This is a genomic window from Paenibacillus sp. HGH0039 (assembly GCF_000411255.1).
Lineage (GTDB): Bacteria > Bacillota > Bacilli > Paenibacillales > NBRC-103111 > Paenibacillus_F.
Genome location: NZ_KE150412.1, coordinates 2,054,648 through 2,112,318, shown reverse-complemented (window position 1 = coordinate 2,112,318; position 57,671 = coordinate 2,054,648). Strand labels below are relative to the sequence as shown.

The window sequence follows — 57,671 nt, the reverse complement described above, 5'->3', positions numbered from 1 at the left end:
TTAAGAGAACCGGAAATCGTTGCGATTACGCATTGGCACTGGGATCATACTTTCGGGATGCATGCGGTGGAGGGGATGACCATTGCCCACGAAAAAACGAATGATAAACTAGCGAAACAAGCTAAGTGGGAATGGACAGATACTGAGATGAAAAAGAGATTAGCGTCAGGGGTTGAGATTGAATTTGCGGATACCTGTATTCGGAATGAGTACCCTTCGCTATCGGATATAAGAGTGGTGACTTCGGACATCTCTTTTAACGGAACTATGGAAATCGATCTGGGAGCCATTACGGCACAATTACATCATGTAACCTCTCCGCATAGTGACGATTCCGTCTGCATATTGGTGCCCCAAGAACGAGTACTATTTATCGGCGATGCTGTTGGAGTGGATTATTATAAGGATTGCTACTTGGATAAAGATAAATTGCGTTCTTTACTTACAGCGATTGAAGGATATGATTTTGATACGTGTGTAGTCGGACATGCCGAACCGGTGAGTAAACAAAAAATTGTTGCCGTCATGCATTCTCTTCTGGAACGTTAAGAACGTTTAAAGGGGAGCGCATCTTAACTCGCATCCTGTAAACTTTTCAATTCCCAACGATACACCGAGGTGACAAAATGGACAAGATCGAAACCGTACTCACGAAACAGGGAAAAACCTTCAAAACCTATTACCATCTGATGCTTACGGAAGCAACGCAAGTTTGTATCATTAATATCGTTAAGGGCCGGTTATATGCCGACAAGAAAACGATGAATCCCGTCTACGAGCCCTACCCTACTAAGGGTGAAGCGATCAAGCGGATGGAAGAGCTGGCCGGTGAACTGAAAAGCAAAGGATTTGTCGAGGAACCGAGGGACGTTTTATTTCAAATACCGGAAAAAGAAATCGTCGTATTCGATAAGGCGAAATGGCACTATGAAGGGGATTTTCCGTCCGAGCTGGATAGGTTCCAGGCCTACGTGCCGACGGGGATGTTCATTGCCTGGCTGATTAAAAACGATCTCACCAACAAACGAAGCCGCAAGGAAGATGCGCCGGAGATCGAGCTTGTCAAACGGGATGAAATGACCGGCGCCGAGTTTTATCGTACCAACTGGGACGGTGTGTTCAGCTCGAAGGAATTGTCGGAGGAAGCGGAGGCGTTTGCCCGCGAATACCTCGATATCCGCAACGATGTTTATACGGCCGTCGATTACACGAATGTGTTGGCGGCAGGTTTGCCGACGATCTACCACGCGGAGGATTCGCTTGAGAACTACCGGATCATCGAGCCGATTATTACGGAGCGTTACCGGGATTGGAAGTCCCGTCAGGGAAGCCTTGCTTGAAGCGGGACGTTTGTTTAATGTGTTTTTCTCAGCCAAATCCTTCAAAACTCGTGCCGCAAGACCGATATAAAAGGAGCACTTGTAAAAAAAGGAGAGTACTGGGATGTCTAAACGCAGTAAAATTAGTTTTTTGATCGGAATGGCCGTTGTACTGCTGTTTGTTATGTCGGGGTGTGGAAGCAAGGAAAAAACCGAAGGGGTAAAGCCGACGGAGACGGCTAAGAGTTCGCCTGCGAACTCCGCCAATCCGGCGAATGCTTCGGCTAAGCCGAAAGAGCCGGCACCCGAGTCTAAACTAAGTGAGATCAGCAACTTTATGACTTCGTCCATCTGGAACGATGGATTCGTAAACGTCGGTTTTTACACAAGCAGGGGTACGGGCAGCACAGGCCAGACACTGGATATGGATTTCACAATGGAGCGCCTTGGCAAAGCGATGGAAAAAAAGGCGGAATATGATACGTACATTCAGGGACTGGACGCCAAGTATGATGACGTGAAGCAAGTATGGGCGAAACTTTCGAAAGAAACCGACAGCCTGTATAAGCAGCTTAAGGAAAATACACCGAAGGCCAACGACAAAGGCTATAAGTTCGATACGGGGTTATTCGATCAGTACAGCAGCGCATTTAGAGATGATGTACGTGCTTTGAATAAGAAGTAGCAAGCGCTTAGGTCTTCAACTACGAAACCTGATTGCTGAAAAGGCGTGGAGTCCTGCTCCAAGCCTTTTTTTGTTGCCTGGTATTCAATCCGGTTGAACAAGTCTTTTTCATCGCCCTGATACTCTCCGCCAGTTCTCCGTCAGTCCCCACCCATTACCTTTCCGCCAACCGCTCCTTATAAATCCCGTAATTCTCCTACTTTACCCCTCATGATACGTCAACGAACGTATTCCCAACAATAAATCCCGACGATTCCGCGTAAGCGAAAACTCTTTTCTCCACAAAAAAGGTAAACTTTTCTCCAGTCGTAATACTTTCGCCATGTTCGCCGAGCTGAAAATGAGCGAAGATAGGTACAGAAGGCAGGCACGTTAAACGGCCGGCCCAATAAAAATCACCGAGGCGCCTGGACGGGTTACTTCGACTTTTAATCGGCTGGTCGTTGGTTCGAGTCCAACTTCCTCCATGGGGAGGAATAGCTCAGATGGTAGAGCAGCATGTACCTGTCCGACCTATTTCCTCGGTGATTTCCTACAAAAAAATATGCGGAGCGAGGCGCCGGAAAGGGTTTCTTCGACTTATTAGGGTTAAGTATGACGGTGTCCGACGGATGCCGCGAACCTTTTCAACTACTTTCCTCGCTCCGCTTTTATTTAAAAAATGAATATCCGGCGAGGCGCAGGGACGGGTTCCTTCGAGCTTATCGACCAAATGGCAATACCCCGGGCAGTATGGCAGGTTCGACTCCTGCAGCAGACCTGTTCCGCTTTTTCTTCGCCGGAGTTTTTTAAAAAAAGGAGTGTGTGAATTATGAGTATGGCGAAAAAGCTATTCGGCTCTCGGAGACCGGATGCCTACAATAAAGACAACTATCCCGCTTACACGCGATCTGCGGAGGAGCGGTATGTGCAGACGCTGCTGACGAATACGATGGGGAACACGTACTACGCGGATCAGCAGGAGTTGCTCGGTGAAGCGGCACAGCTTCATCACGAGATGGCCGAAGCCAATCCAAATTTCATGGCCCGGGCGCTTGTGTTTGCACGGAACGCCGGTTTTATGCGGCTGCAGCCTTTGTTCGGGCTCGCGATTCTTTCCATGTATCGTCCGGATCTGTTTGCGAAAATTTTCCGGCAGGTGGTGCGGATTCCTTCGGATTTGTCCGATTTTCTGACCATCTTGAACGGTCTGGGGCGGGGAGAAGGCGGTCGCGCCGTGAAACGGCAGGTGAACCGGTTCCTGTCCGAAGTGTCCGAGTACTGGGCGCTGAAGTACAACGGTCGCGGGCGTGGATACAGCCTGGGCGACGCCATTGCGACGTCGCATCCGAAGCCGAAGGATCTACAGCAGCAAGCGTTGTTCCGCTATTTGCGCGGGATGGAGGCCAACCTGGCACTGCTGCCTCAGGTCGAGGCGCTGGAGAGCTTGAAGCTGGCCGCAACCGAGGAAGAGCAGATCGGCTGGATCGAGCGCGGCAAGCTGCCTTACGAAACGGTGACGGGAGCGATCAGGCCGTCGAAAGCGGTCTGGGAGGCGCTGCTGTACCAGATGCCGACGTTTGCGCTGCTCCGTCATTTGAACGCGATGCAGCGGGCGGGTGTGCTCGAAGATGCGCGGCACGTGGAGTATATCGTGCAGCGGTTGACCGATCCGCAGGCGCTGAGCAAAGCGAAGATCCTGCCGTTCCGGCTGGCGACGGCTTTCCGGCAGGTGGAGCATCCGGAGCTGAGGGACGCTTTGCGCGAAGCGGCGGAGCTTACGTTCGACAACCTGCCGGAGCTCGGAGATCAAACGGCGATTTTCCTCGATATCTCGGGCTCGATGAACGGGCAGTACCTGGAGATCGGCGGCGTTTTTGCCCTCGCGCTGTATAAAAAGACCCGGGGGAACTCCCTGTTCTGGCTGTTCGACACGGAGGTGATGGATGCGAAGCCTTCCCGCAAAGACAGCATTTTGACCCAGGCGGCGCAGATACGTGCCCGAGGCGGAACGGATACGGGGGCGCCCGTCCGTAAGCTTATCCGGGAGCGGAAGAAGGTGGACCAGATCGTGATGATCACGGATGAGCAGCAGAACAGCGGCAGCGCGTTTTATAAGGAACTGAAACGGTACCGTTCCAAAGTAAACCGCGACGTGAAGGCGTTCATCATCGACCTTGCGCCTTACCGCCATGCGATGGTTCCCGTTCAGGACCCGCACACCTACTACATTTACGGCTGGAGCGACACGGTGCTGTCCTACATCGCCCAGTCCGTGCAAGGGTACTCCAGTCTGACCGAACAGGTAGCCGAGCTGGATTTGGATCATTTGCATTAAGCCGGCGGTAAACGAAAAACGGGCAGAGGCAGCCGAACGGCGAACAATCCTCTTACGATTCAGCGTGCGTTTCTTTTCTTGCCAAATGGCGGGAAGAGGCCTGCACGCTGTATTTTTTTATACAAGCGGGGACTTTGCCGTTCGGCGCGTTGCGTTCCTGGTAGAGATAAGCCTGGCCGATGACGATAGTTTTTTCGATTTGTTATAGCATCAAGGCACAGAAGAATGCTGAAAGCAGCTCCATCCTATTTAGGTATTGACAGCAGACCGACCTGCCTATAAAATGGTTAACATGTTGATAATGATTATCATTATCGATAAAGTGGATGTCCTCTCAACTCACTCGCGATTGGATTATTCATAGATACCTAGCAAATTGATGAGGGAGAGAATCGTCTTATGAAAAAATTAATTCCGTTATCCCTGTTCCTTGTCCTTCTTCTGAGCGCTTGCGGCGGCAACCAGGCAGGCACCAAGAGTGGGAACAATGCGTCCTCTGATAGTTCCGGGACCGCGTCGGCAGCTTCGAAATCCGGCACGTTTACCTATGAATCCGAGAACGGGCCGGTTGAGGTTCCCTCGAATCCGCAGCGTGTCGTTGTGCTTACTCGTTTTTTAACGGGAAATGTAATGGCACTCGGAGTGCCTTTGGTCGGTGTGGACGAGATGTCCAAGGAAAACCCGAATTTCGAAGAGAAGCTGAAAAACATCGAGGCGGTTTCGGACGAAAGTCTTGAGAAGATCATCGAGCTGAAGCCGGATCTGATTATCGGGCTTTCCGACATCAAGAACATTGATAAATTCAAGAAAATCGCTCCGACGGTCACTTATACTTACGGCAAAGTCGATTACTTAAAGCAGCAGCTGGAAGTCGGCAAATTGCTGAACAAAGAGAAAGAAGCGCAGGCCTGGGTCGACGATTTCAAAGCGCGGACCCAAAAAGCCGGAGATGAGATTAAGGCGAAGATCGGCGCGGATGCGACGGTATCCGTTATCGAAACGTTCAATAAGCAGCTCTATGTCTACGGGGATAACTTTGGACGCGGCACCGAAATCCTCTACCAGGCGTTCGGGCTGCGCATGCCGGATAAAGTCAAAGAAGCGACAAAGAAAGAAGGCTACTTTGCCCTGTCCACGGAAGTGTTAAAGGATTACATGGGCGACTATGTCATTTTCAGCAAGAACGCGGAGGAAGACAACTCCTTCCAGAAAACCGAAACCTACAAGAACATTCCCGCAGTCCAAAACAATCGGGTCTATGAAGCCGACGCGAAGGCGTTCTATTTTAACGATCCGCTGAGCATGGAATATCAATTGAAATTTTTCATGCAACACTTTCTCGGCAAATAAGCGCATCTCACGGGATGTGTCGTATCGCTTTTGTCAATCGGGAGCATGTGAGAATAAAAACGGCCAGGGACGCAGGTCCTTGGCTGTTTTTTTGATGGAAAGAAATTGGAGTCCCAGCACGGTTGTCCTCATACGAAAATGTACATCCAAGCATAAGGAAGAATGAGGAGTGAATGCTGATATATCGGCCGAACCTGTAATGCTTACTCATCCGTTCTTTCGACCCCCGCATTCCAATAAATGCCTGCATGTCCGCAGTTGTATTTGCCAATATTCTGTCATACAATTTTTTGTAACGTTGAGGGGGCAGTTGCAGAGGTAAAACGCAGCGCTGCCGCTTCATCCGGATTGCATCACACTAAGTTGGGGGGAACGGTGTTACGAACCGGAAATGGCGGTAAAGTATGAAAAACAGATCACATATAAACGAAGGGGAGCGTTCTTTTGGAAGCCAAATCATTATCCAGAGGACTGAAGCCTCGGCATATTGAGCTGATTGCGCTCGGGGGCACGATCGGCGTCGGGCTGTTTATGGGATCGGCCAGTACGATCAAATGGGCCGGCCCTTCTGTTCTGCTGGCTTATCTTTTGGCCGGCATCATTATGTTTTTTGTCATGCGGATCATGGGGGAAATGCTGCTGCTCGAACCCGTGACGGGCTCGTTCGCCACGTTTGCCCACAGATATATCGGCCCGCTCGCCGGTTACGTGACCGCCTGGAGCTATTGGTTCCTGTGGGTGACGGTCGGTATGGCGGAAGTGACCGCCATCGGGATTTACGTGGGCTACTGGTTCCCGGACATCCCCCAGTGGATTCCGGCCTTGATAGGCGTAGGAATCATTGCGGCGGCCAACCTGGCGGCAGTGAAATTTTACGGGGAATTCGAGTTCTGGTTCGCCATGATCAAGGTCGTCGCCATCGTGTTTATGCTGGTGATCGGAACGGCCATGATTTTTTTCGGATTCGGCAACGGGGGAGAGCCTATCGGACTCTCGCATCTGTACAGTCATGGCGGCTTTTTTGCCGGAGGGCTGAAGGGATTCCTGTTTGCGCTCTGCATCGTAACCGCTGCCTACCAGGGGATCGAAATGGTCGGAATTACGGCGGGCGAAGCCGAAAATCCGAAGCATACGCTGCGCAAAGCGATTAAAAATATCATCTGGCGCATCCTGATCTTTTATGTAGGCGCTATATTCGTGATCGTGACGATTTATCCGTGGAACCAGGTCGGTGAAATCGGTAGTCCGTTCGTGATGACTTTCGCTAAAGTGGGCATTGTCGCCGCAGCGGGCATTATCAATTTCGTCGTGCTTACAGCGGCGATGTCGGGCTGCAACAGCGGGATTTACAGTGCGGGCAGAATGCTGTACACGCTGGCGCAGAACGGGCAGGCCCCCAAATTTTTCGGGAAGGTCTCCAAAAGCGGTGTCCCGAGAAACAGCATCATCACCACGATTTCTTTGCTGCTGATCGGCGTGCTTTTTAATTACTTGGCGCCGGACTCGAAGCTGTTCCTGTACATTTACAGCGCCAGCGTTTTGCCGGGGATGATCCCCTGGTTTGCGCTCGCCTTCAGCCAGTTCAAGTTCAGGAAAAAGTGGAAGCACGAGATGGCGGAGCATCCGTTCAAGTCGCGTTTTTTCCCGGTCAGCAACTATATTACCATCGTGTTCTTGTTCCTCGTCATCATCGGCATGTGGTTCAATCCGGATACCCGGGTATCCCTGATCGTCGGAGCCGTGTTCATTGCGGTCGTCATCGCGGGGTACTATGTTTTTGGCATCGGGAAGCGGCAGAAGACCGGAGAGATCGAGGAAGGGTAACAATCGGCTAGAATGCCGGGCGAATTCAGGCAGGTCAAGACCCCATTTAACGGGCAAATGAAAAAAGCCTAGGTGCAAGCTGGCGTCGATACTTCATCGGCGTCAGCTTGTTTAGTTTTCTTCTAAATAATATTACGCCTCTTAGCCATAACCGCAGCCTCCACATACGACGGCGATTCAAAATACTGATTGATCTTCTTCACATCTTTTTTTAACGTTTCATATTTCACAAACAGCTGATTGGCCAGCACCTCTTTGCTTATTTCGGGCTGCTCCCAGGCCAGGGACAGAAATTGCACCTGCCGCTCGGTGAGTTCCTTTTGCTTCTCCTTGCGGAGGAAGAAGCGGGCATGCAGATGGGCCTGAATGCGGAGAATGAGCTCATAAGGCTCGATGGGCTTGGGCAGGTATTCATTGGCTCCCGCTTCATATCCTTTGTAGGCTTCTTCACGGCCTTTGGCGGTGAGGATGATAATTTTCAGGTCCTCGACCGGCGGCGATTCCCGGATGGTACGGCACAGCTCGAATCCGTCCATCCCCGGCAGCATGACGTCCGCGACGATCAGGTCGGGAACAAGGGTATGCAGGAGATCCAGGGCTTCTTCGCCGCTGGAGGCGAAATGCAGGCGCCAGGCGTGGATCGGACCCAGCAAGCCTTTGATAACATGCTGACTGGTCTCCTCGTCATCCACGATCAAGATGGTGGCCTGGGTGGAGGGCTGGATCGCGTCCGCCAGGGCGCACGCGGCTTCCGCATTGCCCGGGACGTGGGGCGCTTCGGGAAGATCTTCCGTTTCGAACTTGGGCGTGACGAGGGTGCACAGGAAGGTCGAGCCTTGCCCGGCAACGGAATGCGCCACAATATCTCCGTCGTGAAGCTCCGCGAGCCTCCTTGCTATGGGGAGCCCTAATCCGCTTCCTTTCCATCCCCGGTTGGCTGCCGTTTTCAGCTGAAAAAACTCTTCGAAAATATGCTCGAGATGCTCTGCCGGAATGCCCGTCCCCGTATCTTCCACCGTAATAAACGCCTTCTCCTCCCGATGGCTCGTACCGATCCGAATGAAGCCCAGATCGGTATGTTTGACCGCATTGCCGACCAGATTGCCGACAATTTGGTGCACCCTGGATTCATCGGCAAAAATATATAAGTCAGGGACTTCGTTCAACAGCCGGACGGATGGTTTCGCCAAAGACTGATACATGCGGCAAACTCCGTCAATGGTCGTTTTTAAATTAAACCATTGTTTTTGCAAAGAGAGCTGGCTGTCCTTTGAAGACCGTAAATCGAGAATATCATGGATGAGATGGTTCAGCCTTCCGGCGTTGGAGATAATGAGCTCCAGACTCTGCCTGTGAGGGCTCTGCGTTTGGACCAGCAAAGACTGGGCAATCCCTATAATTCCGTGCAGGGGAGTCCTTAGTTCATGCGACGTATTGGCCAAAAAGCGATCTTTTAAACGATCCAATTCGTTTAATTCTTGATTTTTTCGTTCCAGTTCCTCGGCATACGCCCGCAGGGTGCCCGCCATTTTCAGACGGAGCACGTCAATGAGAATGATTAAGAACAGGAGCAGGCCGGCAGGCAGCAAAGTAAAGGGGCTCGATTTCCAGACGGAAAACGAGAGGGAGTCGAAAATGCCGCAGCCGATAAACAAAACCGAGCCGAAAAAGATTCGGCTTGCTTCTTTGCGTTGCCGGATACTTTGTATTCCTACCCAGAACAATAAAAAGGTGCCGGCGGCAATAATAAAATAAAGAAAGATGGTTAAGAGTGGTACAGGCGTGGCCCATCCTCTCCACAAGACGACGGACGCGCAAAGGGTATACAGCAAGGAGCTCTGCCACATGCGCTGCACGAGTTTGTGCCTGCCCACCCCAAGCAGCTTCCGGATGAAATACACAAACCCGGTGACACCCAGGAACAAGGAAAAAAGTTCTATGTAGGTCCAAGCCAGCGGCGCGTCCCAGAAAAAGCTTTTGACATCGGTACGGGACGTCAGGTAAATGCCCATGGCGGCGGTAAACCAGCTGAACGGAAGAAGGATAGCATACTTTTTGGAACGCAGGGGTAAAAAGGCCGAAATGAGGCTTGTGCAGGTGTAGGTGAAACCAAGCGTCAGCCGGAAGGCGTCTTTCTTAAGAAGCGCTACCGTAATGTCGGACTTTTCGCCGGCCCAAATGATGCCGCGAGGACCGTTGCGATCCTTGAGGGATTGGACCCGGATCAAGACGGTTTTACCCGCCATATCGGAAGGCATGGATATCAAGCGGCGAGGCGTGGCCGCATAGGAAGGCTCTCCCGTGAGAGAAATCTCGCCGTGTTTGTACACGAGCTGCCGGTCTGCGTAAACCTCGTAATTCCCGTAAAGCAGCAGATAGAGCGCGGGATCGCGCCAATTTTCCTGAGGCCAGACCGCACGCAGCCAATAAATATTCGGAGCATTCCGACGCTCCTCGAAAGTACGGTCTCCGCCGACGCTGCGCCATACAAGCTCGTCCGGCATGGAGGGGGGCTGCAGGGCGTAGAGTCTGTCCGGGGGGCGGGGGAAGTCGCCCCAATAATACTGCCATTGCTCCAGCCTATGGATTCCGTTCATTTGACCGGTTTTGTCCGTCCATATGCTGGACCCGATCCCAAATGCCAAAAGAAAGACGATGCTGAGTAAAGTTGGGACGACCCAATGTCGCACAGCTGCACCCCCGTGTCTAGATATGTTAGTCACAAAAATTATATCATAATAATTCTTTAAGTATAAATATATGGAATTATAAACTAAATTTAATCTATTAGTAAGCTAACGGCTGCTTAACACAAATGTTAGGTTGTCGATATTCTGCGGCGGACCCGGATTTGGTTTAATAAAAGCGTAGCCCAGTTGAGAAAAGAAAGGAGGTAGAGCTCATGTCTTGTGTATTCGCTTACAGCGTTTGCTCCGGAACCTGCTCCTGGTATCCCGGTACACTTCGCAACAAATCGATTTACTACGTAGAGACTTCGACCGGCAATCCTTGTGGCAGCGAAGACGGTGGTTGCTGCTAATTCTCTGAAATAACAGAAGCGTATCCCTCAGTTTGAGGGATACTTCTGTTATATAGCCATTCATTATAAGCGGAAGGAGAACCATGCCTTATGCAGTCTCCCGTAAAAAAGGAATTGCCGGATTTTTTGAAACCGCAAAACCATTGGATGATTGGAGATTATTTGCCCAATATCACGATAGACCCCCAAAGCTCGCTGAAATTGTATGATTTGATCGACCGCTATTTGATTGTGGCCGTCGTCAGTACGACATGCGCGCCTTGTCTGGAAGCGATGGAAATAGTAAATGAATTTATCGAGAGCTTTCCCGGTTATCGTCTGGTCATTCTTATCGAAACGGACGATGAGACGTTCGAGCGGGCAAAGGAAGCTTTTCACGAAAGCGCCCTGCTTTATCACGTCCCGGATCGGGTGCTGGTCGAGGAGCTTAAGATTTTCGGGTACCCTTGGTCCTACGGAATCAATATCGAAGGGCAAATTATCGCTCATGCCACTTGCGGCGTACGGAGAATGTTTATGAATGTGGTCGAGCCCTTTCACCGGTTTCACCGGGAAATACGATGAAATCTTTCTGGTTCTGGTTTCGGCTTATGGTGCAGGGCTCTCTTCGCCTTGTATTCCTGATTGCGGCTGTCTTGGCACTGCTGCCGCTGGCCGGATGGGCCGGCTTTCAATTGAACAAACAACTGTTCGACGGGATCGCTCAATTCAGGGGCTGGTCTCCACTCGTTTCGATTGCTTGTGTGATTGCCGCGGTGAAGCTGCTGGAGGCTGTCTTGAATTACTTGTCCAGGCTGCTCGACGAACACTTGTCGATGCGTGTCGTTTACCGGCTGGAGCATTACTTATACAGCCGGATTCAGCCCGCAACGATTACCTCCGTGGAGACGCCGGAATATATGAATGACGTCAACCTGGCCCGGAACCATATGCACAATGTCCAGCAGTTGATCAATTCGATGATCAGTCTGGCGCAGCAGGTTCTTCAGCTCGGGATGTACGGATATTTGATTGTCGAATACAGCTGGCTTGCATTTGCGGTGCTCGTGGCTTTCGCACTTCCGAACTTTATTTTTGAAACCTTGCAAGCTTTTAAAATAGAGACCCACCTCAGAAACATATCCCAGTATCAAATGTCCTCCAGACTGATGTCCGATATGCTGGTGAGGCCGCAAACGCTGCGCGAAACGATGATTTTCGGCGCCAAAAATTTTCTGTTTAATCATTGGAAGCGCGCGGCCCTTGAAGTGATCGGCAAAACCATGATGCTGAAAACCTATGAATTCAAATGGAGGAGCGGCCTCGGAATCTTTCAGCCTGCGGGAGTTTTGATCATTCAAATGATTCTCATTCGGAAATTAGTGCAATCCAGCATTACGCTGGGCGATTATGTAGCGATTACGACGGCCGTCGCCAGCGTCGAGACAAGTTTTCTTGCGATGAGTTATCATATGCGGTTGTTCAAACAAATTCCATTGCTGACCGAAAGGTTCTCGAAGTTCATCTCTTCCTACGTTCAGGTTCCTGAAGGGCTGCAGTCCCTGCCTCAACCAGGGATGGAGAGGATGGAAATTCGCGGCTTAAGCTTCATTTATCCGAACATGGGGCAGCCTGTACTGAGGGATATAGACCTGGATGTGCAGCACGGCGATGTCATCGCGATCGTCGGCGAGAACGGCTCCGGCAAGTCCACGCTGGGCAAAGTAATCACGGGACTGCATGAGGTCCCGCCGGGAACTGTTTTCGTGGATGGGGCGGATATCAACGCCTTGGACCGGGAGGAATGGTTCCGGCTGATCTCCGTCGTCAATCAGGATTTTATGCGTTATCCGCTCAGCGTCTATGAAAATATCGCTTTGGAAGAACCGTCCGAAGAGGTGAAGGCGAGGGTGGACCGGCTCATTCAGCGATACCCGGCACTCGTCCCCGCGGCAATACGCGAAGACTTAACGATAAGGCTTGGCACCGAATTTTTTCACTCGAGACAAATCTCGGGCGGACAGTGGCAGCGCATAGCGATCGCACGGGCGCTTTATAAGGAAAGTCCGGTTCTCCTGCTTGACGAGGCGACCTCGGAATTGGACCCGGCTGTCGAAAGCGACTTGATCCGGCAAATCTTACAAGAGCGTCAAGGCAGAACGACGATCCTGGTGACCCACAATTTGACATTGGCCGCGCTGGCCGCGCGCATTATCGTCATGCATCATGGGCGTGTGGAGGAGACGGGCAGCCATCATACGCTTTTGAGGGAAAAAAATCGGTATTACGAGATGTGGAACAAACAACATTCACAGGAAGGAGTAGTAGAATATGGGCAAAATCAGCTTTCGGGAATTGTTTAGCCGCGAGGCGGCGGAGGACGAATTTCTGCCTCGTCATTTGCGCGGAAAGCCGGCGCCGCCGCAGCGTCTGGGCGACCCGTTCGTCCATGAGGAACTGCCCCTGGATCTCATGACGGTTCCGGATGCGATGGTCGGGTTCATCTCCCTTACCTGCAAGAGCTGCATCGAGCTTCTGCCGGAGGTCAAGGACTTTACGGAGGCTTATACGGGTACGTTCATCTTGGCAAGCAGCGGAAGCGCTGAAGAGAATAGGATGATGGCGGACAGCCTTGAATTCATGTTCCCGGTCTTGACGGTAAGTGATGACGTGAAGAACCAGTACGGAATCAAGAGTACGCCTTATGCTCTCCGGCTTCAATACGGCATCATCAGCGGCGGTTTTCCGATTCACAGCATGCAGGATCTGCATGATGCCCTTCGGCCGGAGGAGTGAACGGAGATGTACTGGCTTGCGTTTAGTGCGGATCTGATACTATCGCTTGTTTTTTTTGCGTCCTTCTATACCAAAGCTCCGAATATGGCGAACTTCCGGTTATCGATCGCTTCCTACCGGGTGCTGCCCGGCCGCTTGCTGACTCCCGCCGCGTATACCGTGCTGGCCGCGGAGTTGATACTTTTTGCCGCGTATATGACGGGAGCGCTCTCGTTCTGGAAGGAAGGGGTGTCCGCGCTCCTGCTCTTCGCTTTTACTGCGCTGCTGCTGGTTAAACGCCGCAAGAAAGCGGGGGAAGACGGCGCTTGCTCCTGTTTCGGAACAGTCGAATGGCTGAATCGCTATCCGGCCACGCGAAATGGAGTTCTTCTGTCGCTCATTGCCGCAAAAACGCTAGTCCCCGTTGCGACCCGCCCCCTGGAGCTCGGTCTGGCCCTTACTTTAACTGTCACTGGGTTATGGCTGGCGGGGGACGTATTCATTACCGCCCGGCGGGAAAAGGAGCTGCGCATACAAGGATGAGCATAATCCTATTCGGACTTTGTGCCAGTGTCATCGTCTTATACACCCTGCTCAGAAAGAAACGGCGGCGCCTGCAGCATCGGGAGAAGAAAATCTTAGCCGGTGCCCTTGCGGACCTGGGAATCCCTTCTTCCGAAGATGTAGTTCTCCTGGCCCTGCACTATACGGATTCCGTCTACAAAACTATCGACGCCATCCTGTCGGGCCAGCCCGCCAATCGGCGGCATTTGGTCGTAGTCTTTGACGGACCCCTTTGGCTGGTGCAATTGAAAGCAAAGTCATGGAGCGGCTGTACCCGAGTGATCCCTATGCATACGCCCAAGACTTCCGGGTGGAGCGGGCTGATGCGGGGGAGCAGCGAGCTCTTGCACTGGAACGGGCGAGAACTTAAGCGTTACAGCGAAATTGAGCTTTTTTTGGAGACAGATGAGAAGAACTTTTCACTTAAGGAGGGAGCGTCATGAATGCTGTCTTGAGCGGCCAATTGGTGGTAGCCGAGCGGGTGTGGAGCAACGAACAAACGAAAGAGTTAAGCATCGAAAATATCCGAAACTATGTCAAAGTGAATACTTACCCGTCTGTAGCGGTGCTGGAGATCTGGGTTAAGCTTTGGATTTTGGAACCGGGTGATCGGTCGGTGTACCTGAAGACGTATTCGCCTCAAGGAAAAAGCGTGTGGGAGTACGAATTCAAGAAGGTCAAGAACATGCGGAACGAAAAAATGCCGCCCGGCATCGACTTTTATGTGAAGATGCGATTCGTGGTACAGGATGAAGGCGTGTATCGCGTAGTTATGCACGATCGTCATTCGAATCTCATTGCCGAGCATCCGGTTTTTATTTCGGCCGATGAAATCTAGGAGCCGCATGGACTATAGAATCGTTATACGGGGAAAGGTGTATACGCAGCGGGTATACACCTTTGTTGTCTGTTACGCACGATCGGAACGGAATGGATTTTACGGGGATTTTAAGACAGGACGCTATCTTCGCACTTCCTCCATATTTTGAAAAAGAACCTGGATTACCCGCCCCTTTCCTCTATACTCAGAAGATAACCTGGACGTGTATTGAGTAACAGACGCGGTTGTTTGGGATTTTCTTCGATTTTTTTGCGGATGCGATTAATGTGAACATACACGTTCTGCTCCGTAAATGCGCAGGGGGAAAATCGCTCCAGATGCTCGATCAACTCCTCGATGAAAATACGTTCATTAGGTCTTTGTAGAAACAAATGAAAGAGACGCGCTTCCGTGATCGTGAGAAAGCTGCGCTGTGCACCTCTTACTATGAAATAACCCGACTCGTAAAACCACACTTCTTCTCCTAATTTGATTATCAAATAGTCCCCGGGTTCTTCCCTTCTCATCATGGACGTTTGGATCATGATAACCTCCTTGCATTGGAATTGTCCCAATCATAGGAAATGATAGCGCTTTCTTCTAGTCTATAGTTTTTCCCCTGCGCTGCGTGAAGGGGGGAATTGTGTTCCCCCGTGTCGAATGAGCGGGTATTTTCACAGCAGGGTACGGGCGCTTTTTGCATTCGATGAAGATAGGGAGACAAGCCTTGCTCGTGTCTCGGCCGGATACTAAGTTAACGAGCAGGGTAATCGGCTAAAAGCCGGGCGAATTCGGGCGAAAGCTTGGGTTTGGCCCGGGTTTTTGATTTTCAAAGTTCATTCAGGTCACACGTGCTTAGTATTCTCCGAATGTTCTCTACTAAAAGACCGTTATGGATTTGATATCATAAATATGGTATATTATAGTTGTTTGTATATAAATAAACCAAATGATTAAAACGGAGGATGATCAACTGTGTTCAAATTGAAGAAAATTGTCCCGGCCTTAGTTGTAACCGCATCTCTATTATTGTCGTCCCAGTCTGCGTTTGCCGTTTCCGGGTTAGCGGATACAAGAAGCGAGGCCCTAAATGTTTACCCAAATACAGACTATACATGGACGCTGGATACGGCAGCGGATGAAGATTGGTTCTATTGGACCAATTCCACCAGCAGCACTCAATATTTATCCGGCTCCTTGCTTTCTCCTGCCGGCAAAAATTATAATTTGCAGCTCGTGCTTGTTACAGCAGGAGGCTGGGAGTATATCTTGAACACAAACGATAACGGTCCGGGACAACACGACGGCTTTAATTCGACTCTTCAACCTGGAGATAAGATCTACTTCAAAATTAGACCGAGTGGATTCGATTATGACAAGTCTAACCCGTATAAATTTAATTTTAAAGTAAGCTGATCTTGTAAATATTTTTTCTATGGCAATAGTTTAGAGGGGCTCAGGGCCTCTCTTTTTTATTTGAAAACAAGCGACGGATGCGGGTTTGCCAATAACTGCTGAGCGGTAAATCGTTCGTGTAACCGTCTAAAAGATTTACACTACTACTGAACATAACGAATAGCGCACACGTCCGTTCTTTGGATGCGTGCTGTTTAATTTTGGAACACATATTGAAAAACGACATGAATGTCGTTTATAATCGAGCTAGCATCATATACCTTGCTTTTGAACGGAGTAAAAAAGATGTCTCCCAAAGTGAACGAAGAATATAAAAAGCAAAAGAAAATCGACTTGCTGCAAAAGGCCAAACAGGTGTTTATCCGCAAAGGGTATAACGGAGCGACTATGCAAGACATCATGGAGGCGGCCGGTGTGTCGAGGGGGGCTTTGTATGCTTATTTCGATAACATTGAGCATGTCTATCTGGAACTGCTGCGGCATGAGGACCGGAAGCATGAGATTTATTTTCGCAGTGAGAACAGTTGGCAGCAGATAAAGAATTGGCTTAACAAGCAGCAGGCCGAAATCGGGAGCATAGAGGAGACTTTGGTGCTGGCGAACTCACAGTTTTTCTCATCGGCCCAATACCGGAACAACAAGGAGATCTATCCTTACATCGCGACACGTTATGAAGGGACCATGGAAGTGCTGACCGGATTTTTTGAAAAAGGGGCAGCCCAGGGCGAGTTTGCACTCCGGCTTCCGGCCGAAACCATTTCACGGTATCTCATTTCGTTCATGGATGGACTAATCATGGATACGGCCCATATGGGTCCTGAGAAAACGAAGGTGAATGAGCAGTTGGGTGCTCTGCTTTTTACCCTGGAAGCTATGCTCGGTCCGGTTCAAGACAAGACGGAGACAACGGAAAAGGAGAACAAAGAGGATGTTATTTGAATCTTCTAGAGTATCTTTCCGAAAAATGACGGAAGAAGACGCAGCCATTTACCACACATGGAGAAACGATATGGAAGTGATGAGAACGACCAGTCCTTCCTTGGATTTGTTTACTTATGCGGAAACCCGGCAATTTGTGGAGCAGGTGATTTTGGGGTCGGGCACGTCCAAAAGCTATATGATCCTGGATAAGCAATCCGGGCGGCCCATCGGAATCACCTCTTTGATTCAGCTCGATTATAAAAACCGCAGCGCAGAGTGCATCCTCGACATCGGCGAGAAAGAATTTTGGGGCAAAGGCTACGGAAACGAGTCCTTAAGAATGCTGCTCGATTACGCTTTTCTTGAATTGAATCTGCACCGGGTATCCTTGCGGGTGTTTGCTTTTAACGATAAGGCCGTAGCCCTCTATGAAAAAATCGGGTTCAAACGGGAGGGAGTCTCCCGGCAGGCGGTATTCAGGGAAGGGAACTGGCACGACATTCTGCATATGGGCATTCTTCAAGAGGAGTATAAGCCTGGCTGACGGAATGAGGGTGGCCGGAGGGTTGCTAGCTCTGCTGAAGTATCGGGTCCGAGATGAATAAAAGGTGATCTATCATAAAAAGAGAAAAAATCATTGAACACGTAAGGCTTTTGTATAATCTGGAATTAACCGGCCCTTTTCCTTATAAGGATCTTAAGCGGATAAAGCAACACTTTGAACTTGAATTTTCTTTACTCTCAGAGGAAGCTTGTTTAAATGCCGATTTTAACGATTATTGTATGACTGTCGCAGGAACGATTAGTTATGTCCTCAACGGCAGTGAAGAAAATATCCCACCACGACAAATGCATTTAATGAAGATGAATTTTTTTGAAAGATTCCCTTCTTATAAGTTTTTTGAAAATAAGGTCTCTGACTATCCGGCCTTACAGAAGGAACTGAATAGTTTTGAAAAAGCAAGAGAACTGCTAATACGGTATTTTATTAGGTGAGCGGTGAGTGAGTTTGAAATCATGGAAAAAGTCCTCCACGGATGTACATTTTGATGACATAGATTTTCATGATGCGTTAGTGGAACGGATTGAGGTAAAAGAACGGGAGATTATTGTTGAACTTGAATCGGTCAACATTTTGCCGGGGCATCCGCTCAATCCCTACAATGTTGCTAAAAACACAGACAGGTGCATGTTAGTTTTCCGGCAGGTCCTATCAAATGAAGCTGTTAGATTCCAGGAGGGAGGCATTCCTCAATCTATGAATTGCGCAGATTTTAAGAGCTTAGAGATTCTAAAATTTGAACGCTTTGAACAGGAAGAGACCCGACTCTTCAAGATTTTTGGAGCAGACGATCAGTTTTGCGGGTGGGAAGTGAGGGCCGGAGGTTTTGTCCTCCACTGGAATGAATTTACGGGGGATGCCTGGTTTGTAGGTTGGAATGAAAATAAATAAAATAGTGCCAAGCGGTGGTCTAAATGAAAAAAATTCATATCATGGGCTCGGTCGGAAGCGGCAAAACAACCCTGGCCAGAAGGTTGTCTGCCGAATGGCAGCTTCCTTTTTATGAGCTGGATAATGTGGTCTGGAAAAGAACTCCCTCGGGCGATGTGCGAAGAACGGATGAAGAGCGCGATGCCTGCCTAACGGAAATAGTGCGTGCTGACGCGTGGATAACGGAAGGGGCTCATTGCAGCGGCTGGGTTGGCTCTTGTCTTGAGCGTGCGGATCTCATCATCCTCGTGGATACGGAGTATTCTACACGGCTCAGGCGAATCATAACGCGGTTTATCCGGCAGAAGCTCGGTCGGGAGAAAGCGAACTATAAGCCGACATGGACGATTTTTCGAAATATGTTTCGCTGGAATCGTCAGTATGAGACGGAGGGCAGAGCCCAAATTATGGAGCTGCTGGAGCCCTACGGCGTTAAATTGCTGGTTTTGAAAGATACCAGCCAGTTGGATACATTGCTTTTATATGAGCAAGGGTATCAAGGAAAGCGGGAAAATAACTGACAGACAGTCGGCATCTATAAATAATCGTCCAAACCAATAGGAGGAATATATGAAATGAACATTACAGTCGATCAACGGCAAAATTCGAAAGTAGCCATCATCTCCAGCGAAAATGTGGTGATTAACAGCGTAAACGACGCGCTGGACTTAATGGCAGATGTGCATTACAACCACGGATGCGACAAAGTACTCCTAAGAAAAGAACAGCTCACTGAGGATTTCTTCGAACTCCGAACCAAACTTGCAGGAGATATTTTGCAAAAATACACCAACTACAGCATGAAAATCGCCATCGTCGGAGAGTTCGGCGGGTATAACAGTAAGAGCCTGAATGATTTTATATACGAGTGCAACCAGGGGGATAAGGTGTTTTTCAAGCAGACAGAAGCGGAGGCGCTGGATGCGCTGCATGGGGCATGATCACTTTTCTGCAAACGAAAGGAATTAAGGCGTACAACGAGATTTTGGAGATAGCGGAACGGCCGGATTTTCTCTTTTCCAATGACCGGGATCAGGTGGATGCGGAAGCCCGTTATAACCATCGCACCATCCAGCGGTTGAACAAAATGATTAAGTACAACAAATTATCCTTAAATGAGCTGGAAGATGTAGTCGCTTTTGTAGAATCTGCGTGGGCGTCTTATTTGAAGAAGTTTTATGAGGAAAAAGCGTTTGTCTTCTATATGTGGGGAGACTATCAAATTCCTGCGATTAGAATTTCCGTAGTTTCTTATTATGAGGGACTTGGGCTGCCTTTCGGATGTATAGTGAACCAGGTTGACGATCGGAAGGAAGTTCTCATACAGTATCGGGAAAAAGCTTGTTTCGATGGAATTCCGATTAGGGATAGTGAAGATCCAAACTCTGTGATCGACGATGAGGAAGAAAATACTTATCTACTTACGGTGTATGCTAGGATTATAAACGGTTAAAGGTGAATTGATGAAAAAGCGGATCAGGAGAAAGCTCCACAAGCAGTACTTAGGGGATCTTGTTTATGAGATTAGTATCTCTGCGTACTGGCGGCAAAAGCTCTTAAGAGGGGCTGAGGCAAGAGTGCTGATTAATAAAGACTGTATGGAAATTCCATGGGATTTGAGAAGCCGGATTAAACAGTTGGATTTAAGCTATTATGTTTCGGTCGTTCCTTACTCCAAAACAACCGGTTGGGAAGATTGGGGGGAGAATTACAGCTATTTTAAATTCGAGTCAGTCGAATTCCCTACAGTTCAGTCGTATTCAGTCAATAACCGGAATGCATTGTAGAAGGCTAACAAAAAGATTCGTCGGAGGTCATCGCAGTAAAAGGGGCGGATAACCGTTACAAAAGAGCAGGCTGTTTTAAGAGCTAAGCAAGAGGCTGCTTTGGAGACAGGGCACCTAGTGAGAATGATCAGGCTGCATAAGAATCTGCTCGGGCAGGTTCTTTTTTTGTGCTTCTGGGAGAGTTCGTCCACATATATTTCGCTCCGGTAATAGTTAACTAAAAGAATAAAGCGATTAAAAACTTAAAACATACTTGACAGGTATGAATAATTGGTTTAATCTAACTTCAAGATCATTCTATGAATTTTAATCAAATGAACATTCATTAAACGAGCATTCATTATTTTAAAACTAAACCAATGAGGAAAGCCGATTGGACCACCAAAGGCTCCTGTAATCTCTTACCGTCAGACGGAGGAGATAACGGGGGCTTTTGTGTTTTTCCGGGCCTCCTGACGAAAGGAATGGCATGCACGAAAAAGACTGGGCGTTATATGAAGAGGCCGATTGGCTCTTCCGCAGGCTGGTACGCAAATTTGTGAAGGAACGCGACAAAATTTCCGTCGAGGGTATCACGCTGCCGGGCATGCTCATCCTTAACTCTATTAACAGAGAGGGAGAGCAGCGGATGGGCGAGCTGGCGGAGCAGCTGGATTTCACCTCCGGCGCGGTAACGGCGCTGTGCGACAAGCTGGAAGCGGGCGGCTTCGCGGTCCGCAAAAGAAGCGAGTCCGACCGCAGGTCCGTCGCGCTGGACATTACGGATAAGGGCCGGGAGTTGCTCCGGCGGAACAGCGGGCTCAGCGGGCATATGATCGACATCTTGTTCGGCGGGTTTTCGCAGGAGGAGCTGGCGCATCAGATTGCTTTTTCCCGGAGGCTGCTGGAGAAGCTGGAAGGGTTCGCGGAAGCGGTGCTGACTTATCCCGGAGAAGACGTGGAGGAAGTGGGTGAAACGGAAGCAGATGGTCCAACCGAGGGAGTTCAGTCGCCCGTGGCGGTTGAAAAGGCCGATGCTTTGCAGGTTTCATTACTGCACTCGCCTGCACAGCCGGCAGTGATAGCTGTTTCGGCAGGCTCGCCGTTCAAGTCAGCGAGGGGAGCGGCGGCCGATCTTGAACTGGAATCGGCAAGGTTATCCGCCAAGTTCGGAGAGGAAAGCTTGGCTGCTGCTTTTACAGGCAATACAGCATCCGATACGTCATCGGAATTACGACCGGAATCTCCAACACAACCCTCAGCGGATCAGCCACCTGCTTCTAAACCGAAAACGGCGAATCACAAGAAAAATTTCATATCCTATTAACACGGCTGGCCGATGTTTTGAGACAAGAGGAGTGTCTTTTTCATTCATCAGCTTACATGTAAAAGTCAGATTAAATTTATAAGCGTTACTGCGCGAGGCCATTCCGTTTTTTACAAACCAAATCCAACAATAGAGAGGACATTAACCATATGGGACATCCGACGATTTATCCGACAGGAACGACGGTTTACAAACCGGGCAAAAGCTGGAGCGGCTACACGTTGTATCAGGCGGCGGAGACGGGGGCGCTGCTGATCGACATGAACGGGCGGGAGGTTCATCTTTGGAAGGGGCTGAGAGGGTTCCCAAATAAACTGCTTCCGGGCGGGTACGTATTCGGCAGTACGGCGGAGCGCGATCCGAAGTACGGGTTTCAGGATGAAGTGAATCTGGTGCAGGTCGACTGGGACGGCAACATCGTGTGGAAGTTTGACCGCTACCAGCATATCGAAGACCCCGGGCATGAGCCGCAGTGGATGGCGCGCCAGCATCATGATTACCAGCGCGAAGGCAATCCGGTCGGGTACTACGTGCCGGGTCAGGAGCCGAAAGTCCACTCCGGGAACACAATCGTGCTTGCACACAAAAACGTGAATCGTCCTGAAATATCCGATAAAGAGCTGCTGGATGATACCATTCTGGAAGTGGATTGGGAAGGGAATGTTATCTGGGAGTGGACAACGAGCGACCATTTTGAGGAGCTGGGATTTGACGAGGATGCCCGGAAGGCGCTGTACAACGACCCCAACACCCGTTTCTTCGGGGCCAACGCCGGCGACTGGATGCACATCAACTCCGCTTCGGTCCTCGGTCCGAACAAGCACTACAATGCGGGCGATGAAAGATTCCATCCGGATAACATCATCTGGGATGCGCGGGAGACGAACATCATTGCCATCACTGACAAAAAGACCGGTAAAATCGTCTGGAAACTCGGCCCCAACTATAATACCGAAGAGACGAAACACATCGGCTGGATCATCGGCCAGCATCACGCCCATCTTATTCCGCAGGGATTGCCGGGCGCGGGCAACATCCTGATCTTCGACAATGGCGGCTGGGGCGGCTACGGCGCACCGAATCCGGAGTCCCCGGACGGCATCAAAAACGCCCGCCGCGATCACTCCCGCATCCTGGAGATCAACCCGATCACGCTCGAAATCGAGTGGCAGTACACGCCGACGGAAGCAGGCTTCCAGGCTCCGCTCGATTCGTACCGGTTTTACAGCCCGTACATAAGCTCCGCCCAGCGCCTGCCGAACGGCAATACGCTGATTACCGAGGGCGCGGACGGCCGGATTTTTGAAGTGACGCGCGAGCATGAGCTGGTGTGGGAGTACATTTCACCTTATAAAAACAAGCGTAACTCCAACATGGTCTACCGCGCCTACCGCGTACCTTACGAGTGGGTACCGCAGCTGGAGTTGCCGGAGGAAGTCGAAATCGCGCCGATCGACGTAGCGGACTTCCGTCTGCCGGGAGCGGCTGCTCGCGGAGCGGTAACTGCCGTGGAAGTCGAAGGAACCGTCTCTTACGGTGAGGGCGCGCTGTGCGTGGCACGGACGGACGAAGGACAGCCGGAACCGGAGAAGGGCTAGGGTGAGGACGATGAGAGAGACTGCAGATGAAAGTAAAAAAGCCGCGGGCCACGTTGGCCTCCGCCAAGCCCGCCACCGCCACTTCGCCCGCACGCTGCTCGCACTGGTGTTGACCGCCACACTGTTGGCCGTGCTGGCGGGCTGCGGCAAAGCGGCCGCCGACCCCAAACAGGGCGGCGCCGCCAAGCTGAAGCTGAAAATCGCGGACATTTCCACCAACTCGATTTTCCGCGTCGCTAAAAGCAAAGGCATCTTCGACAAGCACGGCATCGACGCCGAGCTCGTCTCGTTCGCCACACCGGCCGAAGGCGTCAACTCCCTGTTTATCAAACAGGTGGACGTCGCGTTCGGCGCGGATTTTCCCCTGCTGAATGCCGTGAGCAAAGGCGATTACGCCATTTTCGCCTCGTCGGGTACGGCAACGGATCTGAGCGCCAGCGAGTGGAAGCTGTTCGTCCGCAAGGACATCAAGAGCGCGGCCGATCTCAAGGGCAAGAAGCTGAGCTTTTCCCGCGGCACTTTTGTCCCCTATCTTTGGGATGTGTATCTGGGTCAGAACGGCGTCAAATTGTCCGAAGTGAAGCTGATCGGCCAAGGCGGTTTTGATGAAGCGTATGTCGCGCTCAAAAAAGGCGAGATCGACGGCGCGTGGGTATACGGCGCGGTGCTCAACGAAAAATTCGGCGCTCTGGCCGAAGCCCACGAGCTGACCGACATGTCCAAAACGCCGGTACGCCTCGGCAACGGCCTAATCGCTCCCAACGAGCTGCTCAAAGCCAACAAAGCGGGCTTCGTCAACTTCCTGAAGGCGATCGACGAAGCTTCTGCCTACGCTCAGGCGCACCAAGAGGAGAGCGCGGACATCATGTACAAGGAAGTCAAGCAGCCGAAAGAGGCGACCCTCAAGGACCTGCCCAAAAACCCGTGGAAAATCGGGTTCACGGATAAAGCGTACAACGGCTACAAGGAGCAGAAAAAATACATGGTCGACAACGCCATCATCGAGAAGGATTTCGACCTCAAAAGCAAGCTGTACCTGGACATTTTGCGGGAAGCCTTCCCGGATAGGGTCATTGAAGTGAAGTAGTACGAATAACTGAAAAGCGGCGGCATGGGCCGCGCCGACAACCACGCCAACATTGCAGCGCACGCCCGGCAGCGGTCGACCGAATGCCGTCTTGCACCGGGATACCGACCACTGTCATGCAGCGAAATACGGACCGCTACCATGCACCGAAACACCCAACGTAACACCGACTATACAGCGGAATACCGATCACTATTTATGCAGCAATGCACCAACTGCTGTCACACAGCGAAATACGGCAAGAACAAAACGTAACAAAACTGAACAGGGGGATGAAGTATGAGTACTGAGGCAGCGCCGAAACGCAACGAAATCCACATCGAACGCCTGGACAAAAGCTACATGCAGCCTTCCGCCGGCGAGCTGCACTACATCATTCAGGACGTGAATCTGGCGGTCCGGGGCGGCGAGTTTTTCGTCCTGCTGGGGCCGAGCGGCTGCGGCAAATCGACGCTGCTCAGTCTCATCGCGGGCTTCGTCTCCAAGACGTCCGGCCAGGTGCGCGTCGGAGACCGCGAGGTCGACCGGCCCGGCCAGGACCGCGCCGTCGTCTTCCAGCAGGCCGATTCGTCCCTGTTCCCCTGGCTCACGGTCAGGGAGAACGTAGAGTTCGGCCTGCGCATGAAGCGTGTCCCGGCGGCCGAGCGCCGCGAGATTTCCGACCAGTACATTGCGCTGGTCGGTCTTAAGGGACACGAGAGCAAGTTCCCGCGCGAGCTGTCCGGCGGCATGAAGCAGCGCGTTCAGCTGGCCCGCGTGCTGTCGAACGATCCGGCCATCCTGCTCATGGATGAGCCGTTCGGCGCGCTCGACGCGATGACGCGCCGCACCATGCAGAAGGAGCTTCAGCGGATTTGGCAGGAAACCGACAAAACCGTCATTTTTGTCACCCACGACATCCAGGAAGCGCTGCTGCTCGGCGGCCGCATCGGCATCATGTCTGCCGGCCCGTCGTCCAACATCTCGCACATCTACGACGTGCCCCTCGCGTATCCGCGGGACCTGGGGTCCCCGGAGTTTTACGAGCTGTACAACCGCATCCAGGCGCATTTCGACGAATAGGGAGGAGAAGCCGATATGAACACAAACGCCATTACGGCAAAAAAAACGATCACGTCCAAGCCGCCCATTACGGCTGCTTCCGCCTCGAAACCGCTCCGCAAGCCTTGGTTCAAAAAAACACTGCTCACCCTCGTCTTCTGGATCGCGGGACTGCTTCTGTGGCACGGGTTATCGCTCGTCTACGGTCCGGAAATTCTGCCCGGTCCAATCCTGACCGCCGAGGGTGGCTACGAGCTGCTGGCCGACGGCACCCTGCTGCAGTACATCGGCATCAGCTCGTATCGCGTCCTGCTCGGTTGGACCCTCGGCAGTCTGATCGCCATCCCGGTCGGCCTCGTCATCGGCAAAGTCGACGCCATTCGCGCTTTTGCGGAGCCGTTCCTGAACTTCATCCGCTTCATTCCGCCTATCGCGTTTATCACGTTGTTCCTCGTCTGGTTCGGTATAGGAGAAACCTCGAAAGTCGTGCTCATCCTGTACGCCACTTTCTTCATCGTCGTGCTGAACACCTTGACCGGCGTGCTCGCCGTGGAGGAGGACAAAATCCGCTCTGCCCGCAGCATGGGCGCCTCCGAATGGCAGATCGTCCTGCACGTCATCATCCCGTCTACCGTGCCGTACATGTTCACGGGCATCCGCCTCGCCATGGGCACCTCCTTCATGGCCATCATCGGCGCCGAAATGATCGCCTCCAACGAAGGCGTCGGCTATCTCATCTGGAACTCGCGGCTGTTCTTCCGTACGGACTGGATTTTCGTGGGGCTGATCTGCCTGGGGCTGATGGGTTTCATCACGGATCGCGCCGTGGCGCTGCTGGGGCGTAAGCTTTTGGCTCGGTATGGGGTTGTGGGGACAGTGGGGGGACGGCGGTAGGGGAATATGTATATGTATATCCATTGATTACAACTACTAGGCGCCTCTAAACTTGGGACAAGATGATAAAGTCTTGCTCATTGAATAGAGGTGCATTTTATGTAAAATGCTTAGATAAATGATTCTTTATAATCTTTTAGGGATTTTGCGAATCGAATCTATTATTAGAGTTACTATGACTTAGCCATAAGTAGGGTTCCAAGTTGAGGTATAAAGCAGGTTGAGGGGATACTCTTTTTATCTGAGTAAAACACATAGTTAATCAAAAATGTGGTTGAAGTTACTTTGTTTTTTTATGATCGAAATACATTTTTATTGCAATTATTAAATTTAATATGCCTACCAAGATAGTACTGATAATGACTATTAGTTGGACAGTTGAAGGTCCTGCTATTTTTCCATTTCCTACGGGACCAACCTTAGGTTGAGTCATATCCCAAAGTCCATACAATAATCCTATCAATGGTACTAATATGGTAAGCAAACTAACAAAAATATAGGCTGTGTACTTATTCATATGCTCACCTCCCAAATGGAATAACTAACAGCTTCCATTTTAAAGCATAGACTTCACTCGAAATTAAAATTCCATTTTATTATCATTATAACACAAATTAATCAAAAAATGAAATATAATTAAATTTTATTTAATGTAAAATTAAAGCAACTTTTCCAAATTCGTATCGTCTAATACATTGATTGAAAAAAATATGTGGAGGTAGAAAATGATTAACAAGAAGAGTAGGAAGGTGGTTACAGTTTTATCTTTGGTCTCCCTTTTTTGTTTCACCAGTCTTGGGCCAGTTTCGGCTGAAAGTTCACAAGGAGCTAGTGCGAATTTAGGTAAGCAAGAACCGATCTCGACAGTTGAATCTTACACCATTGAAACGTATTCCGATACGTTAAACGCAGAAGGGTATTTTGAAAAAACCGGATACGAGGTAGTAAATGCTGTAACAAAGATCTATGTAGATGAAGGAAGAGCCATAAAATCTGAAGTAAGTTCAATTGAAGATTTTTACGACAACCAAGGGAACTACATTAAAACCGTAATAAAAAATGATAAATCCGCAAACGATTTTATTACAGGGAAAGCAAAAATTAATAATCAAAATTTTGTAGCATCTAGTCCTCTTAATGATCAATCACAATTAGCGAATGTAATCAAAAATAATGATACATTCGAAAAGGAGACTTTAGACTCTTCTAAAGAACAAGCTATATTAAAAAAATTAGAGACCAATGTTAGTAAACTTCCAAAAGTTCAGGATAAGGAAGTACAAGGGATCAATCTTGAACAATTAAACACAATAAAACAAAAGATTTCCGAGTTACAAGCTTCTAAAGTGACGCCAAAGGTTAGCACGTGCCCTTCAAACTCTGGAGGTGTTGAGTCTTGTGGAGCTTACGATAATCTTTACAGGCATAACATTATAAATGGTGATTTTACTGCACAAGTTCTTGGACATGCCGGGGAAGATAGCAAATATACAAGATTACATGGGAATGTAGGTAACAATACGGCAAAAGCTAGCAGGTTGGCTACTTTTAAGCAGCAAATAAATACTTATGAGAGATACATCGTCGATGATTTGGAAGCTAGTACCTTCTGGGAAGTAGTAGGATGGGCATCTGCTCTTGCTTCTTATGTACTGCTGGTTCAAGGGTTTCTTACAGGTCCAGTTGGGTGGGTTGCGGTTGTCTCCTCATATGCAAACGCTCTTTTGGTATTTATTGGATTTACTTCTACATCTTACGCTACAGTTTCTAGATTGCAAATTAGTAAAAATGCGGCAGCTCAATTAAACAATGCTAAGACAACACACTACAATATGTTAAATTTGGGTGATGCAAATTATGGAAGCGACTATGTATCTGGATTTTAATTAGCAGTGGTATTAGAGAGTTAATAAAGCGAATCTTATCCCGCGTTCCTTATGTTACGGATGCGGGATTTTTTTATGGAAAAGAAAGTAAAACGTTCATTGCATTTAGCAGTCTTTTCAAGTTTATGGTTCCTAAGGGATCAGTAGAACTTAATTTTTAGGAAGTTGGCACGAAACCCACAAAACCGTTATTCCATAAAGTGTACGATAATATAGGGTATGTAGCATCAATATTCCGGCTCGTTTACGATTGTTAGCACATAAACAACAACCTACAACAGAAAGCATTTTGATGGAATCAGCTTTGTATCTCCATAATATTAAAAACTACATTCTAATCCATCAAATTCTTTTAAGCTAAGTCGTAGGGCACCCATTGATTTCTAAGTAAAAACCTACTGTTAGGCGAACAGCCTTAATGCAGTGGGTTTTTGCCGTTACCCCAGATGTCCAGCAGGTCCTATAAAAGTTAGAACTACATTTTACACAAGCCGCCAAATACAATTGGTATATCAGCCAGGTCGGAAGATTGACTTCAAACCAACATACAAGGGCGGCGATAGAATGAAAATTCTTAAATACCTCTTTCTATCCTTAAATAGTCTGTTGTCTTTTTACGCAGGTTGGTGGGCTTATGAAATGGTCCTATGGTTAGTTTGGGAGCAAACCATTAGCGAAGGGGATTTACGAGCCGTTCAGTATTGGGCGGGAATCGCGTATCTAATCATCTTGGTTCCCTTATATCTTTTGATATGTTCCTATGTTAGATCCAGAATAAAACCAAGGTTTGTGCGTATACTTCTTTATCCTATAGGATGCGCAGTAATATTTGTGCTTCCCACCCTATTTATATTTGCTGCTTTTGGCGGCGGAAATCTCTTTTCGGCGGAGGCATTCCTGTTTTATGTATTTTTTATTTCTTCCGGTGTGGTATTTGGGCTAGGGTATGCTTTGAGCATGTTTTTGTCGCTAGGTAAGTTCTGAAAAATAATTCGTAGACGCACTCCCTTTAATGGCAAAAGAGGGTGCTTTTTTGTTTTAACTTAATGAAGAGAATGAAAATATCGTTTACAATGGAATTATTAACCACCCTTAGCATTGCATGATTAACTTCGATCAGGAGGGTTTAGAATGTCTATGAAATTAATGCTCTCGGGGATTTTCGTATTCCTTTTAATCGATTTTATGGGAAATACAATGGGGATCAAGCTGTATCTGCTGGAAGCTATTCTTCCTCTATTAGGGATCGTTTTGTTTGTTTCGGGGCTCTTTGTGAAAAGTGGTCGTGATTCGCGGTGATTCGTATAGCTGAGTTCGTTTTTTATATAAAAAAATCCAGGAGAGCCTATTAGGCCACCCTGGATTTGTGTTAGTTAAAAAGTTTATAAATGAGCAATAGCAACATGATAATAATCCTCGGCTCTACTTTAAATGAACAACTCTTTCTTGTTTTTTTAAATTCCATATTAATTCCTCCCTATTATAGATGATTGAGGGAGAGTTAATTTTCTCCCCTCATTCTTTAGCGGGGAGGGAAGAAGAATTTAGCTTTTTTGTGATTTGAATTTATTCAATTCATGGAAACCAGGAGTAAATTCATACACTGGAGGCGTTGACATGTCCAAACTAACCGATATCAAGCAAAAAATCCTGCAGTTCGATGGCGGTGCTTTTCAGGAACTTTGTGATGCATATCTATATAAACTGGGTTACAGAGATGTAACATCGTTAGGTACGAAATCGGGCACTTTAAAAACAACAAAGGGCATTCCAGATACATATTTTCTTGATTCAAACGATAAATATATTTTTGTTATGTATACAGCCCAGCAGACAGAAGTCCCTAAAAAGCTGAAAGAAGATATCTTTGACTGTCTTAACTCCCAGAAAACAGGAATCGAAGTGTCAGATATAAGCGAAATCATTCTCTGTCACACATCTTCTAACATCCCAGCAGGCAAGACCAACAATTTATATGAGGTATGCTCAAACAAAGGAATATTGCTGAAAATTTTGGGGATCGATGAGCTTGCTAGTGATATTTACAACCGGTTCCATGGAATTGCGCGTGACTTTTTAGGGGTTCCAATTAGCACGGAGCAAATTTTTGATCTTCGTGAATTTGTAATGGCTTATGACTCTAACGGTATGGCAGCTCCACTCTCTACCACTTTTCAAATGAGGAAACAAGAAACCGTTGATATTTTGGAAAAGATTGAACAGAGCAAGGTTACAATTCTCACAGGTCCCGCGGGAGTAGGAAAAACACGATTAGCCTTGGAGTGTTGCGAAAAGTATGCGACAGAGAATAAATACAGACTATTTTGTATCCAAAGCAATCGTCTTCCCATTTATGAGGATTTAAAAATTTTTTTAAATAAACCTGATAATTATCTACTATTTATTGATGATGGAAATCAAATCTCTGGCCTTAACCACGTTCTTCAGTACTTAACAAAAGCCAAGCAAGGCTATGAAATAAAAATTGTTATAACGGTCAGAGACTATGCGAAATATAGTATTGTGCAGGAGGCAAGAAATTTCACAAAACCAGAAGTTTATGGGATTGGTGTGTTTAAAGATGAAGAAATAAAAGAACTATTAAAAGAAAACTTACAGATCCTAAATACTAATTATTTGAATAAAATTGTACGTATTGCTGAAGGAAATGCCCGGCTTGCTGTACTTGCAGGAAAATTGGCTGTTGATAAACAGAGACTTGATAGCATCAATGATGCCACTGAACTATACGAAAGCTATTACGGAAATGTTATAAGTCGCCATATTTTGAGTGAGAATAAAGAATTATGCGCTGTAGCGGGTATACTCGCCTTTGTATCCGCTATCCATCTTGAGCATTTAAAAGGATTAGCTTCATTGCTAGAAAGTTTAGACATATCAGAAAGCTCCTTTATTAAATATGTCTATAAGCTTCATGAATTAGAGATAGTAGATATTTATCATGATAAAGCGGCTAAGATCTCTGATCAGTGCTTTGGTAATTATCTGCTGAATTATGTATTCGTTCAAAAGAAGATTGTGCCATTGGCCGTTATGATCAAAGCTTGTTTTGTTAGTTACCGACCCCGTGTTGTTAATGCGGTTAATACGTTAGCTAATATTTTTGCCTCGAATGAAATGCACCAGCAGCTAGAAAAAGAAATCGGTATTGTATGGGATGATTTTCAAAAATCTGGGGAAGCGTATTTTTTGGAATATGTCAAAGTATTTCATAGTATACGGCCAACTGAAACCTTATTACTTGTAAAAGAAAAAATAGATAGTTTACCTTATGAAGCATATGATGTTAATTCCGTTAATTTTGAAGAGGAAAAAAGGCGAGGAAGAAGCGAAGATAATTTTGTTCTTCATATTCTCGGTGGCTTTCGTGATACAACTGACCTTCCAGATGCACTAGATTTGATGTTCGATTATTACAAAAGGCAACCGAAAAATTTCGTAAGCGTTTATCAAGCTATTTGCAATGCTTTTGTAGTGAAGAAAGATTCACATCGTTATGGCTATTGGACCCAACATCAACTGATTACTAAATTTGTTGAACACTCGAATATTTGGAGAAACGAAGCAGTAAACATACTATTTTTTAAAATCGCGGCAGAGTTTCTAAAGCTCGTTTCTTCACCAACCGAGGCAGGGAGAGGTAACTCCTTCACATTCTATACGATCCCGATTGAATTAAGCGAAGGATCTGAACAATACCGGGGTTTGATTTGGACTAACCTACTAGAGTTGTATAAACGTGATAACTATCAGTTAGAGATTGAAAAAATAATAGCAGGGTACGGATCTGGACAAGGTAGAAAAATAGACCATGATGTGGTGAAATATGATTTTAAGTATATAAAACAGTTTTTTGAAGAACGGTTTTCACCAGATAAACTTTCACACTGCCTTATTGCAAAAAAAGTATCAGAACATTTCACATTTTTTACTGAAATTCAAAGTGAATATTTTTCTAGATTTATGAATTCTCCCGATTATAAGTTTTATAGTATTTTAAAAGGCAAAAGACAATTAGAAGAATTGGATTATCATAAGGAAAGAGAGTTAAAGAAAGCGGATATTCATGTACTATTTGATAACTTTTCTAAAGTAACGATACATAAAATGTTAGACATATGTTTGATTTTTAATAAGGAAGATTCAGAAGGAAATTGGGGATTACAAGACGGAGTTCAATGCGCGTTTAATGTCCTGTCCCAAAACAAAGAGGCCTTTTTATATGCTTTAGATATATATTTAATGAACAACACTCCTCTTGACATAGTCCCTGATCCGATAGTAGCTAAGATGTTAGATATTTGTGGGGACAAAGAAACTTACAGCATAATCAATCAAAGAAAATATGCTAAAAAGGCTGATTGGCAGTTTTCTTTTTTTAAAAACCTGCCCCAGCAGCTATTTACAGAACAATATCTTCAGGACTTCTACAAATTTTTATCCAGTAAAGAGATTTTTCAGAATGTAACCACACCTAAAGAGCTTGATTTCTTGCAGTATAACCCTGACGTTTATATGACTACATTTAGACTGATTAACCAAATGTATGAATATTCACCTAGCGTATTTTCTCTTTATGTAGAGCCACTATTTAATATTTACAAAACTCAATCTGAAGAATTACTCAGTCGCTTTAAAAGTGATTTAAATTTATTGAAACACCTTTATTTTAATTTAATTTCCTGTCGAGAAAATGTAGATTCCAGAGGTAAATTTCTCTTTAATTTCAATAGCGTTGATTCGAGTTTTTTAGAAGATTATATACAGTATATTATGAAAAAAGATGAAGACATGTGGGCGCCGGAGAAAGATGAAGATCGTCTTTCTGGAATTTGGAAATGGGATAATTATATCCATCTTGCCGATCAAATCATGGAAACTTATTATCTAGATAGAGAAGCTTCAATTAGATCAATGGCTCGACATATTACAAATGCATTCATATATTCTGATCAATCAGAACTTGTAGAGAAACGACAAGATGAATGGATCGCGCATTTCGTGGATGAAAATCATCAAAAAGTAAATGTGATGCTTATCATTTATTCGGCTATTGCAGAACTTCCATCTGAAAGAAGGAAGAAGCATGTTCTCTACTTAATTCGTTTGAATCAAGACTATGAGTTATTTGATAAACTTCAATTGCTACCGAGTATTGTAGGTGGTGGGGGGAATATGATAGCTGACATGGAGAAAAGGATTTCTTTCCTCGAGTCTTTGCTTCCTTCTCTTACTGGAATAACTTATCTAAGACACAAACAAAAGATTGAACGTCACATTGAGATGTGGAAGCGAGATATCGAAAGGGAGCAGGTTGAGGAGGTATTTGAAAGGTTATAAACCTTACGCCCCCACGTACCACCTCACTTTCATATTTCTGCTACCCTATCCTTAACCCACACAGGATGGAGGTAATTTGTTCATGACTCATTGGCATAACAACTCCCTGATCCATCGTTTCGATAACCTTGCAGACGAGGCCGACACCTCAACGGTTTTCCAACCCATGACTGAGCAGCTCAGCGCCTTAGAAATGGAATTGTTACAATCACTTCAACCGGACCAACAAACGCTTCTTCGGGAGTGGCAGGACAAGGGAATGGCTCTGGAGTACATGAAGAAAGAGTGGATTTACATCAAAGGCGTGCAGGACGGCATCAAGATTTTGTCCCAGTTTCATAGCGAATGACTGGCCCTGTTAAGTTTAGTGTTTTTAAACGCAAGGGAAATGATTTACCATACACAATTCAAAGCCTCATTCTCATTACCTTATAGGTATCGAGACCTAGGCTTTTTTTGTTTTGTGCCCTCCAAGAAAGGAAATCCATGGAATTTTAGCGAATGATGTCTTATATCGTTTTATAAATGAGGAGAAGACGTATGTTTGCTAAACTACGGGCACTTTTTGCCAAGCCAGCATCAGAACCACCCCAAAAGAAAGCTAAACAAGTACCCGCCGCGAGACGCCCCAAAGTGGAAGCCACCCGTATCGGGGAACTGGGGGAGCACAGAATCAATATTCAATTGGATCAGCTTCCAAAGGAATGCCGTTATCTGAGCAATCTGCTGATTCCGAATCCAAAGTCACGGTCAGGATACTCTCAAATTGATCATTTGGTCATTTCTCCCTATGGGCTTTTTGTCATTGAAACGAAGAATTACAATGGGGAAATCAAGGGGGCGCGTAAGGATCGATACTGGCGTGTAAGCAACCGGTTCAACATGTACAATCCACTGATGCAGAACTACGGGCATATCAAAGCGGTGGAGCTGCACATTCCGGCTTACAAGCGGGTGAAATTCATTTCGATGATTTCGTTTACGATGCGGTGCCGTTTTAGCATAGATCCGGAGCTGCGGAAAATTCAGTCGGATGAACTTATCGTGTATGATGTCGAGCTTTCGGAGTTTATCGGGCGCAAGATGGTTCGCATGCAGGCAGAGAATCCGGAACCATCGCTTTCTGAAACGGATATTAGGGGAATTTACGAGCTGATCGCGACAGCGAATATAACAGACGCTAGGATCAGAGCCGAGCATATCGCGAAAAGCAAAAAAGCTTAGCAATCGTTACATGTGAGAGGGTGCATTTTACAAAAGGCGGTATAGGGTGTAACGGGACAGGATGAAGAAATGAGACTTTTTTTGGCCGACGTGACACTAAGGATAGAAATTGACGCTGCTTAAATGGTTTACTCACTTTTTTATGCTAAAGGAGACTTACCCATGTTTAAAAAGATTCTAGAAATGCTGAATCTGAATAAGTCGATTGCGGAGAAAACATTGCACTTGGAAAGAATCAATAAGCAGATCCAGGAGAAAGAGGATGTAATCCAGGCTACGATCCACCAAGCGAGAGAGTCCGTCAGGCAGGAAGCTGAACACATTTTGAGAGAGGCTAGAAGAGAAGCGGACGCGAGTCTGGCTATCGCGAAGGGGCACCTGGCAGACATTCAAACCAAGATGGAGCAAGAACTCAGACAATCGGAAGGCATCTCGGCCGAGCTAGAGTCCAGGCAGAAGGCTCTAAACAAGATTGAGAAGACTCTTGCCAAAACGAAAAGCGAATCTCTCGGAATTAATAATTTACTGGAGAAGTTTCCAGCCGCCGTTAAGTTTGAAGTGATCGAAGAAGAACTGGCGGTACTTGAAGAGAGTCTGGGTGAGGGCGCTCTAAAGCCGATCGTCGAGCTTCATTTGCATCATCATGATTCCAAGAAGCTCCGACAGGAGATGTCCGGCATCAATAAAGAGATCAAGGCTTTGCTCAAATCCTACGAAGACCGCTATACGACGAAAGCGAACAAAACGATTTATCACTTGATGGTCATCGGTCTCCAAGCCGAGCTTCAAAATATTTTGCATACCCTAAGTTATATGAACTTGGATAAGGCAGTCGCAAACGCAAGCGATTTGATTAATAAGTATCAGGTTATCTGTGCAGGCGGAAACTCGCAAATTTTGCCTACCATTACGAGATTTTTGTCTGAGATTGAGCCGCTGTTCAAAAATGCTATTTTAGTGGAATATCAGTACTTCATTCAAAAGGAAAAAGAGAAGGAAGAACAAAAACTGATCCGGGAGCAAATGCGCCAAGAAGCGGAAGAACAGCGCCTGCTCAATGAGGAACGGAAGAAAATCGAGCAGGAAGAACAGAAATATTTTAAAGAGATGGAGAAAAACAAAGAAGTTCTCAGCAAGGAAACCGATCCGGGTAAAATCGCCGCTCTGGAAGCCAGGCTGCGTGAATTGGAAGAACAGGTCCAACGGGTGGAAGAGCAGAAAGAAGAAATTACAAAGCGGGCCAACGGAAGAGCAGGATATGTCTATGTCATTTCGAATTTGGGTTCCTTTGGTGATCGGATGTTCAAAATCGGTATGACGCGCCGTTTAAATCCGCTGGACCGGATCGAAGAGCTGGGGGACGCCTCCGTACCGTTTAAATTCGATATTCATGCGATGGTGTTTAGCGAGAACGCTGTTCAACTGGAGCAGGATTTGCACCGGATTTTATCGGATAGCCGTGTGAATAAAGTGAATCTGCGGAAGGAGTTTTTCTATTCCGATATTGAAGGCCTTCAAGCCACAGTAGAGGAGATTGATCCTACTGTTGAATTTATTACGACCATGGTTGCCCAGGAATACCGTCAGAGCCAAAGCATGGATCTTATAGAGGAACAAGAGATGGTGGAGGCGGTTTGAAGAATAGCATAACGTATAGCATTAAGAAGGAAAAGGCACCCCGAGTGAGTGCCTTATTCTTAAAGGTAGGTTTCAATTGTAGTGTCGCTTTGGTTTTCAAGGGAGGCCTGCTTGTTGGTTATCGTTTCTTGTTTTCTGCTCCTTGTTCTTTATCACTCAAACCTAAGAACCTTTTAGTTGAAATTAAATATTAATAAATTGTTTTTGGTATCGCGTTCAATGCTGCACTTTATTCCGAAATAATCGAATAGGTCGTGTACAGGAATGAGGTTAAACACCCCGTTGGCTTTGCTGAGATCATAGACATTTCCTTTGTAATTAAATGCGCCCTTTTCTTCGCCGTCTTTCGTTATGATTTCATAAGTTTTACTTTTGTCATTGTTGTATATTTTTCCGATGTAATAGGAGTTGTTAATGCCATCTTGTTTGATCTCTTTCTCGACGTATTCTTGCTTTGCTTGGGTAGTACCTTTTGCAAACGGATGTGAAACGGGTTCAACTTCATAGTTATTAAACGCGACAGCTAAAATTTCATTCAGGGCCGAATCACTGAAACTTAAATCTGCATAGTAGTTGTTTTCCTCATCCGTAATTAATGTAAAGCCTCTTGATTTATTGATGTAATATAACTCACCATTTAACTTTACTGCGGGTGTATACCTGGGAAGGTATTTTTGAACAGAAGCAAAGTTTTTGGTCACAATTCCCGTGTTACCGCTTGTTGTAGTACCAGGTTTGTCATCCGTGGCTTTAATCGAGTCAATTAAAACACGATCGTTGTCCCATTTAACATTTGCACCCAACATATCCCCTACAGCTTTTAAAGGGACATAGGTCGAGCCTTCATAATTTAAAATAGGTTGGTCGTTTGAATATAGTTTGTTGTTAACGACAATTGGATAGGTAACTTTAGATAGCAGATATTCTTTTACAGAATCTGCAAATACGGAAGTGGTCGTTGTGAGAGCACAACCGATAATAATTCCAGTGACTAATTTTTTCATGTCTAAACACTCCTTAATAAATAAAATAACCTATTAGGTATATCATGAAATGAGACATATTGGAAGACATACCCTATAATTAATCCAATATTCTACAAATACCGCTTTGTTATTTCCCTTTACTTACTTTGTTGGCGCAATTATACTATTATTCAATAATCAAAAGGTTCTTTTGACCTAGTTCTTAAGTTTTACTTCCGGAAAGGCGGGTGCTTGTTTGAGAAGACAAATTTTGAATACAACGGTTAAAAGAGATATCGAAATAAGGCCGCAGTCTGGAACCGGCGTGGAGCTGACCGGTTTAGCATTGGACAAAAAAAGGCGGGAAAAGCGCTCGGATGCGTACGTAAATGCGTTATCCCAGCTTGATGGAGCGGGAGCGGTACTGGATCGGTCAAAGATCGATCAAATAATCCAGGCTGTTGCCAATGAATTCTCCGAACTGCAGCCCTATCAGTTTCCGATCGGCATTATCTCAAAATGCTATCTCGGTGAACCCTATGAGGTTCATTCCTTAGATATCCGGCTCGAGATTATAGAGCATTATAAGAAAGGCACGGCGTTACCCGGAGGCATGGAGAAGGGCAGAAGTCTCGCCGTTCATCCGGGTTACGAATTTATCGAAATCTATTCGGATTCCATATGTGCGGTTGCCCGTAACGGCAATGTATCCATGATTAAGGGGTGACTCCATGTCTAATGAAAGAGTTATTCGTACAGCCGATTTAAGCAGATTGGAAGGCAACATTCGTGTTTTGGCTGACAATATTGAACATGTATCCGGACAAGTGAGTTCGGTAAGTCAAGAAGTGCTGGAGACTCAATCGAAGATTGAACAGCTTGTACAGGAATTCCAGGAGTATGTAAGAAAAGATCAACTGGAGAAGAATCTTCAGCTTGCGGAGACACGTCTGGTGAAAGTCCGGCAAGAAATCGAGACAAAGTATGGGCATTACAGTGAGGTACGCCGCAGAACTACAGGTATTTTGCAGGCGGTTGATGCCAGTCTTGTGAAGAAAGAGACGATAGAAAACTCAACCGAAGAGCACATGCTGGCAGCCCCGCGTTATTGGCTGGCTCCTGCGCTTATTGCCTTAGCCTCCTGGCTGAATGATAACAAGGAATTGGCTGATAAAGCGATGATGGAAGCCCTCAGACGCGATGATGAGAAAACCTCTTTATTCTTTGCTCTGGTAACCCGAAGAGGCGCCCGCTATAAAGCAAGTCGCGAGTGGCTCGATCGTTATTTCAATCTTCAGGACCCTCATCAGTTGGAACGGGAAATCGTCGTTTTGATCGATGGTTTCTCGAATGGGATTTTTGGGCCGGATGCACGCATCAAAACCGGCAAACAGATTGAAACGTGGATTGAGGAGCTTTCACAGAAGGTCGGCTTTGTGGAAGAACAGCATGCAAGCTGGAAAACGGCTCTGCAAATGAAGACGCAGAAATCGTCCGGGGAATCTTATCCATACTTAAAAGATTATAGTCCGACTTGGCCGAATCTCGAAACCTCTATGGAGGGAGCGAAACTCCATGCCATTATTCATGACTATTTTACAGATATCTTTCAAAAGGAAATTACTCCTTCCAAAAGCATCGCTTTTGCCGTAGATGCCTTACTGGATACGCTGGTATCCAAGTTCGACGACGAGGAACTTCCGCTTCGGCGTGATGAGCGGTTATTATCGCTGATTGTGAATGAAAACGGGGACAGGGACAGGGCACAGACCATGTTCGCTGCCGAGAAGACACTGGAAGAACGAATTTCTTTTACACAACTGCTAACTAACTTTGCCATGCACCCTGAAGTATCGAATGCTTCCTTGGCCACGCAGAAACTGTCCATTGCGTTGTCGAAAGAGTGGATCCGGCAGGCACACGACGATCTAACGGCCGAGAATCGTTCCAACGTACCTTACAGCATAGATATCTCCATTGATGATTGGAAGAGCCACACGAATGATGGCTCAAACGAAGCTGAACTGATTCAATCTTTAACAGAACATATGGAAAAACGGAAAGAGGATGATCTCTCGCGTGTGAAGTTGGAATCCAAGCATTGGGGCGCACTTATGTTCGGGATTATTTTTGGTGCAATGGGCTTTGTGCTGCCTTTTTTCTTCGTATTAGGTGCAGTCGGTATTATCTACTGGTACATGTCCAAGCGTAATTTGGTGAACATAAAGGCTAGGGTCGTACAAGACTACGAACGCTTATTGACAAGCTGCAAGGATATCTTGCGCGCAGTACTGGCTGATGTTGTGGAATGGCGCAGAGAATATGCGTCTGAGGATGTGAAGGCCGGGAAGGTTACCGAATTTCTCGATACCATCTCACCTGAGCAATATTCTTTCTCAAGCCATGATAATGCCCGAGCTGTTATGAAATCCTAAAATGGAGTGGATAAGGGAATGAATGAACAATCCAATGGAATGATTCTTAACAGAAAAAGAAATGCAGGTCCTGCGGTAGAACGGACAGAGGATATAACGTCCTATCAAGAAAGTGATAAGAACCCCCAACTAGAGGCTGTGACTCAATTGACAACGAACGATACCCTGGCCAGCCAGTTTCCCGAGTGGGATTTGAAGCCGCCGGCTGCTCTTATCAGGCGAAGAGGCAGCAAACTGCTATGAAGGTCCCTGTAACTTACGCCGAATGGGTGGACTGCCTGGACGCTTTCCTGGAGGGAACAGAGGAAGAAGCGGTACTTCAACGGATGGAAAAGGGCAGCTTCGAATGGCAGGCCGGTGTCGCCGAGCACTTGATCCGCCGTATTTCTATCACGTTAGAGACCCGGTTGAATTCGATAAACCGTCAAATGAACACAGATTTCTCCCGGTTAAATGGTGATGACACGGCACTCGTTCGTACGCTGCTGGATACCCGCAGACGATTCGGTAAATTAAATCGATTGATACATATACCTGCTTTGCCTGAACAAGTAAAAAGCCAGTTGTCCGAAATCCTGCAAAAGTATGTAAAAGAGACACAGCTATCCATCGAAAATAGTGTAAAAACGGACCGAACGGGTCATCTAAAAATGCTGGTGAAGAATAATGCCTTAACGAATTACGAGCAGCCCGACAGTATGCCGCTGGCTTCTGTTTCCTCTTCGGGAGTTCCGCAGAAGCCGCCGGGAGGCGGAACCAATATAAGAAGAAAGGTAATTTTAAGATGAATGATTTGAATAGTTGCCTGGAAACGGTGGAGCGCTATCTAAAAGCGCGTATTCCTTTTATCTCCATTCGGACGGCCGAGCGTACTCGTGCCCTGGACGTATTGGGCAAACTTGCGCAGAAGCTTATGATTCCGATTTTTTATCATACCATTTCACAAGGAACCCGCGATATTGTTACAAACCGAATGGCGAACGATGATCGATCCGTTATGGGAGGATTGGATTTTGCCAGTCAGAAAATAGGCCAGCAGCAGAACCTGACCTTCATATTTAATGAGGTTCAAGATATTGAAGATGACACACAGACAGCGAGGCAGTTCCAGGATGTTGTTATGCTGGCAACGGAAACCGGCGGCAGTGTTATCGTCATTACGAACAGTCCGGTATGGAGTCCGCTTCAGCGTCATGGGATGTCTGTCACCCTTGATCCTCCTAATGAGGATGAGATGTTGGTGCTGATCCGGGATCAAATCTCGCCTTATCGAGGAGAAATCTCCATTGAATGGGGACCCGAGGAGGAAAAGAAGGCGGCTGCCATTCTTGCGGGCATTAGCCAGATTGAGGCAGAGAATGTTATCGCCACTATGCTTGCAAACGGGGCCATAAAAAACGAGGATTTAAAAGAGCTAACCCATGCCAAAGATCGGATTTTCGCTGATATTTCCGGCATTGAACGTGTTCAGGTACGGGAAGATTATGAAATAGGCGGTCTTGAGGGATTGAAGCTGTGGCTGGAAGCAAACGAGCCGCTACTTACAGCAGATTTGAGGGAGCGCGGCATTAGGCCACCAAGGGGTATTTTGCTAGTCGGCGTACCCGGATGCGGAAAGTCTCTTTCGGCAAAAGCCATTGCATCCCTTTGGAATCTTCCGCTTTACAGGCTTGACTTGTCCACTATCCAGGGTCAGTACCTCGGCCAAAGTGAATCACGCCTTAAAGAAGCACTATCGACAGCAGACCATGTGTCCCCTTGTGTGTTGTGGATAGACGAGATTGAAAAAGGACTTGCGGGAGCGATCGGAGCGAGTAATGACGGAGGCACGTCTACTCGTATGGTCGGCCAATTTTTGTTCTGGCTGCAGGAGAGCATGGCCCGCGTTTTCGTTGTCGCAACTGCAAATGACGTGTCCAAATTACCCCCTGAACTGCTCCGTCGGGGACGGTTTGACGAACTATTTTTCGTTGACCTGCCAACTGCAAAAGAACGTGAAGATATTATTAAGATCTATATTGAAAAAGGGCTGAAGACTAACGTCTCCCCAGATTTGCTAGAAAAACTTGTGCATATATCCGAAGGATTTGCCGGAGCGGATCTTGAAGCGGCTGTAAGAGATGTTGTCAAGCAAGCGATTGTTAAAGGGGACGACTCGATTTCGGAACAAACCTATATTAGCTTTTTTGAAAATGTGGTTCCATTATCACAAACAAGCCCGGAGCAAATTGACTATATTCGTAAATGGGGCAAAGAACGTGCTGTCCCGGCAGGAAAATCATTCGAAGAAAATTCGATGGATTCTGAGATATATCACCGACGGAAGGGGCCACGCAATGTTATTGTGTGACCTAAAATATACGCAGCATATTGCCCTATAAAATGAATTTATATCCCCCGCAAGGGGGATTCAGATTGTAGACAAACTCCCTTGTTTCCATCGGAACCAAGGGAGTTTGTTCATTATTTCAGCTAACAAGAGAAGAAGTTTAGGAGAGGTAGACCGACCACCACCCAGCCTCCAGAGCCAGGTGGCTAACTTTTTGAGGTTCATGCAAGCAAAAACGAGCATCGCCTGCATCGAAACTTTACGTAATCTCCGCAAAGTCGTCCATCGCATGACATGCTTTTTTTTCATATCCGCAAATACGCGCTTGATCGTTTCTTTACGCCGGGTATAGTTAACCTGGAATTAGAACTATTTCATTGTTCTTTAACGACCTTTAATAGCGTGTAACGGATGAAAGGGATTAATTAAGCTTCGAAATAATCTTGTGTCATTAGGGATACATTTAAACCGCGTCGCCGATCCATATCTGCCAACACGCGGACGACGTCACCTTCTTCTACGACAAATCGCGGACAGCGTCATACCAAGACGGAAAATAAGCCCCGGTTTAGCCGCTGCCCGCGATCCTTCATTTACACGCTCAAAGCGGTGGCGTTACTCCAAGCTGCACCCAGCCTTCCTTGGTAGGACCGTAAACCGAAGGGATGGGCAGCTCCGCTTGACGCATGAGGACCGTAACCTGCCCCCGATGGTGAACGATGTGTTTGATTAATCCCATGAAGATCGTCGCGTTGGATTCCAATCTTCCGAACGCATGTTGGACGTGTTTCAACGAATCGTCCGTCCACTGTTCTTGAAAAGCTTGGACTACACGAGAGCTGACCTTATGAAAGGTCTCCGCGATCTCCTTTGCGGACGGCACCTCGTTCGGATTCGGCACTTTCTCTACCAAGACTCCGAATTCGGTTAAATAATCCGGGATATTCGTAACAAAATGCCACACAATCCTTCCCAGCGTACGCCCTCCGGGAGATACCTGCTGCCCGAGCGCATGATCGGTCAACCCGTCCAATACCTTTTGGGTTAATGCCGCCTCATTTTTCCATTCGACGATCAAATCCTGTACGGTAACGTACATCTTCTCATTCCTTTCCTGATTGAAAATATTACCTCATGACCGAACCGTTCTCGCCGGAATTCGTCATCCCGTTTTCTCTCTCATCTCTATAAAATTTTGTTTAGCTCTAATCCATCATAAACGTTAATGGTGACAGCTATTGTCACTAATTATTTTTTTCAACCGCTGATAGGCAAATCACGGATCTCAAGCTTTCGTTGCTGCTGCCCATACAAACCGGCCAATACAGCGGCAATTGCCATAAAGATTGCGCTGGATGCCACGCCGAGTTGCAAGCCGTACCGTTCGACCGCCACGCCTCCAACGATGGGTCCGATAATCTGTCCTGCGGCAAAAAAGGCAGTAGCTATGCTAAGACATGACGCATACGCGTGGTGAGGGACATGACGACGAAGAAGCGCAGTTGTCATCAGCGGCGGGGTAATAAAGGAAACCAGCCCGATCGTGGCGGCTCCGAGCACAGTAACTAGCATATTATTGGTGGTTACCCCGCACACACCGATCGTCCCCAGGGTTAACCCCGACGCAAGCGTATATCCGCTCGGCCATCGGTCAATGGCTTTGCCTCCGATCCATCCGTTAAACAAACCCGCAAATCCGATTCCGGACCATATCAACCCGGCATAGAGGGACGGAATACCTTTGCTCACCAGATAGGGAATCAAATACGTGAAATAGATGATATATCCCCATCCGAAGAAAAAATAAGAGGCGATTAGAAACAAGAGTCTCTTCGGGTTCAACAGGAGACGGTAGACATTTTCGCTTTCTTTGTCCCGTGGCTTCGATTCGGTCTGCGAGGGCATTTTTTCGGCTCCCCTTTTTCTGGTGACGAACTCGAAACCGACTGCGGCAATTACCCCGAATACGCCCATGATCACCCAAGCATGCCGCCATCCCTGCAAGTGTGAAGGGTCTATGGTAAAGGGGGCGAATAAACCCGTCGCTAGAATGCCGGCAGATCCGCCTAGCCATATAAGACCGGATGCCGCTCCTCGTTCCGCCGGTCGAACGGCATCCATTGCAATGGACAGGACTAACACTGTAGCGAAGGCCGATAACAATCCGATTGCGAACCGCCAAAGCCCAAGCCCGGTGAAATGATCACTAAATGCCGAGCCGATCAAAGTCAATCCGAGCAATAAGCACGTCATCCGATTAATGAGATGTTTGCGGTCCGGAAACCGCGAGATCAAAGGAGGAAGACATAAGGTCCCGACCAAATAACCGATAAAGTTGACTGTGCCGAGTATACCCAACTGTCCGTAGCTCCCCCCGATCACCCTCTGTATCCCAGGCAGGAACATGCCGTAGGAGAGCCGGGAAAAACCGAGTATGACGACAAACAAAAACGATGCCCATAGAGTAATCCGATTAAATGCGGATTTTGTACCCATATAACTCATCTTCCCCCAAAATAATAAGTTGACCCTATTGTAAAATTTCGGGAATGTTTTGTAAAATTGAATTATATGAATAAATCGTTCAAATAATTTAAACAAAGGTGATGACTATGGATCTTCGAGCTTTAAAGACTTTCGAGGCTTGCGTGCGTCTCGGACATTTTCTGAAAGCCGCCGAGGAACTGCAATATGCTCCCTCTACGGTAACCCTTCAGATTCAGCGTCTCGAAGCGGATCTGGGCGTTTCTTTATTCGTGCGCGACGGAAAACGCGTGATCGTGACCGAAGCCGGCCGGTGGCTCCATAAGGAGGCCACGGCTTTACTAAAGTCGATCGGAACGATGAGGCAGACCGTCTCGGATATTGCTGCGGGAGATAACGGCTCGGTGCGTTTTGCCGCTATCGAGCCCGTTGCGAGCCAGCAGTTAGCGACTGTTATAGCTGACTTTTGCAAGACTCGACCGAAAGTGGAGTTAACCATGGAAGTAAGCGGCAGCAGAACGATCGCGGAGAGGGTTCGGGCCGGCGAACTGGAATTCGGCGTTTGCTCGGCTCCGCCTTCGAAGCTCATGCTGGAGTTTGAGCCGCTGATCGAGGAAAGATTAGGGGTCATGTTAAATAGGAATCACCCGTTAGCCGATCAAGACAGCATCACGGCTAGCGATCTCGCGGGGCTAACCGTTCTGGTCAAGGAACCGACTTGTATCTACCGGGAGCTTTGGGAAACGTCGATTTATGGGGCTGGGCGAAACCTGTTCTCTTGTATGGAGGTTGGAAGTTTCTTTGTCATTCAACAAATGGTTAAGGCAGAGTTCGGCATCGGGATTGTTCCGATTTACAGCGGTCTGGAACAGGAAGGCTCCTTGGTCATAAAACCTATAGCCGATTTGAATCCTGTCGTCACGATAGGCATCGCTTATAAAGACAAAAACTACCTAGGCAAGGCAGCGCTTTTGTTAATGGAAGCAATTAGGGGCATCCGTGAACCCAACCCTACGCGACCAAGTGCATGATTAAGGATGCTAGCCATCATTATTGATCTTCTTTCCGTCCGCTTAAGTGGGATACTTTTACGAAGAAGTCAAAGCTGAAAGCCATCAACTGAAAGAATCAGACGACACATGTGGAGTGCTGTGTATGCTGTGTATCGCCGCATTTACCTTTCATTAAAACGTATAGAGCCTAGGCTGAGTCAGCGCCTGGGCTTTCCTTATGCGAAAATTTAGAAAAATTAATACCAAATTATGAAAAATTTTGTATATAAGTAAATTTTATTCGTTTACAATGAAGGCACGGCATGTCAACTTGCTTAGAATAAGACGATTCCCGGCGAAGCGTGCGGATGATGATTTAAGCTTCGTCGAATTCGCGGTGTTCCGTCAAGCTAACGGGAATCGATTCCAAGACCGCCGTACGGCCGACTAATCACGATTAGCCGGCTTTTACGCCAAGTTTCAGTCATAATCGAATTCCTGCAACAAGTGGGCGGCTGTAAGCACAACGGGTGCAGAAGCCCAGTGACGACGGGTCCGGCTTTGACGGGCCACGCTGCGGAGGGACGATGATGGAACAGTATCTAACGTTAATCGACATTGTTCAAGACAAAAGGGGGCAGGCGGAGAAAGGCATCACTTATATTTCGGGTGACCGGGACGAGCTTTACGAATCGTACGGCGAGTTATTCGAACATGCGCTTCAGGCGCTGCATTATTTGCAGTCGCGCGGAATGGAGCCCGGAGATGAACTGCTGATGCAAATTGACGAGAACCGTACGTTTTTGCATGTCTTTTGGGGATGTCTGCTGGGCGGCATCGTGCCGGTTCCGGTGACGGTCGGCAGCAACGACGAACATAAGATGAAGCTGTTCAAAATTTGGGACACGCTGCGCCGCCCTTATTTGATCAGCGATGCCAAAGTGTTGGAAAGCTTGGAAAAGTACGCGCGACAGCAGGGGCTTGAGCAAGCCTTCGGCGTAATGGCGCAGACCGCATTGCCAACGGAAAGCCTGGATTATGGCTCGGAGGCCAAAGGCGTTATTTGTCCGGTTCAGCCGGATCGCTTGGCTTTCATCCAGTTTTCTTCCGGATCGACGGGAGACCCGAAAGGTGTCATGCTGACTCATGAAAACTTGGTGCACAACATACGCGACGCTGCTGCCGAATCGGAATTGGACGACAACGACGCTTACCTCGGCTGGATGCCCCTTACCCACGATTTGGGATTGATTGCCTTTCATCTTACATGCGTGATCGGCAATGTCAATCAATTCATTATGCCTACCGCGCTTTTTATCCGGCGCCCTTCGCTTTGGCTCAAAAAAGCGTCGGAGCATCGGGTGACGTTAATTTGCTCTCCCAACTTTGGCTATAAGTTTTTTTTGGATCAATACAAATCGGAAGCCGCCAAGGACTGGGATTTATCCCGGATCCGCATCATTTATAACGGGGCCGAGCCGATTTCGACTGAGGTGTGCGACCGGTTTTTGAGCGCAATGGCGGTCCATGGACTGCGCCGATCCGCGATGTTCTGCGTGTATGGAATGGCTGAGGCCTGCGTAGGCGTAGCCCATCCTCTGTTATATGAGGGCATCAAGGCGGTTCATCTGAACCGGGAACACCTGGCCATCGGCGAAGCGGTTGTGCCCGTTGCACCCGAAGAACGCTGCTGCGTGACTTTTGTCGATGTCGGCTATCCGATGGCAAGCTGCGATTTCCGGATTTGTGACGATAACCGTCTTCCTTTGCCAGACGATGTCATTGGGCATATTCATATTCGCGGCAAAAATGTGACGTCCGGTTACTACAACAATCCGCAGGCGACGGCCAAAGCGATGACGAAGGACGGTTGGCTGGTAACCGGCGATTTGGGTTTTATGCGCAGGGGCCGGCTCATTATTACCGGACGTGCGAAAGATATTATTTTCGTGAACGGGCAAAATGTATACCCGCATGATATCGAGCGTGTCGCGGAGGAGGTAGACGGGGTCGAGCTTGGTAAGGTGGCCGCCTGCGGCGTGCGCGACCCGGGGACAGGACAAGACCGGATTGTTTTATTTGTCATCTACACGAAAAAGCCGGAAGACTTTGTGCCGCTAATTGTCAAGCTGCGTCATCATTTGAACGAACGGGGCGGCTGGGAAGTTAGGGATGTGGTGCCGGTGCGCCGTCTGCCCAAGACGACGAGCGGCAAGGTGCAGCGGTACAAGCTGGCGCAGCAATATATGGCCGGCCAATTTGACGAAGTGTCCGGCCAACTGGCCGGTCTGCTGCTGGCGGCGCGCGCAGCGAAGCCGAAAGCCTTGGCCCGAAGCGAAGCGGAGCAGAAGCTGCTCGCTTTATGCAAACGGGTGCTGCAAACGGAGGAAATCGGCACGGATGAAAGTTACTTTGAACTCGGTGCCAATTCGCTGCAGCTGACGCAGTTGGCCGAAGCGCTCGAAGGCGAGTTCGGAAAGCCTATTCCGGTGACTGATTTCTTCTCCTACCCGACCATTGCCAAGCTGGCCGCTCATCTTGCGGCGGACCCGGCGCAGAAAGCGCCGGTTAAGCTTGAGGCGGGACCTGCGGATGATCCGGGCGACCGGGATATCGCGATTATCGGCATGGCCGGCAAATTTCCGCAGGCGGACACGTTGGAGCAGTTTTGGGAGCATGCAGCGCAGGGGCGCGACGCCATCGGTCCGTATGGCGATGCCAGGAAGCGGGACGCGGATGCGTTTATGGCAAAACTGCAGCGTGAACCGGGACAGTGGGAGGCGGTGGAAGGCGGCTATTTGGATGAGATCGATACGTTCGACTATGCTTTTTTCAAGTTGACGCCAAGGGAAGCATCGCTGATGGACCCGAATCAGCGCTTGTTTTTACAAACGGCGTGGAGCGCGCTGGAGGATGCCGGTTATGGCGGCGCCAATGTGGCCGGGGCCCGGACGGGGGTTTACGTCGGTTTTTCCAAAACCAGCTTCGATTACGAGCGTCTGCTCACGGAAGCGGAACCCGAGGCGCTGCCCCGGTTTATTATCGGCAATTTACCCTCGGTTATTTCGAGCCGCATCGCTTATTTGCTGGATTTAAAGGGTCCGGCGGTTACGGTCGATACGGCCTGCTCGTCTTCGCTGTCGGCGGTGCATTTGGCCTGCCGGGCTTTAATGAACGGGGATTGCGACATGGCCGTGGCGGGCGGCGTCAAAACCATTCTACTGCCGATTCGGACGGGCATCGGCATGGAATCGGCCGACGGCCGTGCGCGGGCATTTGACGGGAAGTCGGACGGCACCGGCGCGGGCGAAGGCGTCGGCGCCGTGATTCTGAAGCCGCTGCGCCGGGCGGTGCAGGACGGCGACCGTATTGTCGCCGTCATCAAGGGCAGCGCCATGAACCAGGATGGCAGCACGATAGGCATCTCCGCGCCCAACGCGCTGGCGCAGGCGGATGTCATCGCGCAGGCATGGCGGAACGCGCGCGTAGACCCCGAGACGATCACATATATCGAAGCGCACGGGACAGGAACGCAGCTCGGCGATCCCGTGGAGATTGAGGGCATCTCGCAAGCGTTTGGCCGGTATACGGAGCGCAAACAGTTTTGCGCGGTAAGTACGGTCAAAACGAATATCGGCCATTTATACGAAGCGGCCGGTATCGCCGGTTTGATCAAAGCAGTGCTCTCGCTCCGGCATCGGCAAATCGCGCCGCTCGTTCACTTCCGCGCGCCTAACCGGCAAATCCGTTTTGAAGATTCGCCGGTTTATCCCAATGTATCGCTGACCGATTGGGAACCGCAGGGATTCCCGAGACGCTGCGGAGTCAGCTCGTTTGGATTCAGCGGCACGAACTGCCATGTGGTGCTTGAAGAATACAAACCGCGGGAGGAAGCGGCGGAGACCGGAGCGGGCGGCACTGCGCCGGACGGTGCGCTGCTGCTCGTTTTGTCCGCGCGCACCGACAGCGCCTTGAAAGCGTTAATCGGACGTTATGCCGAGCGTTTTGAACGTTCACCGGATCTCGACATGCGCAGCGTTTGCTTTACGGCGAGCACCGGGCGCAGTATGTTTGCGCATCGCCTCGCCATAGCGGCTGCCGGCCCGGCAGCGCTGCGCGACAGCCTTCTCCGGCTGCACCGCGAGGGCATTGCGGGCGAAGGCGTATTTATCGGACAGATCGGGACGGTGTCCGGATTTGGTGAACCGGCCAGGGAGGTGCCGGGCGGGCCGGAGGCTGTCGGGCGATTTTCCGCGGGAGAAGGCGGAGCGGCGCCGACGCTGGAAACGGCTGAAGGGGCGGCGCAACTGGCCGCAGCCTTTGTGCGAGGGGAAGCTATCGATTGGGAGCAATTGTACGCACAGGGGCAGCGCCATCGGGTATCGCTGCCGTCATACCCTTTTGAAGGCAAGCGCTGCTGGATTCAAATCGCCGAGACGCCGCAGCGGCGGAGGGAAGGAACAGGCAGTTTGACGATGGAGAAAGGGCAGGTGAACGGAGTGAGCGCTTTGCATGAACAGTTGTCGCATGCCGGGGCAGCGACGGATTCCGCTCTTCATTCACAGGTTGCGCAAACGCTGGCTCAAATGATAAGCGACGTTTCGCATCTTGAAATGAATGAGCTTCAACCGCATACCCATTTTTTGGAGCTGGGGCTGGATTCGATCAACTTGACCCAAGTACGGCAAGGCATCAAAGATGTGTTTGGTCTCGATATTCCGATGAGCCGTTTTTTTGAAACGCTGACAGATTTGGATCAGGTGGCCGAGTACATTGTGCATCATTTCCCGCAAAACGCTTCGTCCGGTACGCAGAACGGGATCGACCGTTTCGGACGGCAAACCGGGGATGCCGTGCCGCAGCCCGGTTGGGACGGGCCTCCAAGCGCAGAGGCGCTGCGTCAGACTGCACCCGAGCCGGCGGGCGGCTGGCATCACCCGCCAAGCGTCGCCTTCGTTCATGCGCTTCGGCCGATTATGGAACAGCAACTGCACATTATCGCCCGGCAGTTGGATGTGCTGCAGCCGCCTTCCTTTGTCGCGCCGGAAACTTCCGAGCGCGCGGCAGGGACGGAGCCTCCGGCCTTCCCGGCGGCCGTTCCTCACGCTCATTCCGTCGACGTGCGTAGCGAAGCAGCCGCTGCCGGCGGCTCGCCGTCCGTTGCGGAGCCGCCCGCGGTATCCGGCGGCGATCATGGCGGAGGCGGCGATTCATCGGAGCCAGTGCGCGCAGCGGCGGCGGGCAGCGAAGGGGGGCAGCCGTTTCGGCCTTACCGTCCGATGGATGTGAAAGCCCGTGAAACGCTGACGCTCCATCAAGAGCAGCATGTGCTCGACTTGATCGACCGCTATACGGCACGCACCGGGCGGACCAAAGCATATACACAGAAATACCGCGCTGTATATGCCAATAATCGCAATGTGGCGGGTTTTCGGCTTGTGCTTAAAGAGATGGTGTACCAGCTCGTGGCGGAAAGGGCCGAGGGCTCCAAAATTTGGGATTTGGATGGCAACGAATACATTGATTTGACGATGGGTTTCGGCGTGAATTTTTTCGGCCACGACCCGGCGTTTATTCGTGAACATATTGACAAGGCGCTGCGCAGCGGGATGTGCCTCGGACCGATGTCGAACCTGGCCGGCCAAGTGGCTGAAGGAATTTGCCGCATGACGGGCGTAGAGCGAATAGCCCTTTTTAACTCCGGCACGGAAGCGGTTATGGTGGCTTTACGGTTGGCCCGGGCCGCTACAGGGCGGAGCAAGGCGGTTCTATTTGCGGGTTCGTACCACGGCACGTTTGACGGCGTGCTTGCGCTTGCCCGCCCGGGCGCGGACCGGGAGCGGTCGATGCCTTTGGCGCCGGGAGTGCCTTCCGGGATGGTAGATGACATCGTTGTGCTTCCTTACGGCACCGAGACGGCGCTGGCCTATATTCGCGAACACGCCCATGAATTGGCGGCGGTGCTGGTGGAGCCGGTGCAAAGCCGCAGACCGGGTTTGCAGCCGCGGCCGTTTTTGGCGGCGGTTCGGGAGGCGACCGAACAAGCGGGCGCCGCTCTTATTTTCGATGAGGTGATCACCGGTTTCCGGCTTCATCCCGGCGGGGCGCAGGCGTGGTTCGGCATTGAGGCGGATTTGGTCACCTACGGCAAAGTGATCGGAGGCGGGCTGCCGATCGGCATCGTGGGAGGCCGTGCCGCTTTTATGGACGGCATCGATGGAGGCATGTGGGATTTCGGCGACGGTTCGTATCCGCAGCATGAGGAACGGCGCACATTTGTTGCGGGTACCTTCTGCCACCATCCGCTCGCCATGGCGGCATCGCTTGCCGTGTTGGAACGGCTGGAGCGCGACGGGGAAAAGCTGCAGGCGGAGCTGAATGCGAAAACCGCCGATTTGGCGGAGACTTTGAACCGCTTCTTTACCGAGGAAAAGGTGCCGATCCGGATCGATTATTTCGGTTCTTTGTTCCGGTTTGCGCTCAAGGGCGATCTGGAGCTGTTTTACTACCACATGCTGGATCAAGGCATCTATATTTGGGAAGGGCGCAATTGCTTTTTGTCGACGGCGCACACGGAGACCGATATAGCCCGCATTGTGCAGGCGGTCAAGAACAGCGTAGCCGCGCTGCGACACGGCGGATTTTTGCCTGATCCGCCTCCGGACGGCCCGGACCCCGGCAAACTTCCGCTGCCCGAGCAGCCCGGGCACGATCATGATAGGGTCATTCCCTTGACGCCGGATCAAAAACAGCTTTGGTTTGCGTCGGCTTCCAGCCGTGAGAAGCCGCACGTTTTACATGAATCGGCGCTGATTCGGCTTTGCGGGCCGCTGCGCTTGCAAGCGTGGAGCGAATCGGTTCATACGCTGATGCGCCGGCACGAAGCGCTGCGTACGTACATGGGCGCAGACGGAGAAACGCAGGTGATCGCCGCGTCGCTGGAGGCGCAGATCAAGCTGCTGGATGTCAGCGGGTACGATGATTTATCGCGCGAACGGCAAAAGAGCGCCTGGCTGAAACTGGGTATTGAAACCCCGTTCCGGTTATCGGAACGCGAACCTTTATTCCGCATTCATTTCTTAAAGCTGGAGGAAGAGGAGCACTTGGCGCTTTTCACTTTTCACCACCTGATCGCGGATGGATGGTCCATTGTCGTATTTATGCGGGAGCTGGCGTCAATCTACAGCGCGCTTGTCCGGAAGGAAGCGTACCGGCTCCCGGAGGCTTCGGTTTTCCGCGATTATGCGGCATGGCAGCGACTGCGGATGGCCGATCCGCGCAGCGCGGAAGCGTCGGCATTTTGGACCGACGAGCTCTCCGGCCCGCTTTCCGTATTGGAGCTGCCGTCTCCGCTGCGGGGAGTAACTGTGCCGGGCCTTGAAGGGGGGCGGTATACGGCCGTGCTGGAAAGCGGGCTCGTTCAATCGCTCAGAACGCTCAGCATCCGGCTGGGCAGCAGTTTATTTGTTACGCTGCTGTCTTCCTTTAAAATCTTGCTGCACCGACTGACAGGCGACTCCAGGCTGACTGTCGGCGTGCCGACGGCCGGTCAAGCACATATGGACGCTTTTTCGCTGATCGGACATTGCGTCAATGTGCTTCCGGTGGTTAGCCGGATTCAACACGAGACGACATTTGCGGACTTTGCCGGCGCCGTCAAGGAAAGCATGCGCCGGCTCGAAGCTTACCAGGCTTACAGCTTTGCGGCGTTAGCCGAGCAAGGGCTCCGGCATTTGCCTGTCATAAACGTCGTATTCAATATGGACCGGCCCTTGCCCAAGTTGCGGTTTCACGAGCTGGACACGGAGCTGCTCCCCAGCCCGGTCACGGCCAGCAAGTACGAGCTGTTTGTCAACGTGACTGAAGCGAATAAAGAGCTGCGGGTGGATTTTGATTACAACGCGGGATTGTTCGAACCGGATGTCATTGCCCACTGGTTCCGTTACTGGGTAACGATTTTGGGTGAAATTACAAAAAAATCCAGCCAACCTCTTGCGGAAATATCGCTGTTGGGCATGGATGAAACCCGTCAAATATGCAAGCGCTGGTCGTCGCTTGCCGACCGGGACGGCGGCTGCCCTTGCGTGCTTGACGCCTTTGGACGGCCCGCTCCCGCCGGGACGGCGGGGGAGCTGCATATTGTGGCGCAGGGTCTGCTCAACCGGCAGAGCATGCGCGAGGCTAAACGCACGGGCGAGTGGGTATACCACGCGCCGGGCGGGGAACTGAAACGCATCGGGCCGATCTCGAGTTTTGCCCGTATTCGGGGGCGCCTAATCAACTTGCGGCAGCTTGAGTCGCATTTGCTGCGCGTCTGCAATTTGGAAGCTTGCGCTATCCGCGTATGGGAGGATAGCGCTGCAGGCAGCGCCGCGACGCTTGCGGCGTATGTCGTCTCGGACCCGTCCGCGCCTTGGGAGGAGGAGGCGCTTAAACGGCGGTGGAGCGAGGCGCTTCCGGATTATGCGCGGCCCGGCCAAGTGATGCTCATGAAGGCGCTGCCGCTGCTTGCGGACGGCGAGCCGGATTGGGAGCGGCTGCCGGCTCCGTCAATGCCGGGCGCAGACCGTATGCTAGAGATGGGCGCAGGGCCGGATGACGGCGTAGAAGCCGAATTGATTCGGATGTGGCAAGAGGTGCTGGGTGTTTCGGCGGTCCGTGCGCACGATCCGTTTTTTCAGCTCGGCGGCGATTCTTTGACGGCCACGGTTCTTTTATCCCGGATTCGCAAAACGTTTGGCGTGCAGATCCCGCTCGGCGAGCTGTTTCATCGGCAGACGGTGGGCGGGCTGGCCCAGTACATTCGGGGCGGCGAGAAGCAAGCTTTCAGCCCTATCGAGCCTGTCGAGGCACATCTGCATTATCCCGCCTCGCCCGGACAGCGGCGAATGTACTTGCTCCAGCAGCAGGAGGGCGGCACGACATATAACGTGCCTGGACGTCTGCATCTCGAAGGAGATTTGCGCGTGCCGAGCTTCATTGAAGCGCTTCAAGAGGCCGCAGGGCGGCATGAGTCGCTGCGTACGTGCTTGAAGCTGGAAGGCGGCGAGGTCGTACAGGCGATCCAGCCTGATCTTGTGCTTCATGTTCCGGTGACGCAAGCCGAGGCGAGTGAGCTGGAGGCGATTTCCCGCCGGTTTATCCGCCCGTTCCGATTGGAGGAACCGCCCTTAATACGCGCCGAGCTGCTTGATTTCGGGAATCGGCGTTACGCGCTTTTGATTGATGTACATCATGCGGCTGCGGACGGTTTTTCGATGGCAGCGCTGCTGGACGAAGTGCTGCAAGCCTATCAGGGACGCCAATTGAAACCTGTGCGTGTGCAGTACAAGGATTTTGCGGCATGGCAGCGGCGGCAGCTTGCCCAAGGAACGTACCAAGAGCAGGAGGCGTACTGGCTGCAAACGCTGGGCGGCGAGCTGCCGGTGCTTGATATGCCTGCGGACTTTCCGAGGCCTCAGACGCAAAGCTTTGAAGGCGGCGTAGCGTCTTTGACGCTGACGCCGCAGCTCACAGGCGCGCTGCGGCAGCTGGCGGCAAACAGCGGCACAACGCTTTATATGGTGCTGCTTGCCGCTTATTTTGCGCTGTTGTCCCAATACACCGGACAGGACGAGATTATCGTCGGCACGCCGGTATCCGGACGCAGACATGCGGATACCGAAGCGGCGGTCGGGATGTTCGTCAACACGCTGGCCTTGCGTGGACGGTTGCAGGCATCCCAGTCGTTTGCGGAGCTGCTGCAGCATGTAAAGGCACTTGCGCTTGCGGCATTCGAGCGCCAAGACTATCCGTTCGACGAGCTGCTGGATAAGCTGAATCCGGTACGCGATTTAAGCCGGAACCCCGTGTTCGATACGATGTTTATGTTCCAAAATGAAGCGGTCCAGCCATCTCGCGTCGGCGCCTTGACCTATAAGGTTGAAGAAATCAATCCGGGCATTTCCAAGTTCGATTTCTCCCTGCAAGTGACAACGGACCATGCTGACGGGGAAACGCTGCAATGTACTTGGGAGTATGCCGTTCGGCTGTTTGCGCCGGAGACGATCCGTCTGCTGGCGAAGCGTTACATCCGCATCTTGGAAGTCGTTTCCGCCGATCCTGCGGTACGTTTGACGGGGATCGACCTGCTAACGGATGCGGAGAAAGAGCGGCTGCTGGATGCAGGGAACGGAGCGGATTGTCCGGCAATGACCGAGTTTACCGTGCAAGGTTTATTTGAAAAACAAGCCTTCGCAACGCCGGACAGGGCGGCGGTCGTGTTCGATGGACAAACGGTGTCCTACGGCGAACTGAACCGCCAAGCCAATCGGCTGGCCCACAAGCTGCAGGCGCTGGGCGCCGGTCCGAACACGTTGATCGGCATATGCTTGGACCGCAGTCCGTCTTTGCCGGCGGCACTGCTTGCGGTGTTGAAATCCGGCGGCGCCTATGTCCCGCTCGACCCGTCGCTGCCCGATGAACGGCTCCGCTATATGACGGAGCGGGCGGAACTTCGCGTGCTGGTCACTGTGCAGGCTCACGCTGAGCGATTGGGCGGGCTGCGCGACTTGACGGTTGTGTGTCTGGATACGGAGGCGGGCGCCTTGCTGTCGCAGTCTGACGCCAATCCGCGCAGCGAGGCGGACGGCGAGCATCTCATGTATGTGATTTATACGTCAGGATCGACGGGCATGCCGAAGGGAGCGAGCGTTTACCGCTCGGGCTTTGCGTCATTGATGCGCTGGTACACCGGGGAATTCGGGATGTTGGCAGCGGATAAGCTGCTCGTGATCACCTCGCCAAGCTTCGATTTGACGCAAAAAAATATATTTGCGCCGCTGCTGACCGGCGGGCAGCTAATTTTGCCTCCGGCAGGTCCTTACGACGCGCGGCAGATTGTGTCGCTTATTGAGCAGCATGGCATTACGCTGCTGAACGGGACGCCCAGCGCGTTTTATCCTTTGCTGGATGCGTCGGCTCCCGCGCAATTCGCGCCGCTTGCAACGCTGCGGCACCTGTTCTTGGGCGGCGAACCGATTGCCGCCGACAGGCTTGCGCTTTGGTTGAAATCGGACGCGTGCCTTGCGGAAGTCGTTAACACCTACGGGCCGACGGAATGCACAGATGTGACTGTGTTCGCACGCTTGCCGGCAATCAGCGCTTTTGCAGGCAAGCGAGTGCCGATCGGCCGGCCCGTGCCGGGCACGCGCGTCTATATTTTAAATGCGGAGCTGGGGCTGGTGCCTGCCGGCACTCCGGGCGAGCTTTGCATCGCCGGTGCGCAGGTAGGCGGCGGCTACGTGGGCGACCCGCAGCAAACGGCCGCCAAATTCGTGCCCAACCCGTACGGCGGCGCCCAATGTCCGGTCATTTACCGGACGGGCGATCTGGCCCGGTTTTTGCCGGACGGAACGATCGATTATCTCGGGCGGATCGATCATCAAGTGAAGATTCGGGGCTACCGAATCGAACCCGGTGAAATTGAAGCCGTCTTGCGGCACGACATCGGTGCGGCGGATGCCGTCGTCTTGGCTCGGGAAGTCCGGCCCGGCGATCGTCAGCTAATCGCTTACGCGGTGCCGAGGACTTCCTCCAAGGAAGCGGCGATGCCGCCCAAGGCGCTTGCCGCTTTGTGGAGAAGCGAATTGCGCCGCCGCTTGCCGGAGTATATGGTTCCTTGGCCGCTGGTCATTATGGACGCGTTTCCGCTGACGCCGAACGGAAAAATCGACCGGAGCGCGCTGCCCGCGCCGGACGTCGATCTCGCGGAGCGGTCGGGCGAAGGAACGGAAGCGCCGCGCACGGTGCTGGAGGCGAGGCTAACGGAGCTGTGGCGGGAAGTGCTTGGCGCGGAAGCTGTCGGTATCCGCGATCATTTCTTCGAAATCGGCGGGCATTCGCTGCGGGCGGCGGCGCTGACGGCGCGTATTCACCAAGCGCTGCAGGTGGAAGTACCGATGCGGATGGTGTTCGAGCATCCGACCGTCGAATCGCTGGCGCAGGCGATGGAAGGGCTGCAGCCCAATCCGTACGCCGGTATTCCGGCTGTCGGCGAGCTGGAAAGCTATCCCGTTTCGTCGGCGCAAAAACGGCTGTATGTGCTCAGCCAATTGGAGACGGACGGCTTCGGGTACAACATGCCGGGCGTCCTGCGGCTGGA

The 57,671-nt window shown here is 49.8% G+C and carries 44 protein-coding genes and 1 pseudogene (1 of these 45 cut by a window edge); 38 read left to right on the top strand and 7 right to left on the bottom strand.

What is annotated here, in order from left to right:
• The 6 genes from HMPREF1207_RS09170 to HMPREF1207_RS09145 all read left to right on the top strand — a co-directional run.
• A protein-coding gene (locus HMPREF1207_RS09170) for an MBL fold metallo-hydrolase (RefSeq protein ID WP_009675263.1) crosses the window boundary here: on the top strand, window positions 1-549 show its 3' portion. The gene continues 168 nt to the left of window position 1, outside the view; the window shows 549 of its 717 coding nt (coding positions 169-717); the start codon falls outside the window, past its left edge; the stop codon is at window positions 547-549.
• Window positions 550-626: 77 nt separating this feature from the next.
• Window positions 627-1,340 (top strand): DUF7832 domain-containing protein, encoded by a 714-nt coding sequence (locus HMPREF1207_RS09165; protein WP_009675255.1) that lies wholly within the window; start codon window positions 627-629, stop codon window positions 1,338-1,340.
• Window positions 1,341-1,443: 103 nt separating this feature from the next.
• Window positions 1,444-2,004, top strand: coding sequence for a hypothetical protein (locus HMPREF1207_RS09160; protein WP_016423607.1), 561 nt, complete (start codon window positions 1,444-1,446; stop codon window positions 2,002-2,004).
• Window positions 2,005-2,815: 811 nt separating this feature from the next.
• The gene (locus HMPREF1207_RS09155) at window positions 2,816-4,321 is read left to right on the top strand and encodes a TROVE domain-containing protein (RefSeq protein ID WP_009675242.1); all 1,506 of its coding nucleotides are present in this window, start codon (window positions 2,816-2,818) and stop codon (window positions 4,319-4,321) included.
• Between the two features lie 399 nt (window positions 4,322-4,720).
• Window positions 4,721-5,671 carry an iron-hydroxamate ABC transporter substrate-binding protein gene (locus tag HMPREF1207_RS09150; protein ID WP_009675277.1) on the top strand — a complete coding sequence of 317 codons (951 nt, stop codon included), beginning with the start codon at window positions 4,721-4,723 and terminating at the stop codon, window positions 5,669-5,671.
• Between the two features lie 444 nt (window positions 5,672-6,115).
• Complete coding sequence (locus HMPREF1207_RS09145; protein WP_009675275.1) at window positions 6,116-7,495, top strand: amino acid permease; 1,380 nt, start codon at window positions 6,116-6,118, stop codon at window positions 7,493-7,495.
• 122 nt (window positions 7,496-7,617) lie between these two features.
• Here the strand turns inward: HMPREF1207_RS09145 and HMPREF1207_RS09140 are convergent, their stop codons facing one another.
• A complete protein-coding gene (locus tag HMPREF1207_RS09140; RefSeq protein WP_016423606.1) occupies window positions 7,618-10,185 on the bottom strand; it encodes an ATP-binding protein in 2,568 nt (855 codons plus the stop codon).
• Between the two features lie 440 nt (window positions 10,186-10,625).
• On the opposite strand from HMPREF1207_RS09140, the gene HMPREF1207_RS09135 reads away from it, so the two are divergent.
• Genes HMPREF1207_RS09135 through HMPREF1207_RS09110 form a run of 6 tightly spaced genes read left to right on the top strand, consistent with a single transcriptional unit; the run spans window position 10,626 to window position 14,691 of the window.
• Window positions 10,626-11,099, top strand: a complete 474-nt coding sequence (locus HMPREF1207_RS09135) for a TlpA family protein disulfide reductase (protein WP_009675269.1) — start codon at window positions 10,626-10,628, stop codon at window positions 11,097-11,099.
• Window positions 11,096-12,877, top strand: coding sequence for an ABC transporter ATP-binding protein (locus HMPREF1207_RS09130; protein ID WP_009675274.1), 1,782 nt, complete (start codon window positions 11,096-11,098; stop codon window positions 12,875-12,877). Before HMPREF1207_RS09135 ends, HMPREF1207_RS09130 begins: the two co-directional genes overlap by 4 nt.
• Entirely contained in the window at window positions 12,846-13,310 is a 465-nt protein-coding gene (locus HMPREF1207_RS09125; RefSeq protein ID WP_009675280.1) for a hypothetical protein, read from the top strand. Before HMPREF1207_RS09130 ends, HMPREF1207_RS09125 begins: the two co-directional genes overlap by 32 nt.
• Window positions 13,311-13,316: 6 nt before the next feature.
• Window positions 13,317-13,832 (top strand): MauE/DoxX family redox-associated membrane protein, encoded by a 516-nt coding sequence (locus HMPREF1207_RS09120; protein ID WP_009675245.1) that lies wholly within the window; start codon window positions 13,317-13,319, stop codon window positions 13,830-13,832.
• Complete coding sequence (locus HMPREF1207_RS09115; RefSeq protein WP_009675239.1) at window positions 13,829-14,296, top strand: hypothetical protein; 468 nt, start codon at window positions 13,829-13,831, stop codon at window positions 14,294-14,296. Before HMPREF1207_RS09120 ends, HMPREF1207_RS09115 begins: the two co-directional genes overlap by 4 nt.
• Window positions 14,293-14,691 carry a hypothetical protein gene (locus tag HMPREF1207_RS09110; RefSeq protein WP_009675264.1) on the top strand — a complete coding sequence of 133 codons (399 nt, stop codon included), beginning with the start codon at window positions 14,293-14,295 and terminating at the stop codon, window positions 14,689-14,691. The genes HMPREF1207_RS09115 and HMPREF1207_RS09110 overlap by 4 nt, the downstream gene beginning before the upstream one ends.
• Before the next feature lie 164 nt (window positions 14,692-14,855).
• Here the strand turns inward: HMPREF1207_RS09110 and HMPREF1207_RS09105 are convergent, their stop codons facing one another.
• Window positions 14,856-15,218, bottom strand: a complete 363-nt coding sequence (locus tag HMPREF1207_RS09105) for a winged helix-turn-helix domain-containing protein (protein WP_009675273.1) — start codon at window positions 15,216-15,218, stop codon at window positions 14,856-14,858.
• A 430-nt stretch (window positions 15,219-15,648) separates the two neighbouring features.
• On the opposite strand from HMPREF1207_RS09105, the gene HMPREF1207_RS09100 reads away from it, so the two are divergent.
• The 13 genes from HMPREF1207_RS09100 (at window position 15,649) to HMPREF1207_RS09035 (ending at window position 26,215) form a co-directional block, all read left to right on the top strand.
• Window positions 15,649-16,089, top strand: coding sequence for a hypothetical protein (locus HMPREF1207_RS09100; protein WP_009673249.1), 441 nt, complete (start codon window positions 15,649-15,651; stop codon window positions 16,087-16,089).
• Window positions 16,090-16,374: 285 nt separating this feature from the next.
• Entirely contained in the window at window positions 16,375-17,028 is a 654-nt protein-coding gene (locus tag HMPREF1207_RS09095; protein WP_009673251.1) for a TetR family transcriptional regulator, read from the top strand.
• Complete coding sequence (locus HMPREF1207_RS09090) at window positions 17,018-17,554, top strand: GNAT family N-acetyltransferase (protein ID WP_009673250.1); 537 nt, start codon at window positions 17,018-17,020, stop codon at window positions 17,552-17,554. The genes HMPREF1207_RS09095 and HMPREF1207_RS09090 overlap by 11 nt, the downstream gene beginning before the upstream one ends.
• A 110-nt stretch (window positions 17,555-17,664) precedes the next feature.
• Window positions 17,665-18,006, top strand: coding sequence for a YxiJ family protein (locus tag HMPREF1207_RS30750; protein ID WP_036739602.1), 342 nt, complete (start codon window positions 17,665-17,667; stop codon window positions 18,004-18,006).
• Window positions 18,007-18,013: 7 nt separating this feature from the next.
• Complete coding sequence (locus HMPREF1207_RS09080; protein ID WP_016423604.1) at window positions 18,014-18,463, top strand: hypothetical protein; 450 nt, start codon at window positions 18,014-18,016, stop codon at window positions 18,461-18,463.
• Window positions 18,464-18,486: 23 nt separating this feature from the next.
• On the top strand, window positions 18,487-19,023 hold the full coding sequence (locus tag HMPREF1207_RS09075) for a DNA topology modulation protein FlaR (protein WP_009676373.1): 537 nt from the start codon (window positions 18,487-18,489) through the stop codon (window positions 19,021-19,023).
• A 54-nt stretch (window positions 19,024-19,077) separates the two neighbouring features.
• Complete coding sequence (locus HMPREF1207_RS09070; RefSeq protein WP_009676377.1) at window positions 19,078-19,443, top strand: DUF4180 domain-containing protein; 366 nt, start codon at window positions 19,078-19,080, stop codon at window positions 19,441-19,443.
• Window positions 19,440-19,955 carry a hypothetical protein gene (locus HMPREF1207_RS09065; protein ID WP_009676385.1) on the top strand — a complete coding sequence of 172 codons (516 nt, stop codon included), beginning with the start codon at window positions 19,440-19,442 and terminating at the stop codon, window positions 19,953-19,955. Before HMPREF1207_RS09070 ends, HMPREF1207_RS09065 begins: the two co-directional genes overlap by 4 nt.
• A gap of 803 nt (window positions 19,956-20,758) precedes the next feature.
• Entirely contained in the window at window positions 20,759-21,595 is an 837-nt protein-coding gene (locus tag HMPREF1207_RS30745; protein WP_009676374.1) for a MarR family winged helix-turn-helix transcriptional regulator, read from the top strand.
• Window positions 21,596-21,744: 149 nt separating this feature from the next.
• The gene (locus tag HMPREF1207_RS09050) at window positions 21,745-23,193 is read left to right on the top strand and encodes an aryl-sulfate sulfotransferase (protein ID WP_009676379.1); all 1,449 of its coding nucleotides are present in this window, start codon (window positions 21,745-21,747) and stop codon (window positions 23,191-23,193) included.
• A 1-nt stretch (window position 23,194) separates the two neighbouring features.
• Entirely contained in the window at window positions 23,195-24,280 is a 1,086-nt protein-coding gene (locus tag HMPREF1207_RS09045) for an ABC transporter substrate-binding protein (protein WP_009676382.1), read from the top strand.
• A gap of 279 nt (window positions 24,281-24,559) precedes the next feature.
• On the top strand, window positions 24,560-25,342 hold the full coding sequence (locus HMPREF1207_RS09040) for an ABC transporter ATP-binding protein (RefSeq protein WP_009676376.1): 783 nt from the start codon (window positions 24,560-24,562) through the stop codon (window positions 25,340-25,342).
• A gap of 15 nt (window positions 25,343-25,357) precedes the next feature.
• Window positions 25,358-26,215, top strand: coding sequence for an ABC transporter permease (locus HMPREF1207_RS09035; protein ID WP_009676381.1), 858 nt, complete (start codon window positions 25,358-25,360; stop codon window positions 26,213-26,215).
• A gap of 280 nt (window positions 26,216-26,495) precedes the next feature.
• Here HMPREF1207_RS09035 and HMPREF1207_RS09030 read toward each other — a convergent pair whose 3' ends face one another.
• Window positions 26,496-26,732 carry a hypothetical protein gene (locus HMPREF1207_RS09030; RefSeq protein ID WP_016423602.1) on the bottom strand — a complete coding sequence of 79 codons (237 nt, stop codon included), beginning with the start codon at window positions 26,730-26,732 and terminating at the stop codon, window positions 26,496-26,498.
• 208 nt (window positions 26,733-26,940) lie between these two features.
• Here HMPREF1207_RS09030 and HMPREF1207_RS09025 point away from each other — a divergent pair, with 208 nt between their 5' ends.
• The 7 genes from HMPREF1207_RS09025 (at window position 26,941) to HMPREF1207_RS09000 (ending at window position 36,324) form a co-directional block, all read left to right on the top strand.
• A complete protein-coding gene (locus HMPREF1207_RS09025) occupies window positions 26,941-28,101 on the top strand; it encodes a hypothetical protein (protein WP_009676380.1) in 1,161 nt (386 codons plus the stop codon).
• A 564-nt stretch (window positions 28,102-28,665) separates the two neighbouring features.
• Complete coding sequence (locus HMPREF1207_RS09020; protein ID WP_016423601.1) at window positions 28,666-29,085, top strand: hypothetical protein; 420 nt, start codon at window positions 28,666-28,668, stop codon at window positions 29,083-29,085.
• A 147-nt stretch (window positions 29,086-29,232) separates the two neighbouring features.
• Window positions 29,233-29,400, top strand: a complete 168-nt coding sequence (locus tag HMPREF1207_RS29760; protein ID WP_009676371.1) for a hypothetical protein — start codon at window positions 29,233-29,235, stop codon at window positions 29,398-29,400.
• A gap of 318 nt (window positions 29,401-29,718) precedes the next feature.
• A complete protein-coding gene (locus tag HMPREF1207_RS09015) occupies window positions 29,719-33,462 on the top strand; it encodes a hypothetical protein (RefSeq protein ID WP_016423599.1) in 3,744 nt (1,247 codons plus the stop codon).
• An 82-nt stretch (window positions 33,463-33,544) separates the two neighbouring features.
• Window positions 33,545-33,811, top strand: a complete 267-nt coding sequence (locus HMPREF1207_RS09010) for a hypothetical protein (RefSeq protein WP_009673506.1) — start codon at window positions 33,545-33,547, stop codon at window positions 33,809-33,811.
• Between the two features lie 191 nt (window positions 33,812-34,002).
• A complete protein-coding gene (locus HMPREF1207_RS09005; RefSeq protein WP_009673503.1) occupies window positions 34,003-34,686 on the top strand; it encodes a nuclease-related domain-containing protein in 684 nt (227 codons plus the stop codon).
• Window positions 34,687-34,848: 162 nt separating this feature from the next.
• The gene (locus HMPREF1207_RS09000) at window positions 34,849-36,324 is read left to right on the top strand and encodes a GIY-YIG nuclease family protein (protein ID WP_009673508.1); all 1,476 of its coding nucleotides are present in this window, start codon (window positions 34,849-34,851) and stop codon (window positions 36,322-36,324) included.
• Between the two features lie 173 nt (window positions 36,325-36,497).
• Here the strand turns inward: HMPREF1207_RS09000 and HMPREF1207_RS08995 are convergent, their stop codons facing one another.
• Window positions 36,498-37,328 carry a stalk domain-containing protein gene (locus tag HMPREF1207_RS08995; RefSeq protein WP_009673499.1) on the bottom strand — a complete coding sequence of 277 codons (831 nt, stop codon included), beginning with the start codon at window positions 37,326-37,328 and terminating at the stop codon, window positions 36,498-36,500.
• Between the two features lie 217 nt (window positions 37,329-37,545).
• Between HMPREF1207_RS08995 and HMPREF1207_RS08990 the strand changes: the two genes are divergently transcribed.
• The 4 genes from HMPREF1207_RS08990 to HMPREF1207_RS08970 all read left to right on the top strand — a co-directional run bounded on the left by HMPREF1207_RS08990 (window position 37,546) and on the right by HMPREF1207_RS08970 (window position 42,074).
• The gene (locus HMPREF1207_RS08990) at window positions 37,546-38,016 is read left to right on the top strand and encodes a hypothetical protein (RefSeq protein WP_009673502.1); all 471 of its coding nucleotides are present in this window, start codon (window positions 37,546-37,548) and stop codon (window positions 38,014-38,016) included.
• 4 nt (window positions 38,017-38,020) lie between these two features.
• Window positions 38,021-39,724: a hypothetical protein gene (locus HMPREF1207_RS08985; RefSeq protein ID WP_009673509.1), complete on the top strand. Its 1,704-nt coding sequence runs from the start codon at window positions 38,021-38,023 to the stop codon at window positions 39,722-39,724.
• Between the two features lie 185 nt (window positions 39,725-39,909).
• The gene (locus HMPREF1207_RS08975; RefSeq protein WP_231392029.1) at window positions 39,910-40,512 is read left to right on the top strand and encodes a hypothetical protein; all 603 of its coding nucleotides are present in this window, start codon (window positions 39,910-39,912) and stop codon (window positions 40,510-40,512) included.
• Window positions 40,509-42,074 (top strand): AAA family ATPase, encoded by a 1,566-nt coding sequence (locus HMPREF1207_RS08970; RefSeq protein WP_009673496.1) that lies wholly within the window; start codon window positions 40,509-40,511, stop codon window positions 42,072-42,074. The genes HMPREF1207_RS08975 and HMPREF1207_RS08970 overlap by 4 nt, the downstream gene beginning before the upstream one ends.
• A 60-nt stretch (window positions 42,075-42,134) precedes the next feature.
• Here the strand turns inward: HMPREF1207_RS08970 and HMPREF1207_RS30205 are convergent.
• The 3 genes and pseudogenes from HMPREF1207_RS30205 to HMPREF1207_RS08960 form a co-directional block, all read right to left on the bottom strand.
• Window positions 42,135-42,404 (bottom strand): annotated as a pseudogene (locus HMPREF1207_RS30205) (transposase); the annotation flags it as partial.
• Window positions 42,405-42,654: 250 nt separating this feature from the next.
• Window positions 42,655-43,152, bottom strand: a complete 498-nt coding sequence (locus HMPREF1207_RS08965; protein WP_009673497.1) for a DinB family protein — start codon at window positions 43,150-43,152, stop codon at window positions 42,655-42,657.
• Between the two features lie 158 nt (window positions 43,153-43,310).
• Window positions 43,311-44,549: a YbfB/YjiJ family MFS transporter gene (locus tag HMPREF1207_RS08960; protein WP_009673500.1), complete on the bottom strand. Its 1,239-nt coding sequence runs from the start codon at window positions 44,547-44,549 to the stop codon at window positions 43,311-43,313.
• 116 nt (window positions 44,550-44,665) lie between these two features.
• Here HMPREF1207_RS08960 and HMPREF1207_RS08955 point away from each other — a divergent pair, with 116 nt between their 5' ends.
• Entirely contained in the window at window positions 44,666-45,568 is a 903-nt protein-coding gene (locus HMPREF1207_RS08955) for a LysR family transcriptional regulator (RefSeq protein WP_009673504.1), read from the top strand.
• Window positions 45,569-46,119: 551 nt separating this feature from the next.
• On the top strand, window positions 46,120-57,671 hold an 11,552-nt coding region (locus HMPREF1207_RS08950), incomplete at its 3' end, for a non-ribosomal peptide synthetase (RefSeq protein WP_016423598.1).

What these genes read in the sequence shown, in the direction of transcription:
- HMPREF1207_RS09165 (WP_009675255.1), top strand. Translation starts at nt 627, where the DNA reads ATGGACAAGATCGAAACCGTACTCACGAAACAGGGAAAAACCTTCAAA.
- HMPREF1207_RS09160 (WP_016423607.1), top strand. Translation starts at nt 1,444, where the DNA reads ATGTCTAAACGCAGTAAAATTAGTTTTTTGATCGGAATGGCCGTTGTA.
- HMPREF1207_RS09155 (WP_009675242.1), top strand. Translation starts at nt 2,816, where the DNA reads ATGAGTATGGCGAAAAAGCTATTCGGCTCTCGGAGACCGGATGCCTAC.
- HMPREF1207_RS09150 (WP_009675277.1), top strand. Translation starts at nt 4,721, where the DNA reads ATGAAAAAATTAATTCCGTTATCCCTGTTCCTTGTCCTTCTTCTGAGC.
- HMPREF1207_RS09135 (WP_009675269.1), top strand. Translation starts at nt 10,626, where the DNA reads ATGCAGTCTCCCGTAAAAAAGGAATTGCCGGATTTTTTGAAACCGCAA.
- HMPREF1207_RS09130 (WP_009675274.1), top strand. Translation starts at nt 11,096, where the DNA reads ATGAAATCTTTCTGGTTCTGGTTTCGGCTTATGGTGCAGGGCTCTCTT.
- HMPREF1207_RS09125 (WP_009675280.1), top strand. Translation starts at nt 12,846, where the DNA reads ATGGGCAAAATCAGCTTTCGGGAATTGTTTAGCCGCGAGGCGGCGGAG.
- HMPREF1207_RS09120 (WP_009675245.1), top strand. Translation starts at nt 13,317, where the DNA reads ATGTACTGGCTTGCGTTTAGTGCGGATCTGATACTATCGCTTGTTTTT.
- HMPREF1207_RS09115 (WP_009675239.1), top strand. Translation starts at nt 13,829, where the DNA reads ATGAGCATAATCCTATTCGGACTTTGTGCCAGTGTCATCGTCTTATAC.
- HMPREF1207_RS09110 (WP_009675264.1), top strand. Translation starts at nt 14,293, where the DNA reads ATGAATGCTGTCTTGAGCGGCCAATTGGTGGTAGCCGAGCGGGTGTGG.
- HMPREF1207_RS09105 (WP_009675273.1), bottom strand. Translation starts at nt 15,218, where the DNA reads ATGATCCAAACGTCCATGATGAGAAGGGAAGAACCCGGGGACTATTTG.
- HMPREF1207_RS09095 (WP_009673251.1), top strand. Translation starts at nt 16,375, where the DNA reads ATGTCTCCCAAAGTGAACGAAGAATATAAAAAGCAAAAGAAAATCGAC.
- HMPREF1207_RS09090 (WP_009673250.1), top strand. Translation starts at nt 17,018, where the DNA reads ATGTTATTTGAATCTTCTAGAGTATCTTTCCGAAAAATGACGGAAGAA.
- HMPREF1207_RS09075 (WP_009676373.1), top strand. Translation starts at nt 18,487, where the DNA reads ATGAAAAAAATTCATATCATGGGCTCGGTCGGAAGCGGCAAAACAACC.
- HMPREF1207_RS09070 (WP_009676377.1), top strand. Translation starts at nt 19,078, where the DNA reads ATGAACATTACAGTCGATCAACGGCAAAATTCGAAAGTAGCCATCATC.
- HMPREF1207_RS09065 (WP_009676385.1), top strand. Translation starts at nt 19,440, where the DNA reads ATGATCACTTTTCTGCAAACGAAAGGAATTAAGGCGTACAACGAGATT.
- HMPREF1207_RS30745 (WP_009676374.1), top strand. Translation starts at nt 20,759, where the DNA reads ATGCACGAAAAAGACTGGGCGTTATATGAAGAGGCCGATTGGCTCTTC.
- HMPREF1207_RS09050 (WP_009676379.1), top strand. Translation starts at nt 21,745, where the DNA reads ATGGGACATCCGACGATTTATCCGACAGGAACGACGGTTTACAAACCG.
- HMPREF1207_RS09040 (WP_009676376.1), top strand. Translation starts at nt 24,560, where the DNA reads ATGAGTACTGAGGCAGCGCCGAAACGCAACGAAATCCACATCGAACGC.
- HMPREF1207_RS09035 (WP_009676381.1), top strand. Translation starts at nt 25,358, where the DNA reads ATGAACACAAACGCCATTACGGCAAAAAAAACGATCACGTCCAAGCCG.
- HMPREF1207_RS09030 (WP_016423602.1), bottom strand. Translation starts at nt 26,732, where the DNA reads ATGAATAAGTACACAGCCTATATTTTTGTTAGTTTGCTTACCATATTA.
- HMPREF1207_RS09025 (WP_009676380.1), top strand. Translation starts at nt 26,941, where the DNA reads ATGATTAACAAGAAGAGTAGGAAGGTGGTTACAGTTTTATCTTTGGTC.
- HMPREF1207_RS09020 (WP_016423601.1), top strand. Translation starts at nt 28,666, where the DNA reads ATGAAAATTCTTAAATACCTCTTTCTATCCTTAAATAGTCTGTTGTCT.
- HMPREF1207_RS29760 (WP_009676371.1), top strand. Translation starts at nt 29,233, where the DNA reads ATGTCTATGAAATTAATGCTCTCGGGGATTTTCGTATTCCTTTTAATC.
- HMPREF1207_RS09015 (WP_016423599.1), top strand. Translation starts at nt 29,719, where the DNA reads ATGTCCAAACTAACCGATATCAAGCAAAAAATCCTGCAGTTCGATGGC.
- HMPREF1207_RS09010 (WP_009673506.1), top strand. Translation starts at nt 33,545, where the DNA reads ATGACTCATTGGCATAACAACTCCCTGATCCATCGTTTCGATAACCTT.
- HMPREF1207_RS09005 (WP_009673503.1), top strand. Translation starts at nt 34,003, where the DNA reads ATGTTTGCTAAACTACGGGCACTTTTTGCCAAGCCAGCATCAGAACCA.
- HMPREF1207_RS09000 (WP_009673508.1), top strand. Translation starts at nt 34,849, where the DNA reads ATGTTTAAAAAGATTCTAGAAATGCTGAATCTGAATAAGTCGATTGCG.
- HMPREF1207_RS08995 (WP_009673499.1), bottom strand. Translation starts at nt 37,328, where the DNA reads ATGAAAAAATTAGTCACTGGAATTATTATCGGTTGTGCTCTCACAACG.
- HMPREF1207_RS08985 (WP_009673509.1), top strand. Translation starts at nt 38,021, where the DNA reads ATGTCTAATGAAAGAGTTATTCGTACAGCCGATTTAAGCAGATTGGAA.
- HMPREF1207_RS08970 (WP_009673496.1), top strand. Translation starts at nt 40,509, where the DNA reads ATGAATGATTTGAATAGTTGCCTGGAAACGGTGGAGCGCTATCTAAAA.
- HMPREF1207_RS08965 (WP_009673497.1), bottom strand. Translation starts at nt 43,152, where the DNA reads ATGTACGTTACCGTACAGGATTTGATCGTCGAATGGAAAAATGAGGCG.
- HMPREF1207_RS08960 (WP_009673500.1), bottom strand. Translation starts at nt 44,549, where the DNA reads ATGGGTACAAAATCCGCATTTAATCGGATTACTCTATGGGCATCGTTT.
- HMPREF1207_RS08955 (WP_009673504.1), top strand. Translation starts at nt 44,666, where the DNA reads ATGGATCTTCGAGCTTTAAAGACTTTCGAGGCTTGCGTGCGTCTCGGA.